The 57236-nt window shown below is 45.6% G+C and carries 62 protein-coding genes, 1 pseudogene and 1 riboswitch (1 of these 64 running past the window's edge); of the genes and pseudogenes, 19 read left to right on the top strand and 44 right to left on the bottom strand.

Annotated features, from left to right (window positions below; translation table 11 throughout):
- From AB1K91_RS17500 to acpS, 9 genes are all read right to left on the bottom strand, one after another.
- Positions 1-201, bottom strand: the beginning of a protein-coding gene (locus tag AB1K91_RS17500) for an anti-sigma regulatory factor (protein WP_038558144.1). Its footprint begins 201 nt before the window's first position; 201 of the gene's 402 nt are visible here — the first part of the coding sequence; it begins with the start codon at positions 199-201; the stop codon falls past the left edge of the window.
- 2 nt (positions 202-203) lie between these two features.
- The gene (locus tag AB1K91_RS17495; protein ID WP_038558142.1) at positions 204-560 is read right to left on the bottom strand and encodes an STAS domain-containing protein; all 357 of its coding nucleotides are present in this window, start codon (positions 558-560) and stop codon (positions 204-206) included.
- A complete protein-coding gene (locus AB1K91_RS17490) occupies positions 557-1429 on the bottom strand; it encodes an STAS domain-containing protein (protein WP_413091706.1) in 873 nt (290 codons plus the stop codon). The genes AB1K91_RS17495 and AB1K91_RS17490 overlap by 4 nt, the downstream gene beginning before the upstream one ends.
- 207 nt (positions 1430-1636) lie before the next feature.
- Positions 1637-1987 (bottom strand): type II toxin-antitoxin system PemK/MazF family toxin, encoded by a 351-nt coding sequence (locus AB1K91_RS17485; protein ID WP_093727599.1) that lies wholly within the window; start codon positions 1985-1987, stop codon positions 1637-1639.
- A gap of 4 nt (positions 1988-1991) precedes the next feature.
- A complete protein-coding gene (locus AB1K91_RS17480) occupies positions 1992-2267 on the bottom strand; it encodes an antitoxin (protein WP_095216919.1) in 276 nt (91 codons plus the stop codon).
- A 156-nt stretch (positions 2268-2423) separates the two neighbouring features.
- Positions 2424-3596 carry an alanine racemase gene (gene alr / locus AB1K91_RS17475; RefSeq protein WP_413091693.1) on the bottom strand — a complete coding sequence of 391 codons (1173 nt, stop codon included), beginning with the start codon at positions 3594-3596 and terminating at the stop codon, positions 2424-2426.
- A gap of 84 nt (positions 3597-3680) precedes the next feature.
- On the bottom strand, positions 3681-4697 hold the full coding sequence (locus AB1K91_RS17470) for a LolA family protein (protein WP_413091691.1): 1017 nt from the start codon (positions 4695-4697) through the stop codon (positions 3681-3683).
- A 50-nt stretch (positions 4698-4747) separates the two neighbouring features.
- Entirely contained in the window at positions 4748-6259 is a 1512-nt protein-coding gene (locus AB1K91_RS17465; RefSeq protein ID WP_413091690.1) for an NAD(P)H-hydrate dehydratase, read from the bottom strand.
- A gap of 61 nt (positions 6260-6320) precedes the next feature.
- The gene (gene acpS, locus AB1K91_RS17460; protein WP_413091688.1) at positions 6321-6686 is read right to left on the bottom strand and encodes a holo-ACP synthase; all 366 of its coding nucleotides are present in this window, start codon (positions 6684-6686) and stop codon (positions 6321-6323) included.
- Between the two features lie 144 nt (positions 6687-6830).
- Here acpS and AB1K91_RS17455 point away from each other — a divergent pair, with 144 nt between their 5' ends.
- The gene (locus tag AB1K91_RS17455; protein ID WP_413091686.1) at positions 6831-7601 is read left to right on the top strand and encodes a rhomboid family intramembrane serine protease; all 771 of its coding nucleotides are present in this window, start codon (positions 6831-6833) and stop codon (positions 7599-7601) included.
- 9 nt (positions 7602-7610) lie between these two features.
- Here the strand turns inward: AB1K91_RS17455 and AB1K91_RS17450 are convergent, their stop codons facing one another.
- From AB1K91_RS17450 to AB1K91_RS17425, 6 genes are all read right to left on the bottom strand, one after another.
- A complete protein-coding gene (locus AB1K91_RS17450) occupies positions 7611-9071 on the bottom strand; it encodes a PH domain-containing protein (RefSeq protein ID WP_413091685.1) in 1461 nt (486 codons plus the stop codon).
- On the bottom strand, positions 9064-9543 hold the full coding sequence (locus AB1K91_RS17445) for a PH domain-containing protein (RefSeq protein WP_413091683.1): 480 nt from the start codon (positions 9541-9543) through the stop codon (positions 9064-9066). Before AB1K91_RS17445 ends, AB1K91_RS17450 begins: the two co-directional genes overlap by 8 nt.
- Before the next feature lie 105 nt (positions 9544-9648).
- On the bottom strand, positions 9649-11142 hold the full coding sequence (cshA, locus tag AB1K91_RS17440; protein WP_413091682.1) for a degradosome RNA helicase CshA: 1494 nt from the start codon (positions 11140-11142) through the stop codon (positions 9649-9651).
- 328 nt (positions 11143-11470) lie between these two features.
- A complete protein-coding gene (locus AB1K91_RS17435) occupies positions 11471-12163 on the bottom strand; it encodes an alpha/beta hydrolase (protein WP_413091680.1) in 693 nt (230 codons plus the stop codon).
- Between the two features lie 27 nt (positions 12164-12190).
- Positions 12191-12709, bottom strand: a complete 519-nt coding sequence (locus AB1K91_RS17430) for a YppG family protein (protein ID WP_413091679.1) — start codon at positions 12707-12709, stop codon at positions 12191-12193.
- Positions 12710-12857: 148 nt separating this feature from the next.
- Complete coding sequence (locus AB1K91_RS17425) at positions 12858-13049, bottom strand: hypothetical protein (protein ID WP_413091677.1); 192 nt, start codon at positions 13047-13049, stop codon at positions 12858-12860.
- Positions 13050-13234: 185 nt separating this feature from the next.
- Here AB1K91_RS17425 and AB1K91_RS17420 point away from each other — a divergent pair, with 185 nt between their 5' ends.
- Positions 13235-14122 (top strand): SDR family oxidoreductase, encoded by an 888-nt coding sequence (locus tag AB1K91_RS17420; RefSeq protein WP_413091675.1) that lies wholly within the window; start codon positions 13235-13237, stop codon positions 14120-14122.
- A 158-nt stretch (positions 14123-14280) separates the two neighbouring features.
- Here AB1K91_RS17420 and abc-f read toward each other — a convergent pair whose 3' ends face one another.
- The 7 genes from abc-f to argS all read right to left on the bottom strand — a co-directional run bounded on the left by abc-f (position 14281) and on the right by argS (position 22098).
- On the bottom strand, positions 14281-15897 hold the full coding sequence (gene abc-f, locus AB1K91_RS17415) for a ribosomal protection-like ABC-F family protein (RefSeq protein ID WP_413091673.1): 1617 nt from the start codon (positions 15895-15897) through the stop codon (positions 14281-14283).
- 168 nt (positions 15898-16065) lie between these two features.
- Complete coding sequence (locus AB1K91_RS17410; protein WP_353615327.1) at positions 16066-16173, bottom strand: RAxF-45 family protein; 108 nt, start codon at positions 16171-16173, stop codon at positions 16066-16068.
- Between the two features lie 64 nt (positions 16174-16237).
- Entirely contained in the window at positions 16238-17131 is an 894-nt protein-coding gene (locus tag AB1K91_RS17405; RefSeq protein WP_413091671.1) for a YegS/Rv2252/BmrU family lipid kinase, read from the bottom strand.
- Positions 17132-17218: 87 nt separating this feature from the next.
- Positions 17219-18559 (bottom strand): Nramp family divalent metal transporter, encoded by a 1341-nt coding sequence (locus AB1K91_RS17400; RefSeq protein ID WP_413091669.1) that lies wholly within the window; start codon positions 18557-18559, stop codon positions 17219-17221.
- Between the two features lie 129 nt (positions 18560-18688).
- Positions 18689-19009 carry a thioredoxin family protein gene (locus AB1K91_RS17395; protein WP_413091667.1) on the bottom strand — a complete coding sequence of 107 codons (321 nt, stop codon included), beginning with the start codon at positions 19007-19009 and terminating at the stop codon, positions 18689-18691.
- Between the two features lie 63 nt (positions 19010-19072).
- A complete protein-coding gene (locus tag AB1K91_RS17390) occupies positions 19073-20212 on the bottom strand; it encodes a CapA family protein (RefSeq protein WP_413091665.1) in 1140 nt (379 codons plus the stop codon).
- A 203-nt stretch (positions 20213-20415) separates the two neighbouring features.
- Positions 20416-22098: an arginine--tRNA ligase gene (gene argS / locus AB1K91_RS17385; RefSeq protein ID WP_413091663.1), complete on the bottom strand. Its 1683-nt coding sequence runs from the start codon at positions 22096-22098 to the stop codon at positions 20416-20418.
- Between the two features lie 367 nt (positions 22099-22465).
- Between argS and AB1K91_RS17380 the strand changes: the two genes are divergently transcribed.
- From AB1K91_RS17380 to AB1K91_RS17355, 6 genes are all read left to right on the top strand, one after another.
- Entirely contained in the window at positions 22466-22603 is a 138-nt protein-coding gene (locus AB1K91_RS17380) for a hypothetical protein (protein WP_413091662.1), read from the top strand.
- A gap of 104 nt (positions 22604-22707) precedes the next feature.
- Complete coding sequence (locus tag AB1K91_RS17375; protein ID WP_413091660.1) at positions 22708-23406, top strand: ABC transporter ATP-binding protein; 699 nt, start codon at positions 22708-22710, stop codon at positions 23404-23406.
- Entirely contained in the window at positions 23403-24710 is a 1308-nt protein-coding gene (locus AB1K91_RS17370; RefSeq protein ID WP_413091658.1) for an ABC transporter permease, read from the top strand. Before AB1K91_RS17375 ends, AB1K91_RS17370 begins: the two co-directional genes overlap by 4 nt.
- A gap of 46 nt (positions 24711-24756) precedes the next feature.
- Complete coding sequence (locus tag AB1K91_RS17365) at positions 24757-25758, top strand: LacI family DNA-binding transcriptional regulator (protein WP_413091657.1); 1002 nt, start codon at positions 24757-24759, stop codon at positions 25756-25758.
- A gap of 119 nt (positions 25759-25877) precedes the next feature.
- Complete coding sequence (locus AB1K91_RS17360) at positions 25878-27347, top strand: glycoside hydrolase family 32 protein (protein ID WP_413091655.1); 1470 nt, start codon at positions 25878-25880, stop codon at positions 27345-27347.
- Positions 27348-27374: 27 nt separating this feature from the next.
- Positions 27375-28766 (top strand): sucrose-specific PTS transporter subunit IIBC, encoded by a 1392-nt coding sequence (locus tag AB1K91_RS17355; RefSeq protein WP_413091653.1) that lies wholly within the window; start codon positions 27375-27377, stop codon positions 28764-28766.
- Between the two features lie 59 nt (positions 28767-28825).
- On the opposite strand, the gene AB1K91_RS17350 is transcribed toward AB1K91_RS17355, so the two are convergent.
- The 4 genes from AB1K91_RS17350 to AB1K91_RS17335 all read right to left on the bottom strand — a co-directional run bounded on the left by AB1K91_RS17350 (position 28826) and on the right by AB1K91_RS17335 (position 33366).
- A complete protein-coding gene (locus tag AB1K91_RS17350; RefSeq protein ID WP_413091651.1) occupies positions 28826-29128 on the bottom strand; it encodes a YkvA family protein in 303 nt (100 codons plus the stop codon).
- Between the two features lie 305 nt (positions 29129-29433).
- On the bottom strand, positions 29434-31260 hold the full coding sequence (gene typA / locus AB1K91_RS17345) for a translational GTPase TypA (RefSeq protein ID WP_413091650.1): 1827 nt from the start codon (positions 31258-31260) through the stop codon (positions 29434-29436).
- A 100-nt stretch (positions 31261-31360) separates the two neighbouring features.
- Complete coding sequence (locus tag AB1K91_RS17340; RefSeq protein WP_413091648.1) at positions 31361-32677, bottom strand: sensor histidine kinase; 1317 nt, start codon at positions 32675-32677, stop codon at positions 31361-31363.
- Positions 32674-33366 (bottom strand): response regulator transcription factor, encoded by a 693-nt coding sequence (locus AB1K91_RS17335; protein WP_413091647.1) that lies wholly within the window; start codon positions 33364-33366, stop codon positions 32674-32676. Before AB1K91_RS17335 ends, AB1K91_RS17340 begins: the two co-directional genes overlap by 4 nt.
- Positions 33367-33545: 179 nt before the next feature.
- Between AB1K91_RS17335 and AB1K91_RS17330 the strand changes: the two genes are divergently transcribed.
- From AB1K91_RS17330 to AB1K91_RS17320, 3 genes are all read left to right on the top strand, one after another.
- Positions 33546-34943 (top strand): S1C family serine protease, encoded by a 1398-nt coding sequence (locus tag AB1K91_RS17330; protein ID WP_413091645.1) that lies wholly within the window; start codon positions 33546-33548, stop codon positions 34941-34943.
- Between the two features lie 178 nt (positions 34944-35121).
- Complete coding sequence (locus AB1K91_RS17325; RefSeq protein ID WP_413091643.1) at positions 35122-35547, top strand: NUDIX hydrolase; 426 nt, start codon at positions 35122-35124, stop codon at positions 35545-35547.
- Between the two features lie 77 nt (positions 35548-35624).
- A complete protein-coding gene (locus AB1K91_RS17320; RefSeq protein ID WP_413091641.1) occupies positions 35625-37175 on the top strand; it encodes a glycosyltransferase family 2 protein in 1551 nt (516 codons plus the stop codon).
- Here the strand turns inward: AB1K91_RS17320 and AB1K91_RS17315 are convergent.
- Both AB1K91_RS17315 and AB1K91_RS17310 read right to left on the bottom strand, forming a co-directional pair.
- Positions 37141-37809: a class I SAM-dependent methyltransferase gene (locus tag AB1K91_RS17315; RefSeq protein ID WP_413091639.1), complete on the bottom strand. Its 669-nt coding sequence runs from the start codon at positions 37807-37809 to the stop codon at positions 37141-37143. The genes AB1K91_RS17320 and AB1K91_RS17315 overlap by 35 nt on opposite strands.
- A 115-nt stretch (positions 37810-37924) precedes the next feature.
- On the bottom strand, positions 37925-38638 hold the full coding sequence (locus AB1K91_RS17310; RefSeq protein ID WP_413091637.1) for a TraR/DksA C4-type zinc finger protein: 714 nt from the start codon (positions 38636-38638) through the stop codon (positions 37925-37927).
- A gap of 106 nt (positions 38639-38744) precedes the next feature.
- Here AB1K91_RS17310 and AB1K91_RS17305 point away from each other — a divergent pair, with 106 nt between their 5' ends.
- Positions 38745-39413: a Type 1 glutamine amidotransferase-like domain-containing protein gene (locus AB1K91_RS17305; protein WP_413091635.1), complete on the top strand. Its 669-nt coding sequence runs from the start codon at positions 38745-38747 to the stop codon at positions 39411-39413.
- A 13-nt stretch (positions 39414-39426) separates the two neighbouring features.
- Here AB1K91_RS17305 and AB1K91_RS17300 read toward each other — a convergent pair whose 3' ends face one another.
- A complete protein-coding gene (locus AB1K91_RS17300; RefSeq protein WP_413091634.1) occupies positions 39427-41643 on the bottom strand; it encodes a ribonucleoside-diphosphate reductase subunit alpha in 2217 nt (738 codons plus the stop codon).
- 481 nt (positions 41644-42124) lie between these two features.
- Here AB1K91_RS17300 and AB1K91_RS17295 point away from each other — a divergent pair, with 481 nt between their 5' ends.
- Positions 42125-43003: an NAD(P)-dependent oxidoreductase gene (locus tag AB1K91_RS17295; protein WP_413091633.1), complete on the top strand. Its 879-nt coding sequence runs from the start codon at positions 42125-42127 to the stop codon at positions 43001-43003.
- A gap of 26 nt (positions 43004-43029) precedes the next feature.
- Here AB1K91_RS17295 and AB1K91_RS17290 read toward each other — a convergent pair whose 3' ends face one another.
- The 4 genes from AB1K91_RS17290 to AB1K91_RS17275 form a co-directional block, all read right to left on the bottom strand.
- On the bottom strand, positions 43030-43932 hold the full coding sequence (locus AB1K91_RS17290) for an AEC family transporter (RefSeq protein WP_413091631.1): 903 nt from the start codon (positions 43930-43932) through the stop codon (positions 43030-43032).
- A 27-nt stretch (positions 43933-43959) separates the two neighbouring features.
- On the bottom strand, positions 43960-44535 hold the full coding sequence (locus AB1K91_RS17285; protein ID WP_413091629.1) for a xanthine phosphoribosyltransferase: 576 nt from the start codon (positions 44533-44535) through the stop codon (positions 43960-43962).
- A complete protein-coding gene (locus AB1K91_RS17280) occupies positions 44536-44841 on the bottom strand; it encodes a hypothetical protein (RefSeq protein WP_413091704.1) in 306 nt (101 codons plus the stop codon). It abuts the gene before it with no gap.
- Positions 44842-44919: 78 nt separating this feature from the next.
- Positions 44920-45117: a cold shock domain-containing protein gene (locus AB1K91_RS17275; protein ID WP_077305238.1), complete on the bottom strand. Its 198-nt coding sequence runs from the start codon at positions 45115-45117 to the stop codon at positions 44920-44922.
- A gap of 449 nt (positions 45118-45566) precedes the next feature.
- Here AB1K91_RS17275 and corA point away from each other — a divergent pair, with 449 nt between their 5' ends.
- On the top strand, positions 45567-46535 hold the full coding sequence (gene corA / locus AB1K91_RS17270) for a magnesium/cobalt transporter CorA (protein ID WP_413091627.1): 969 nt from the start codon (positions 45567-45569) through the stop codon (positions 46533-46535).
- A 112-nt stretch (positions 46536-46647) separates the two neighbouring features.
- Positions 46648-47610, top strand: a complete 963-nt coding sequence (trhO, locus tag AB1K91_RS17265; protein WP_413091703.1) for an oxygen-dependent tRNA uridine(34) hydroxylase TrhO — start codon at positions 46648-46650, stop codon at positions 47608-47610.
- Positions 47611-47633: 23 nt separating this feature from the next.
- Here the strand turns inward: trhO and AB1K91_RS17260 are convergent, their stop codons facing one another.
- Positions 47634-48002 (bottom strand): VOC family protein, encoded by a 369-nt coding sequence (locus tag AB1K91_RS17260; RefSeq protein WP_413091625.1) that lies wholly within the window; start codon positions 48000-48002, stop codon positions 47634-47636.
- Between the two features lie 100 nt (positions 48003-48102).
- Here AB1K91_RS17260 and AB1K91_RS17255 point away from each other — a divergent pair, with 100 nt between their 5' ends.
- A complete protein-coding gene (locus tag AB1K91_RS17255; protein WP_413091623.1) occupies positions 48103-48597 on the top strand; it encodes a glutathione peroxidase in 495 nt (164 codons plus the stop codon).
- Between the two features lie 68 nt (positions 48598-48665).
- Here AB1K91_RS17255 and AB1K91_RS17250 read toward each other — a convergent pair whose 3' ends face one another.
- A complete protein-coding gene (locus AB1K91_RS17250; RefSeq protein ID WP_413091621.1) occupies positions 48666-48869 on the bottom strand; it encodes a hypothetical protein in 204 nt (67 codons plus the stop codon).
- Positions 48870-49034: 165 nt separating this feature from the next.
- Between AB1K91_RS17250 and AB1K91_RS17245 the strand changes: the two genes are divergently transcribed.
- On the top strand, positions 49035-49805 hold the full coding sequence (locus AB1K91_RS17245; protein WP_413091619.1) for an SDR family NAD(P)-dependent oxidoreductase: 771 nt from the start codon (positions 49035-49037) through the stop codon (positions 49803-49805).
- A gap of 29 nt (positions 49806-49834) precedes the next feature.
- Here AB1K91_RS17245 and AB1K91_RS17240 read toward each other — a convergent pair whose 3' ends face one another.
- From AB1K91_RS17240 to ribE, 8 genes and pseudogenes are all read right to left on the bottom strand, one after another.
- Positions 49835-50461, bottom strand: a complete 627-nt coding sequence (locus AB1K91_RS17240) for a hypothetical protein (protein WP_413091617.1) — start codon at positions 50459-50461, stop codon at positions 49835-49837.
- A complete protein-coding gene (locus AB1K91_RS17235) occupies positions 50458-50907 on the bottom strand; it encodes a permease prefix domain 1-containing protein (protein WP_413091616.1) in 450 nt (149 codons plus the stop codon). The genes AB1K91_RS17240 and AB1K91_RS17235 overlap by 4 nt, the downstream gene beginning before the upstream one ends.
- Positions 50907-51230: a PadR family transcriptional regulator gene (locus AB1K91_RS17230; RefSeq protein ID WP_280137071.1), complete on the bottom strand. Its 324-nt coding sequence runs from the start codon at positions 51228-51230 to the stop codon at positions 50907-50909. Before AB1K91_RS17230 ends, AB1K91_RS17235 begins: the two co-directional genes overlap by 1 nt.
- Positions 51231-51432: 202 nt before the next feature.
- Positions 51433-51888, bottom strand: coding sequence for a P-loop NTPase family protein (locus tag AB1K91_RS17225; RefSeq protein WP_413091615.1), 456 nt, complete (start codon positions 51886-51888; stop codon positions 51433-51435).
- Positions 51885-52070, bottom strand: coding sequence for a hypothetical protein (locus AB1K91_RS17220; protein ID WP_413091614.1), 186 nt, complete (start codon positions 52068-52070; stop codon positions 51885-51887). Before AB1K91_RS17220 ends, AB1K91_RS17225 begins: the two co-directional genes overlap by 4 nt.
- 81 nt (positions 52071-52151) lie before the next feature.
- Complete coding sequence (gene ribH, locus AB1K91_RS17215) at positions 52152-52616, bottom strand: 6,7-dimethyl-8-ribityllumazine synthase (protein ID WP_413091613.1); 465 nt, start codon at positions 52614-52616, stop codon at positions 52152-52154.
- A gap of 81 nt (positions 52617-52697) precedes the next feature.
- Positions 52698-53312 (bottom strand): annotated as a pseudogene (ribB, locus tag AB1K91_RS17210) (3,4-dihydroxy-2-butanone-4-phosphate synthase); the annotation flags it as partial.
- 11 nt (positions 53313-53323) lie between these two features.
- Positions 53324-53971 carry a riboflavin synthase gene (ribE, locus tag AB1K91_RS17205; RefSeq protein ID WP_413091612.1) on the bottom strand — a complete coding sequence of 216 codons (648 nt, stop codon included), beginning with the start codon at positions 53969-53971 and terminating at the stop codon, positions 53324-53326.
- A 305-nt stretch (positions 53972-54276) separates the two neighbouring features.
- Positions 54277-54417, bottom strand: a riboswitch (FMN riboswitch).
- A gap of 157 nt (positions 54418-54574) precedes the next feature.
- Between ribE and AB1K91_RS17200 the strand changes: the two genes are divergently transcribed.
- On the top strand, positions 54575-55195 hold the full coding sequence (locus AB1K91_RS17200; protein ID WP_413091610.1) for an ArsR/SmtB family transcription factor: 621 nt from the start codon (positions 54575-54577) through the stop codon (positions 55193-55195).
- Between the two features lie 2 nt (positions 55196-55197).
- Complete coding sequence (locus tag AB1K91_RS17195) at positions 55198-56463, top strand: MFS transporter (protein WP_413091609.1); 1266 nt, start codon at positions 55198-55200, stop codon at positions 56461-56463.
- Here AB1K91_RS17195 and AB1K91_RS17190 read toward each other — a convergent pair whose 3' ends face one another.
- The gene (locus AB1K91_RS17190; protein WP_413091607.1) at positions 56464-57036 is read right to left on the bottom strand and encodes a VanZ family protein; all 573 of its coding nucleotides are present in this window, start codon (positions 57034-57036) and stop codon (positions 56464-56466) included.
- Positions 57037-57236: the final 200 nt, after the last annotated feature.

The raw sequence follows: 57236 nt of genomic DNA, 5'->3' as shown, positions 1-57236 counted from the left end.
GACATTCTCTACCTCATCAAAGCAGATTTTTCCGCTTCCAGCATAAAGGTAGATATTACGCGCAAGCTCCGAAATAGCAGTAGCGATACGAGCTTGATCAACGATCCCAAAGCCCAGCTTTTTCGAAAAGTCGCGGCCGAATTGTCTTGCACCGACAATGTCCCATTCTTTCTGTATATTTACACAGGTTCTGAAGTCCATTTTCACTCCTCCAGTTCCTGGCGCAATTTGATCAATCCTTGTTCTAGATCTAATGCCGTCGTTACCTCATTCAAATGAATGCCCAAGTCAATAAGTGTTACTGCCACTGCTGGCTGGATTCCGGTCAGGACGACTTTTGCGCCCATCAAGTCGGACATCGTCACCACATCACCCAGTACTTTGGCAATGAAGGAGTCGATGATGTCGACGGAAGTCAAGTCGATTACTACACCTGTTGCTCCGCTTTGATGGATTTTATTGAGCAAGTCTTCCTGGAATTGAATCGCTGTCTGATCATCCAAATCGATCTGGATACTGATCAGCAAATAGTTATGCAGCTTCAATATCGGGATTCTCACGATTTTTCACTCCTATCAAGCGAATCGATAAGTTCTTCTATAGTCTGTTCTTCGCTGTTTGTTTGTACGATCATTTGATTCGTCATTTCCAGAGCAGTAGTGAAGCCTTTGCGCAAGGAACTCTTGGTCGGGAATTTACTAAGATCGATTCCTAAATTCACAATTGTCTGCGCAATCTCCGGTCTGATGCCGACAAGAATACATGTGGATCCGACCAGCCTCACTGCTTCTGCAGCCTGGATGATATGATGTGCAACCATTGTATCTACAACCGGCACACCTGTAATATCAATCAGCACTACTTCCGCGTGATGCTTGATCACCCCATCAAGCAGATTCTCCATGATGAATTTGGCCCGCTCGGTATCGATCGTTCCAATCAGCGGCATGACTGTGATGTTATCCATGACCGGGATCAACGGTGCAGATAATTCCTGCAACGCGACACGCTGAAGGGATACTGTATTTTCCCAGTTGCCGGAGTACTCATTCACAAGTTGATTGATAACCGGGTTCACAAGCTCGTCCACATGCCTTAACACTTTCGACACAGGGACGTCCAATTCTTCATGTTCAATAAGAAACTCAACTGCGACGCGTTTAAAAAGCTGAAGTCCCTCTGTAAGATAGCTCAGCGGCCATCCAAGATTGATAACACGTTCAGTAAAGCTATCAAGATCAGAAGTCAAACTCTCTTTCTCGACACTGCCGAAAATGATATTGACGAATTCTCGGTTCGTATTCTCGAAAAGTTCCTGTGAAATAGACGAAGTTCCGACTTCTTTCTGTTTCTCTGCGACTTCCTCAAGCCACATATGAACCAGATTGTTACTATTTTCAACCAGAATCTCCTTCAGATTTTTTGCCATCATGAAACCCCCGTATTGTAACGTTCACCTTGTCAAAGGCTGTATGGTACCAGTCATATGGTCAAGGTCACTTTTATCTACTTATTAATCTAACACCTATACGATCGCCTTGCCAATAAGGCGACTTCCTTTTAGTATATACCATAATCCGACAGGACTGAAATCAAAACAAAAAGCCCTTACGTTTCCGTAAGGGCTGGTCCGTACCTAGAACTCTGTAAGGCCTAGACTTATTTCAAGTGCTCGATTGATGTTTCCCATCATCTGAGGGTCAAGCTGGGTGATCTTATCTGTCAGACGCTGCTTGTCGATTGTTCGGATCTGTTCCAGAAGAATGACGGAATCACGTTCAAAGCCATACTTCTTGGCATCGATCTCTACATGGGTCGGCAGCTTGGCTTTTTGGATCTGTGCCGTGATCGCCGCTATGATGACGGTCGGACTGAACCGGTTACCGATATCATTCTGCAGGACCAACACTGGGCGCACGCCCCCCTGTTCCGATCCCACTACCGGGGACAGGTCGGCGAAATAGACTTCGCCTCTTTTAACGATCAAGGGCCTACACCCCGCTTACAAGGCGCTCTAACGTTACTTCTGCCTCCTCTTCAGCTTGGAAAGCTTCTGAAGCGATATTAAGATTGATACGTGCCATTTCCATGTATCCTTTTTGCATGGTTTCACGGATATTCTTTCTTTCCTGCACATATGACTTCGTTGCTTGATAGAAGAAATGATCGAGACTATTGTTATTATTCTGCATCAAACCATCCACCTCATTCAGGAGTTTCTTAGGCAGCTTTACAACGATTTCTTGTAAGCCTTCGGACACAACCATACACCTCCACCAATTCGCTCGGGTCGTTTCTGTAAAAATCCATTTCCATCATACCATCCGAGCATTACGTTTGCAAAGGACCCTCCGGAACTTTTTGATAAAAAAAGCCTTTTTCAAACAAAAAGCTTGGGAGAAAGGCTGGCTTTCTGCCGAAAATTACAAGCTTTCGCCGGGAGAAAGCGCATTGGCGACTTCGACAATCCTACCGGAGCGTTTGTAAACGCGCGGCATTCGGGCGGCGATGAGGCAAGGAACCTCATAATTTATGGTATCGACCCAGTCTGCAACTTCATCCATGCTGATAAAAGCATCCTGCTGCGTCCCAATGAGAACAACCTCCGTACCATTCGGATAAGCTTTGTCGAGCTTCACCATGCATTGATCCATGCAGACCCTGCCGACAATCGGCATTCTCTTGCCATCCACTAGGACCTCGAAGCCTTGCATCTTGCGAATCCAGCCATCCGCATAGCCAATCGGCAGTGTCCCGATCCACTCTGGTTTATTTGTTTCATAGGTTGCACCATAACTTACCGCTTCATGCGCTTCAAGCTGCTTGACATGTACAAGCTTGCTGTGCAGGGAAAACGCTTGACGGAGAGCTATCGGATGCTCTTCTTTGACAATCTTCGACGGATACAGTCCGTACATGCCAATGCCAAAACGGACAAAATCCGACTCCTCCGCAGCAAAGCGCATACTTGCTGCACTGTTATCACTGTGCACGATGAGTGGATGCGGCCATTCTTCCCGAAGCGATTTGAATAGCTTATCAAACTTACTCCGCTGTCCTTCGAAATATGCCAAATCCGCATCATCAGCTGTTGCAAAATGCGTATAAACACCTTCCAAGCGAAGAGATGGGACGTCAAGCAACGGCAAGACCGCATGGATTTCCTCCTCCGTCCGGAAACCCAATCTTCCCATTCCCGTATCAAGCTTCATATGCAGCTGCAGCGGCTTGCGGAATTGCTGGGTACGTACGGCCTCCAACCAATCCTTGCGATAGAAAGTCAGCGAGATATCGTGATCTGCAGCGATTGCCGCATCTTCCGGTCTTGTCGCCCCAAGCACAAGGATGGCTGCATGGACACCATTCTTACGCAGATGGAGCGCCTCATCCAAAAAAGCGACCGCCAGGGCTTGAGCCCCCGCATCCAACGCCGTCTGTGCGACTTGCACAAAACCATGTCCGTATGCATTCGCTTTGACAACTGCATAAATCCCTTTGTCTTCTCCGATATGCGCTGCCAGTTGCTTTATATTATATTCAACATGATCGAGATTTATTTCCACCCAGGAATCCCGATAAAAATGATCGTTCCGCATATGTATTCATCTCCTAGAATTTTTACCTTTGCTTATTATAACAGGAAAATAAAAAAGCAGACTCGGTTCGTCTGCTTCGAATCGCTATTTCATAGCCTGCCCATTGATGGATGCAGCCACTTCCTGTATCTCTTCCCTGGTCAATTCCTCACTGGCAAGCATATAATCCACACCATTATGTGTCCAGGTCAGACTGGATGATGTTATGGCTCCCACGGTGAACCCGAGACTGAAAGGCTCTCCGCTTGCTGGCGTTGCGGCAGTCGGCGCGATTTCGGATACGTCCGCAAGTTCCTGTATCAAAGTGAAGCTCTTTTCACCCTCATAAGTCAGAATCACTCGTTCCTTCCCGTCCGCACTTACTTCCTTCTCCTCGGCAAGCGTTGCACCGACCGTTTCGGTAGGATACAGTACCGTCAAACCTTGCTGCTCAGTTGGTGTGGCAGACGCAGGTACACCGGATAAGGAACCTGTCATATTGTTTTCCAGTTCAAAATCCTTCTCTGTGAACTTCGGATCCAGCTTGAAGGCAGAGAACGTCACTTCAACCATTGGTTTCTTATCTTTGTCCAATACTTTTACAAGCTCGGGTGTATACGTCTTTTTATCGAAATAGATTTCTTGGTAAGGCAGCGTCGTATTGTTCTGATAAGTCGTTTTGGTCTGGAAGACGTAATGTTCCTCCGTTGTTTCGAAAGTAGCATTACCATCCTTCAAAACATCCTGGACAAGCGATTGGTACAAGTAAGGCTGGCTGCTGTTATAAGGCCATTCGCTTTGGAATTTGAAGCTTTTCCTCAAAGCGGGGGTGAGCACAAATACACCATCCTTATTACGCAGTATCACCTGACTGCCTTGTTCGTCAGCATCGTTTTTCAATAAAACCCGGTATTGGTCATCTTTTTGATACCATATATCGATTCCGTAGGCTTGCTGTTCTTCCCCTGTGTTCAGCTTCATAGTGGCTTCGGCCTTGTAGCCTTGCAGCTCAGCCGATGTCTCTTCCAGCTTTTGGACTACTTCCTCCCGGGAAGCATCGCTGCAGCCGGCTAATAAAAATAAAAAGGCAGCAAAGACAATCAAACCAGCAAATCTTTTCATGGTCACACTCCTTTGTCAGCTATAAAGCGAACAAAGAGAACATGCCACCATCAATCGGAAATGTCACGAAACACCTTGGCCAGCCCTTTCATGAGATCAGTTGCCAGCAGATCCTGCTGCGAATGCATCTCTTTTACCAGCACATCCGCTGCTTTTCCATGGATGTAGACTCCGTTTGCGATTGCCTCCATCAGATTTTCATGCTGCATCTGCATAGCCAGCAGGATACCTGAAAGCACATCACCGCTGCCGCCTTTCCCAAGACCAGGGTTTCCTGTCGTATTGACGATCTGGCTGCCATCAGGGGCGGTGATGATCGTGTACGTTCCTTTCAGCACGAGATGTACCTGGTGTACAATCGCAAATTTACGGGCGAGCTCGAAAGGGTTTTCCAGAAGCTCTGGCACTTTCATATCCAAGAGCATCGCCATTTCGCCAGGATGCGGCGTCAATATCGTCGGAGCTTGTCTATTCCGCAGGATCTCCAAGTCGGATTTGATATGATGAAGACCATCAGCATCCAACAGGACAGGAACCTCGGCCTGCTCCAGCACCCTTTTCGTCAAAGCTGCTGTCGCTTCTCCCCTACCCATCCCCATACCAACGACAATACCATCATATGCACTCACATCCAGGGTTTCCGTATCGACAATCACGCCATTCTCTCCTTCCAAGACAGTGAATGTCGCTTCAGTCAAGTGAGCTGATACAGATGGAATGACCTGACGTAATGTACCGACGGTAAGAAGACCCGCTCCGGCCCTTAAGGCTGCCATGCTGGACATCGTAACTGATCCCGGCATTTCCGCCCCTCCCCCGATGAGGAATCCTTTGCCATGGGTTCCTTTGTGTGAAAAAGGCTGCCGGGTCGGGAATGACCGCTTCACGTCCTGTTCTGTCCAAATCCTGGCACCGGCTTGTCTGCCTAAATAAGCAGCTGGCAGACCGATGGATACGATATGCCACTTTCCGTAATGTGGTGCTGTCTTTTGGATGAATACACTTGGCTTTGGTGCTTCGATGACGAAGGTATGATCGGCGAAAATTGCCTCCGAAAAATCCGAGGCATCATCCGCCGGTACACCCGAAGGCAAATCAATGGCAAAAACAAGTGCATCTGCTTCATTGACAGCCTGTACAGTTTCCGTATAAGGGCTCTTCAGTTTACCTCTGACACCCAAGCCGAGCATCGCGTCAACAATGACATCCGCATCTTCCAATGCCGGCCGGAAAGTATCTGCTTCGACATCCATCACTTCACCGCCAAGACGGTCATAGACTTGCTGATGCATGGCAGCATCAGCTGTCAAATTTCGCCCGACCTGAACGGCAGCCACATCATATCCTTCATTCAGCAGTGTTCTGGCTACCACATATCCATCGCCGCCATTATTGCCAGAGCCACAGAGGACAATTATCCGGTCCGTGGTTCCGATCAGCGGTTTCATCCTTTCAGCGATGGCCCGGCCAGCAGATTCCATCAGGATGCTGCCGATTATTCCAATATCCTCCATCGCGTAACGATCCACTTCGTACATTTCCTTTGCGGTGACAATATACACGCTGTTCCCTCCTACCCGCACTACAATCTATGAGACATGCTCAAGAAATATGCAGACAAGTCTATTTGCCTTGTGTAATGATCACTTGTGCTGCTGCATATGCATCCGAATGTGTAATCGACAAGAAGACAAGCTCCCCCTCTGTCAGGTCGGCAGAAGTCAAAACGGGCGCTCCTGCTTCATTGGGCAATATTTCAATATCATGAAGACCTAATTTGCCTAATCCGGTTCCCCTTGCTTTTGCATAAGCTTCCTTGGCAGCAAAACGGCCAGCTGCAAATTCCATCTTCCGTTTAACGGATGCCAGTGATTCATAGTGCGTTTTTTCCGATTTCGTCAGGATCCTGTCCAGGATCCTCCCATTATGCTCAATCGCTTTCTGGATTCGTGCTAATTCTGTAATATCTAAACCGATACCCTTGATCATGGCTGTACAACCTACTTTCCAGCTGAATTTCCCTACCGAGTATTGTACCCTATATGTATAAAAGCAGGGAGGAAAGTTATAGGATGTAAACAAAGCAAATTTTAATGCTTTCCGTTTTGCTGGTAAACAGAAGGAGGAATTCGATTGTTCCGCAGGACCGAAACCTTTAAAGAATATTTATACGCTTATCCTGTCATCAGTTTAATCGTGGCAGTCAATCTGCTGCTTTGGATCATAACCGGACTGTTCCAGAATCCATTCGGGAACAGCCTGTATCAATTAGGTGCAGGTGTGAATTTATTCATCTCAGGCGGGGAATATTGGCGTCTCGTCACACCGATTTTCCTGCACGCTCCCGGGAGCATCTCTCATGTATTATTCAACTGTTTTTCCCTGGTGATCTTCGGACCTGCCCTTGAGCAGATGCTGGGTAAACTGAAATTCAGCTTCTTTTACTTGCTTACAGGAATCATCGGAAACGCTGTTACGTATATGCTGGATCCTTACAGCTTCGTCAGTCACATTGGTGCCTCCGGTGCCATCTACGGATTGTTCGGATGCTATTTGTACATGGTATATTTCCGCAAGCACTTGATTGATTCCGGAAATGCACAATTAATACTTATCATTTTTGTGATCGGTATCATCATGTCCCTTTTTACCGCAAATATAAACCTCACAGCACATCTGGCAGGAGCTGTGGGAGGATTCGTACTGGCTCCGCTCTTCCTTATAAAAGCCAAGCCGTTCTCGATCTATCGGAACAAACGCCCCCCTCAGCGGGAAGATGACACAGGATTTGATCCAGACCGCTGGAAAAAGCGTCCGTATAAGAGACGCACCAATAAGAAACTGATTCTCTGGATCGTCATCGCAGCCTTGGTACTGATCGGCATCTACGATTATATGAATTGAACCGCACAGCTACTGTGCGGTTCTTTTTTGGCTTCGGAAGGAATACCAATCATACGCCTCATCTGCATCCTTCTCCTCCAAGTGTTTTACTTTGAATCTGCTTCCGGCAGCACCTCCTGATGCGACAGCAATCTTCAATGTCCCGAGCTGCCTTCTCGATTGGAAGTAATGCTGGGATTCATAGAAAGTCTGCACCCTTTTACGATGCGCATGAACGGTTACACGAGTCAGTTCCCGGTAACGCATGGTCAGCATGTCTGCCGTCCATGATACTCCTGCATCCCGATAGTCCAACACACAAAATAACATTGTTATTGCAACAAGTGGCAGAGCAAATAGTCCATAGCCGCCGAAGAAATAAATGAGCACACCTGTGATGAGAACGGAAATTGCTGTTGGGAGGAATAAATATCTCATTAATGCTCGCTTCGGCGGTTTCCGATAAGCAGTCTCGACTACATAATCAGAAAGAAGCTCTTCCAAGAAAGCATGCAGCTCCTTTTTCCTTAACAGTGGGAAAAGGACAGTGGAAATACTCTTTTCGTCTTTACCAGTTTCCCCTCCTGCTATTTCCGCACTGACCGTCAGCAACCCGAATGGCTGACGGAAAATATTTTCCTCCACCTTCACTGCTTGTATCCTATGCAGAGGTATGGTCATTTCCTTTCGTTCCAAGAGGCCTCTTTGGATGAAAAGCTCATTGTCCTGCTTGGATATTTCAAAGAAGCAATATTTCAGGATTGTACCAATCATCGCAACCATCCACGTCACTGCCAAACTGCCGACTGCAAAAAGGATGGACAAAAGCAGACTCTGCTCCGACAGCCAGTGATAGACGAAAGAATAGATATTAATATCCATGACATTGTCAGCTTGCTGTAAGATTGCAAATAAGAAACCAAAAATGATTCCTGTACCGCCCGAAGTCGCAGCGGTTGCTAACAAGCGACGGAAACTGAGCCGGTAGCTCACATTAGGTTCCGATAGCTTTATCGCCTCTGTATTTTCAAGGACAGCATCTTGCTCTTTTCTTTTTACAAATTGCTGGATTGCTGATGCATCCAATTGGGAAAGAGCCGGAATCATCCCCTCCGCTTCTTTCCCACCGCCAGCTGTCTGTACTTCCAGCTTCACCAGTCCAAATAATCTGTGAAAGATATTGGCACTTGTATTCACCGAGTGGATACGATGTCTGGATATATACCTTTTCTTCCGGACGAAGATGCCAGATTCTATTCGAAGCTCATCATCTTCCATGCGATAAGTGAATCGGAACCAATAAAGAAATGCAAATAATCCGATAACCAGCAGGATTCCGCCACCTAGAACGAATGGAAGCCACCAAAACATGGCACTTATATTTTTTATGATAGCAATAATACCAATTGCAAACGGGATGAGGACATCTTTGATAATCTTCAGCATTCGGAGGAAAATGCTGATCGGATGCATCCGTTTCGGTTCAGACATCGTCTTCCTCCACGCGCGCAAGCACTCCGATTCGATCACGCAGCTCTAGCGCTTCCTCCAAAGCAAGAGCTGGTATATGGTGCGTCGTTGCAGCTGTCGAGACAGATACCGTAGCCAAACCGAATTTCTTCAGGACCGGGCCTTGCTCCGTATCGACATGCTGCACCCGTATCATCGGCACAATTGTCTGTGTGACAATGAAAATGCCGCTTTGTATGTATATTTCTTGCTCAAACACCTCATAACGCCATCTCTTCCACCGCACTGCAGGCAGCAGCCAAATAAAAATGAATAAGGAAGCGATGAGGAAAGCCCATCCAATATACAAGATATAGTCAGGAATGGACCATGCCTTTTGAAAATATGTAACAACCCCTGCCGCAATGATTGGCAGCAGCATATACAGGCTTGCATTTATCCTCCATACTTTCTTTGCACTGGCTGCGATTCTATTGCTTGGTTGTGTCTTCATACTATCCCCCCTCTTTCCAGTTATATCATACGATTGAACCAGGAATTTGTTTCATCGAATAATAATCCATAAAAAAACAGACACCTTCTCAGGTGTCTGCCTCCATTAATTATCGTTATTGCGTTTGCCGCGATAGCCGCCGCTGTTATTGCGTTTGCCTTGTCCTTGATAGTTACGGCTGCGAGGCTTACCGTTGCGACCGCCATAACCGCGTCTGTCACCATTACCGCCACGGGAACCGCCGCGATATTTCTTCTTATCCTTGAAGCTGCCTTTCACACTGACAGGAGCAAGGGAAGTAATACGAACCGGTGTATTACGACGCTCTTTTGTCAGCATTTTCAAAGCAGCTGCAACGACTGTTTCAGCTCCGAACTGGTTGATCAGTTCGTTTGCTTTTTCGTTGTATGCTTTTAAATCTTTGTTTTCGATCGTACGCATCATTTTATCGATAGCGATCTGCTGCTGTCCTTGTGCAGCTTCGTCGTTTGTCGGAGCAGATTTACGTGCAATCTTGCTCTTCGTTGTTTTCTCGATCAAGTGCAGGTGAGAAATCTCTCTAGGCGTGATAAAGGAGACAGCTTGTCCAGTTTTACCAGCGCGTCCTGTACGGCCGATACGGTGTACATAGCTTTCCGGATCCTGCGGGATATCGAAGTTATATACATGTGTCACGTTAGAGATATCAAGACCACGTGCAGCAACGTCAGTCGCTACCAGAATTTCCACTCGGCCATTTTTGAATTTGTTCAACACGGACATACGCTTGCCTTGTGTAAGATCGCCATGAATACCTTCTGCGCGGAAACCGCGAGCCTGCAAGCCTTCTGTCACTTCATCAACACGTTTTTTCGTTCTGCCGAAAATGATTGCCAATGTTGGCTCATCGATATCAAGCAAGTTAGAAAGTGTATCGAATTTCTGTCTTTCCTGAACTTCGATGTAAGACTGATTGATATTCGTTACAGTCATTTCTTTTGCTTTTACTTTAACTTCTGTAGGGTCTTTCATCAATTTTGTACCGATATCACGGATTTCCTTCGGCATTGTCGCACTGAATAGCAATGTCTGGCGCTCTTCAGGGATAGATGAAAGGATTTCACGGATATCATCGATGAAGCCCATGTTCAGCATTTCGTCTGCTTCATCCAATACAGCAGTGTGTACATTGCTGATATTGATCGTTTTACGGCGGATATGGTCAAGCAGTCGACCAGGTGTCGCTACGACGATATGCGGACCTTCTTTTAATGAACGAATCTGACGGTCCATATGCTGCCCACCGTATACTGGAAGCGTACGGATTCCTTTGAATTGACCAAGGCGGTGAAGCTCTTCTCCTACCTGGATAGCAAGCTCACGAGTCGGTGCAATGACCAAACCTTGGATCTGGCGTTTAGAGCGATCGATCTTGTTGATCATCGGGATACCGAAGGCAGCAGTTTTACCAGTACCAGTCTGCGCTTGACCTAGTACATCCTTACCCTCTAGGGCGAATGGGATCGTCTCAGCTTGGATCGGTGTAGCTTCTTCAAATCCCATTTTATTTAATGCTTTCAAAATTGGTTCCGAAATACCTAATGAACTAAATGTTGTCAATTTCTTATTACTCCTTTATATAAAAAAAGTCTCACTGATGAAGCACGGCAGTTATACACAATAAAAAAGCCTTCCTCCACGCTTGGGAAGAGGCCTTAAGCAAGCATTCATTGGATTTAATAATAGTAACACACTATTTGTCTGAATTCTACCTATATCTATGATTACACGTTATTCACGTGTACAATGTACCATTAAAGCCCTTCCAAAAGAATTACATTATCTTTGGATTTTCTTATACGCTTTTCAAGCAGCAAACTGCCGATCTTCACAGCTTTCATTATATTTTCTCCCCAGCGAAAAGATATTAAACACATCATGTGAAAAATCAAGCCTCGAGCAGGAATTCCTCCACTTGCGAACAGATCTGGTCAATATCCGGACCGTGGCAGATCAAATGTCTCGATTCATCGAAAAGAACCATCTTCTGATTCTCAGAGCCAAGATGCTTGTGCAAATATTTGACGGTCCGGTGCGGTACCATGCTGTCCTGGATTCCCTGAACGATGAAGACCGGACAAGAAACAGCAGGCAATGATTTCTTCGTGTAATCCACACACTTCTTGAATTCCAAGAATGCCCGGAACGGAACCTTGCCTTTCTTTTCTTTCCGGAGCTTATTATAATCCTCGACAATGTCACCGCTCATATGCCTTTTCATGTATTGCCAGGCTTCCTGTGTGAGCAGCTTCCAGTTCAGGAATTTTCCAGAAGCTGATAGCAATACCAGCTTGTCTGCACCATATTTCGCAGCTAAGTGTGAGGCGATCATGCCACCCATCGAGAACCCGATCACATAGATATGTGAACATTCCCTGGCCAGCCGCTCGTATGCTTCTTCTGCTGCCTTTATCCATTCCTTGTGCCCGACTTCATGTAAAGATAGCTCTTGGGTCGTCCCATGACCAGGTAAAGCAACCAACTCTACTATCCAATCCGCATGATTCATTAAATGCTCGGTCAAGGGCTCCACTTCATATGTGCCGCCAGTGAAGCCGTGAATACATAATATTCCTGTCATTAGATCATCTTCACTTTCTACCTGAGTTTATTTCAATATCTTCAAAAAAGAACCGAGTGATTTGACGATAGGGGAAACTTGCTGAACTGTCGATGCCATTTGACCGACAGTGGACATCATCTTATTGATATCCATTTGGCCATTCTTATCCTGAAAATAGGATGCCAGACCTTTTGTCAGCTGTGCTTGCTGCTTTGGCTGATAGACATTCGGCGGCTGAGCAAAAGCATGCCAATACGGTGCAAGAGGCGGTTTCTTGAAATATTCATAAGGTGTTACTGGCTGTTGGGGCTGCCCTTGCTGCTGCCATCCTCCCCACTGAGTGAAATACTCGGGCGGATAAGGATTGTAAGTATAATGCTCAGTCTGTCTATCAGTATTACCATCATTTCCATTTGCTTGCATCCATGAATGATCGTACATCTCTTTATATTGCTCTTGGGGCTCGGTTTGATAAATCGGTTCGTAGTAATAGCGCTGTCTGCCATCGCTCATCTGTTGTTGCTGTACATGGGAGCGTGGCTCTGCCGTATTGTAATAATACATCTCCACACACCTTTCCTGATTCTCCTTTATCCTATGTCTGGCGAAGTAAGGGCGTTATTACTAAAAATAAAAAGAAAGCAAAAACCACCGCAGGTGCGTGATTTTTGCTCAATAGCTAAATGCGTCTGAGCAGACTGCATTCTGTTGATCAGCCAAGCAACTGTTGAAGCTTGTCTTTCTGACCGTGCACTTTCTCACCATTTATCAGGACAAGCGGTACACTATCTATGGAATGTGTCTGCATCTCTTTCAAGAAAGCAGGTGGATTAAGCTGATCTATTACTTGCTCGCATTGTTTGCAACTATCACTGATGTATACTTCCACCTCGCGATGCCTCATGAACACTCTCCTTTATAAAAGTTAAGGTCCTGCCAAATAATACCCTGACATCTAGTACTTAAAACCCATTTCCAACATATTTCTTTTATTTCTTCATGCAACCCTTTACATTGCGAAAATACCGTTTGAGTTATCTGGTACGTGGTATCAATACCATATACAACGACAAAAGGAGCTGTCCTCATATGCCAAAAGATCCAATAACACAATACTACCACGATACTTTCCCTAAACAATTCCAAGATCCTCCCGGACTGCAAAAGGAAATGGATCCAAAGCCTGATTGTGGGGAAGAAAGCTACCGAGGGGCCGGTAAACTGACTGGCCGAAAAGCACTGGTCACAGGCGGCGACTCCGGTATCGGTCGTGCAGCTGCGATTGCATATGCCAGGGAAGGCGCAGACGTTGCCATCAACTACCTCCCAGAGGAGCAGCCCGATGCCGAGGAAGTAAAAGAATTGGTCGAGGCAGAGGGAAGAAAAGCCGTACTTATCCCTGGAGATCTTAAAAGCGAGCGCTTTAACTATAAGCTGGTGGAGGAAGCAGTCGAACAACTAGGCGGTCTTGATATCCTTGCACTTGTCGCTGGTAAGCAGCAAGCTGTCGAGGACATTGCTGACTTGACTACCGAACAACTGAAATCTACATTCGAGACAAACGTCTATCCATTATACTGGCTGACAAAAGCTGCTCTGCCGCATTTGCCAAGGGGATCTTCCATCATTACAACAACTTCTGTGGAAGGCTTTAACCCTTCACCGATGCTGTTGGATTATGCGGCAACCAAGAGCACGATTATCGGATTCACGAAAGGTTTGGCAAAACAGATCGCTGACAAAGGCATTCGGGTGAACTCCGTTGCACCAGGCCCGATTTGGACTCCATTGCAGATTTCGGGCGGGCAGCCGCAGGATAATATCCCGGAATTCGGCTCCAGCACACCAGAAACCCCTATCGGTCGTGCAGGACAGCCTGTCGAGCTTGCCAGCGTATACGTTTTCCTTGCATCCGAGGAATCCAGTTATGTTACCGCACAGGTATACAGCATCACCGGCGGCGTTCCGACTGCATAAAGAAAAGCTGCGAGTAAAATGAAGGCCACTGAAACTAACAAATTTAAAGAAGTATGGTTAAAAATAATGAAACACAATAAGCAGAAGGTGCCCACATGTCGTAAGGTACCTTCTGCTCTTGATTTCTCAACACCTTTTAATGGTCTGTGCAGATGTCGTCATATGCTTTTCCACCGGGATTTCGTCTGTTCATAATTACCCGGGTGACGATGCAGTGTCCCATCTTCCAGGTAAGCTGTTTGATCAAAGCAAGTATTCAAAAGATGCCGATCATGACTGATACCGATCACTGTTCCATCGAAACGCCCAAGTGCTTCCTCCAACACTTCTCTGGATTCCAGATCCAAATGGTTTGTCGGTTCGTCCAAGATGAGCAGATTGATACCTTGATGCATGAAAATCGCCAGCTTCAGCCGCATTCTTTCTCCGCCGCTCAATCGTCCGATCGGCTGGAATACCGCGTAACCATAAAACAAGAAGGCTGCCAGCATATGCCGTGCTTGGGCTTCGGTTACAGAAATGGCTGCCCGGAAATAATCAATCATCCGCATAGCTGGATCAGCTTCCTCCAAAGGGTGCTGCGGCAAGTAACCCACCCTTACCGAACTCCCCACCTTGATACTCCCATCATCAGCCTCCAAAGTACCAAGAACTATCTTGACTAAGGTCGATTTTCCGCTGCCGTTATCTCCGACAATGGCCAATCTTTCTTTATAGCGCACGTGCAGCATGATATCCCGCAGCACTTCCCTGTCACCAAAACGCTTGCTGATGGATTCCAAGCGGATGACATCCTCCCCGCTGCGCTCATCGGCAGCAAGCTTGAGTTTCATCTTGGCTGGATCAATATTCGGTCTGGATAGCTTCTCCATTCGCTCCAATGCCCTCTCCATATTACGAGCACGCTTATGCAACCCTTCGTTTGGCGGATTAGCCTGATTCGCCCATAATTTCAGCCGCTTGATTGTCTCCTTCATTTTCTTGATTTTCTTCTGCTGCTCTTTGTAAGCTTCGAATTCCTGCAGCAGCTTCGCTTCTTTTTGTTTCAAGTAGGACGTGAAATTGCCAGTATAAACAGTCACTTCCCCATCCTCCAAATCAGCAACTCGCGAGACAGTTGCATCCAGAAAGTATTGATCATGCGATATGATGAATACGGCTCCCGCATAGTTTGCAAGGAAGTTTTCCAGCCATTCAATCGCCGATAAATCGAGATGGTTCGTCGGCTCATCCAACAGCAGCAAATCAGGCTGCTGCAGGAGAACATATGCCAAGCCCACTTTCGTTTTTTCCCCTCCACTAAGACGGGCGAATGGTTCCTCCAGCAAATGGGCAATATGCAGACCATTTGCTGTCCGCGCAATCTGCGCATCCATTTCATAACCACCAGCTTCTGCAAATGCGTTCTGTATCTCTCCATAACCAGCCAATGCTTTATCCAATTTATCCGGATCCAGCATTTCTACTTCCAGCTTCCGCATTCTCTCCTGCAAAACACTCAGCTCTTCAAAAGCTCCCATTAAGTAATCCTTGACTGTACCCTCATGACCAGTGGGGATTTGTTCCAAGTAACCGATTTTAGCTTGCTTCCGGATGAATACTTGCCCGTCGTCACAAGCTTCCGTGCCGGTGATCAATTTGAAAATAGTTGATTTACCGCTGCCATTCCTTCCAACCAAACCGAGCTTTTCCCCTGGTTTAAGCTCCAGGTTGAGCTTTTCAAACAATATATTGCCACCCATGATTTTCTTGACATCCTTCAATGTAATCAACATGATATCCGCTCCTTTTCCTATTAAAAAAGCCAGACAGCAAGACTGTCTGACTCTGAATTCGACTTGAAAAAAGGGTACAAAAAAACCACACGCAGGGTGTGGTTCTCTTGAAACGCTATTCTTTTCAGTCGTGTCGTTGAGAAATAGATCCTGCACATTATCCATTATTTAGTTGGTAAAAAAGGGCATACGTATCCCGTTACCAACAAAACCATGAATAATCGCGCGGCGATGCAATAGATTCTGATCGGCTTCACGCGAAAGTGTGTGCAACATCTGATTCCCCTCCTTTTCATAATAAGTATTTCCATTATAGAGGATATGACGTTTAATTGTCAAACTATTCTCCAATTATCATTTCAAGGTGTCCAGGCAGGATTTTCACTTCTCCGGGGGTGTCCTTATAAACCTCTCCATCCATATCAATAGGTTTGCCTGCAGGAGAAAGAAAGCGGATTTTTTCTGCATCTAGAATACCTACCTCAGTCAAGTCTGATAGATCTGTTTTATCCTGCTTGATTTGGAGAATTTCTTTAAAGCTCGTCAAATTGGAATTCTTCACGAATATAACATGGAGCTTCCCATCATCAGGTCTGATATCAGATCCCGCAAACTCTCTTGTGCCAATGAAACGGCCGTTCATCACAAGAATCATAACTGCTTCTCCATCTTTTTTCTGTCCATCAATTTCCAATTCATATAAAAATGGTTCTGCCTGATTAACCGTTCTTAATGTACTGATGAAATAGGAAATAACCCCTAAGCGGTCTTTCTGATTTTCATCGATATTATTCGATGCATCCGCGATCAGCCCCACTCCCCAGAAATTCAAGAAGTATGAATCCCCATACTGGCCAATGTCAATTGATGCGGTCTTTCCGCCGGTTATTGCAGCTGCTGCTTTCCTTAAGTTTTGCGGAAGACCCAGCATGCGGCTGAAATCGTTGCATGTACCACCGGGAATGATTGCAACTGTCGGTCGCTTCGGTAATGGCGCTATGCTATTGATCACTTGATGGATGGTCCCGTCACCACCATGAATGATCAACAGATCAATATCCTCTGCAACCTCCCGACTGCAGCTCACTAACTCCTCCAGATCCTCCGTTTGAATGACTTGCAGCTGCTTGATCGATGCTGCAAGCTTTGGCAGCGTCTGGCCGAGTTCCCGTTCGATTTCGTCATTATCCATATTCCCATTCACTAAATATACAGCGCGTTTGAAAGTTTGCATCGTTCTCCTCTCCTTCCTTCTTATCGTTCCCTGCATCTTGGATTGTCTAAACGTTGGCAAATAAAAAAAGCCGGCTGGAAACCGGCTTTATAAAGCATGCCCTGTCACGATCATATAGCCAAGCATGAATGCATTCAAACAGACAATCAATCCTGTCGCCATCCATGCCAGCACCTTGATATGCGGCTTATTTACGAATGCTCCCATCTTTTTCTTGCTGCTTGTGAACAGCACAAGCGGAATGACAGCAAAGGAGAGCTGCAGGCTAAGTATCACCTGACTCCAGACGAGCAAATCACCCGTGCTGGAAGGACCGTAAATTCCCACTACGATGAGTGCAGGTATGATCGCGATGATTCTTGTGACAAGTCGTCTGACCCATGGCTTAATCCGAAATTGGATGAATCCTTCCATGACGATCTGACCTGTCAGCGTTCCAGTAATGGTCGAAGACTGACCAGACAGAAGCAGCGCGAATCCGAACAAGAAGCTGGCCGCACCAGCACCGATTGCCGGACTGAGCAGCTTGTACGCATCCTCGATTCCTTCCACATGCTGTCCGATCGTATGGAAGGCCGCTGCACCAAGGATCAGAATCGCCGAGTTGACAAAGAAAGCTACGCCGAGCGAGAAGGTCGAATCGATATATGCGAAACGGACTGCTTCCTTTTTACCCTTCTCTGTATCCTGGTAATTCCTTGTCTGGACGATGGAAGAATGTAAATACAGATTATGCGGCATGACCGTTGCCCCGAGTATACCAAGCGCCAAAAACAAAACAGATGGATCCGTAACGATTTCCGGGGAAGGGACATAGCCTTTCAATGCTTCTGAAAGAGCTGGATGTGAGAATATCATTTCGAATAAGAAACAGCCCGCAATGGTTATCATCAAAACGGTGATGATCGCCTCCATCCAGCGGAATCCTTTTTTCTGTAATAAAAGCAGCAAGAGCACATCCAAAGCCGTAATGATGATACCTGCCATGATCGGGATATGAAAAAGCAAGTTCAGTGCTATGGCAGATCCCAATACCTCAGCCAAATCCGTTGCAATGATTGCCAGCTCCGTCAGCAACCAAAGCACCACGACCACTTTCGGAGAAAAAGCATCCCTTGTTGCTTGTGCTAAATCACGACCGGTAACAATCCCAAGCTTGGCAGCAAGTCCTTGCATGAGCATGGCAATCAAATTGGAAAGCAAGACGACTGCCAGCAGCATATAGCCAAAAGACGATCCTGCCGATATGGAAGTCTCCCAGTTGCCCGGATCAATGAATCCAACAGCCACCAGGACACCTGGCCCCATAAAAGCGAAGAGTTTTTTGAAAAAGCCGCCATTCTCTGGAATGGCCACACTATGGTTCGACTCCTCCAAACTTGCATTCCCTGCCCTTTTGAGCCAGTCTTTATCTCGTTCTTTATTCATAAAGATCGCTTCTTTCTAGTTGTTGTTAGCGCAAGTTTACCAAAGGAAACTTTTTTAGTCAAAGAAAAGATATGAGTGTATATAAAAAGAGCTTCCCTGCTGATTCAGGGAAGCTTCTCAGCTTATTCCTCATCCAAGCTGCTGTTGAAGGAACGCGATAACCTCTTCAGGAGACTTCGCGTTTGCACTGTGCAAGTGCGCCAGCTTTTCACCATTCTGGAAGAGGAGGATACTCGGAATCCCCATCACTTCCTGTTCCGCTGCAACATCAGGTACTTCATCATTATTCAGCTCATACCATTTATAATTGCCATATTCCGCAAGCACCTGATCGATAAACATATTCATACGTGTGCAATCCGGACACCAATCTGCGAAGAATTTGACGATGATCGGCTCTTCACTCATGATGATTTCGTTGAATTTTTCTCTTGTATTGATTTGTTCCATTATCTGTTTCCCCCTTCTGCTTTCTTTCTAAAGATACGGTACCAACGAAAGGGAATCAAGCAGTTAGCTTGATGGGCTTTCTTCTATGAAAGAAAGATCAGGAGCAAGCTTTGCCATATGCGTTTTCTTCTCCTCGTACACGTGCTTCAGTTCCGGCAGCTGATACATAGGCTCAATACGATAATGATGCCAATCCGTGAAAGATAAGTATGTCAGCAGCATTCTTGGGGACGTTGCCGTTACCTTTTTGCCATCCTTCACAATATCAAATTGGAAGGCCCCTCCGATTCGGCGGTCCGTTTCCTCCTGTGCTGCAATGAAATTCCCCAAAGAATAGATGACAAGTGTCTTATTTCCATCTTTACCCGTCAGCCATTCAACCGGCTGCAGCACATGCGGGTGACAGCCTAACACTGCTGTTGCTCCCTGATCAGCAACATATTGGGCCAGCTCTTTTTGTTCATCATTGGGATCATTTTCGTATTCGATACCGAAATGCAAGCTTACGATGATAGCATCTGCTTCCTGTTTTGCTTTTTGGATATCTTCTTTTATTTTCTGCTTGTCAATCAGGTTGACTAGATAATCTTTCCCATCAGGTACAGAAATACCATTCGTCCCATACGTATAACTAAGGAAAGCAACAGAAATCCCCTCTGTTTTTTCTATTGTTAGCTTTTCACTATCATCCTTGTTTCGATACGCTCCAGTATATGCCATCCCGATCTTCTCATACTGTGCTATTGCATGTTCCACACCAGCTTCCCCTTGATCAAGTGTGTGATTATTGGCCAGTGTGACTACATCCACCCCTACGTCCTTCAATGTATTTCCTATTTCATCGGGACTGTTGAAGGTCGGATAGGAGGAGACACCTAATGCTTCCCCGCCCATAATCGACTCCTGATTCGCTACTGTAAGTGTCGATTCTCCAAGATACGGCTTGATATCCCTGAACATCGGCTCGAAATCATAACCAGTCCCCTCTTTTGCCTCTGAATAGATGGAACTATGTAAGAGCACGTCACCAATGGCTGTAATGGAGATCGATGATGAAATGGCTGGCGGTTCTTTCGGTTCCAGCTCAATTATATTCTGCTGTAATGCATGCATCGCTTTTGGCTGCTGTGTGGGAACACCACCACTGCACGCTGCTAAGATGACAAAACTCGACATTATGACAAAGAATGTTTTAATTTTCATGCGTAATCCGCCTGTTCCTGTTATTTATCCGTATTATAAGCGGAGGCTCTCATAAAAAATAGTCTGTTTTTCATAAAAGGAATAAAAGCCTTGAATATACGGGTAAACGATAAAGAAAAAGGAGGCAAGCCATGAAAAAACTCCATTTCCAAATAACCATTTCAAAGCGGGATCCTGTTACCGGAAATCTTATCTGGAGTTGATCACATCTGTTTCGGTGCAGCAATACCAAGGAGGCGAAGTCCTTCTGCCAAAACTATTGCCACAGCTTCGACGATGGCCAGGCGAGCACCAAGGTCATCATTCTCTTCCAAAATGCGGACCTTTCCATAGTAACTGTTGAACGCTTGGGCCAGATCAATCACATATTTTGCGATATGGGAAGGATCATGGTTGGCAGTCGCATAGTCCACTGCTTCCGGGAACTGCATCAGCAGGGAGAGCATCGGCCAAGCATCCGCGGCAATGTCTGCAGCAACTTCTGAACCGTAGCGGATATCTCCTGCTTTCGTAAGCAGCGTACATGCTCGAGCATGTGTATATTGCACATACGGCCCTGTCTCACCTTCTACACGAAGCATATCCTCCAGTGAAAACTCGATATCACGTATGCGTTCGTGCTTCAAGTCATGGAATAACACTGCTCCGACGCCGACCTGCCTTGCAACTTCCTCCTTATCTGCCAATTCGGGATTTTTCTTGGCAATATTAGCGGCTGCCAGCTGAATCGCCTGCTCCAGCACTTTATCGAGCAGCACCAGCTTTCCCTTTCTGGTTGACATCTTCTTGCCATCCTGCAATACCATACCAAATGAAATATGGCTGATTGCATCTGCCCATTCATATCCCATTTTCTTTAGTACCAGCTTCAGCTGTTGGAAATGCAAGCTCTGTTCATGACCGACAACATACAGACTATCGGAAAATCCATATGTTTCCTTGCGATAAATAGCCGCCGCTAGGTCACGTGTTGCATATAGTGTGGCACCGTCTTTCTTCTTGATCAGGCTGGGTGGAAGCTCCTGTTCATCCAAACGGACTACTTGCGCCCCTTCCGACCAGCTTAACAATTCCTTCTGTTCCAATTCCTTTACGACTCGTTCCATTTTGTCATTATAAAAAGCTTCCCCTGCATCGGAGTCAAATCGCACGCCCATCAGCTGATACACACGCTCGAATTCCTCCATCGACACGTCACGGAACCAGCGCCAGAGCTTATTGGCATATGCATCGCCCTGCTCCAATTTTTTGAACCAGTCCCTTCCCTCCTGCTCCAGCTGCTCGTCATTGGCGGCTTCTTCATGGAAGCGTATATACAGCTTCAGCAGCTCCGGAATTGTATTGGAACGGACCTTTGCTTCCTCGCCCCACTTTTCATATGCACAAATAAGCTTGCCGAATTGTGTGCCCCAATCACCGACATGATTGATCCTGACAACTTCATAGCCTTGCTTTTCCAGCAGCAGACTGATGCTGTTCCCGATGACGGTCGAGCGCAGATGACCCATGGAGAAAGGCTTCGCAATATTGGGAGAAGATAGATCGATTGTGACTACCTGCCCCTGGCCGATAGCTGTACTTCCGTAACGCTCACGTTGCTGATGAATGCTGCTCAACACGCAGCTGCCGGCAAATTGTTTATCGAGCGTGAAGTTGACATAGCCACCCATTGCCGTAATGGCAGAAAATACATCATGTGATAGATCGTTAGCTAGTTCAGCTGCGATGATTTGCGGTGCTTGCCTTTTTTCTTTTGCCAAAGCAAAGCATGGAAAAGCATAATCCCCATGCTGCAGCTGCTTCGGTCGCTCCATTTGCTCCTCGATTTCTTCTGCTGATTTGTTTAAAGATTTCGCGAGTAATTCTGCTGCAATCTGTTTGTACATTCTCCCACTTCCTCCTTCAAATAAAAAACCGCCCCTTCCACTTGGAAGAGACGGTATATCCGCGGTGCCACTCTAATTGTCCTGATCGGACCTGCTCAATTGGATAACGGGAATGATAGCTCCCGGCAGCCCCTACTTCACGTACGTTCAGGGCTGCAGCCAAGAAAGTCCGGTTCCTGCTGCCTTCCACATCCCGCTTCCACCGTCCGGGACTCGCTTTTTTGATTCCAGCATCAGTACTCTCTTTCTTATCGGCAAATATATATTGTTTTTTATTATAGCTGTTCTGAGGAAAGATGCAACCCTTGTTTAGAACCCAATAGTCATGGGAACACTTTTGATAACCCGTAAAAAGGAGGATGATCGCATGGCTAAGCATTATGGCAACTATCAGCCTGTACGGATGAATGGTGTCAGTCTATCTGATGCCCGTGAAGTCGCATTCCGCAAAGAATTCAAACAAGCGGATATCGCCGGCGGCTTCCGTAAGAAGACAAACAAATAAGTGTGGAAATCCTGCTGTCAAACAAAACAGCAGGATTTTTTTTGAATACTTTTCCTCCTTGCTTCCGTCATTATTTATAGAAGCAAGACAGGAGGAGAAAAAAAATGATAACGATCAAGCAAGTATCCCATCATTACACGATGGGTAAAAAAGCGAAGGAAACGACTGTACCCGTATTGCACGGGATCGACTTACACGTGGAAAAAGGGGAAATCGTCAGCCTTGTCGGCAAAAGCGGATCCGGTAAATCGACTTTGCTGCATATTATCGGAGGCTTTATCCAGCCAACCAGCGGGCAAGTCGCGATAAATGGAACAACGATCACGGGCTGGGGTGAAGGAAAATTGGCCGACTTCCGTCTGCAGCATATCGGCTATATTTTTCAAAACTTCCAGCTTATCCCTAGTATGACAGCAGCTCAGAATATCGAACTGCCGCTCATCTTGAATGGAACAGCCAAACAAGAGCGCAAACAGAAAGTAGCTGAGATATTGCGCCAAGTGGAGCTGGATGCATACCCTGATCATTACCCTTCCGAATTATCCGGCGGACAGCAACAGCGTGTTGCCATCGCCAGGGCACTCATCCTGGATCCGCCATTGATTTTGGCAGATGAACCTACGGGCAGCTTGGATAGTGATACCGAGGCTGAACTGCTTACGCTGATCAGGAAACTGAACGAACAAAACGGCATTACGTTCTTTTTGATCACGCATGATCAGGAAGTTGCAGCGATTGCGGACAGGCAGCTGGAAATCAAAGATGGACAGATGTTGAAGGTGAAAGGTGTGATGCCGGTATGACATTCGGAGATAAGTGGCGGTTCGTACAGCAAAATATGAAGAAAAATAAAGTCCGCGTATTCATGACGATACTCGCAGCGGCTATGGGAAGCTGTTTCTTGATTGTCCTTGCTTCTGTCGGCTTTGGCTTGCATGATTCCTTGATCAAGGACGAACTGGAAAGCAGAGCAATAACCAAAATTGATATTTACGGTACCGATGACGAAGAACAGCTAGGCTTTACAACCGATAACATTGCCGAATTGAAGCAAATCGAGGATGTCAGGGCGGTACGGCAAATCCAAAGTTTAGGTGAAACTAACTTTCATCTGGACGGATACACGAATGAAATGCCATCTGCTATCGCAGTCGATTTCGAAAGCGAAAAGCAAGCAGGACTGGAGCTTGGCAGCGGGAGATTACCAGAAGCCGAGAATGAGATCGTTGTCAGCAGTGACTTTGCAGCACTCCTAGGCAAAGATGGCTTGGCAGATAAAGACAAGTATGCCGACGATGGAACGATTAAATCCGAGCATCGCTACCAAGAAGATCTTCTGGGCAAGGAAATCGAGCTGGAAGCTTCTACCTTTCCAGAGGATGGAAGCGAGCCACGCACAGCAACGGAAAAAGTCAAGATTGTCGGCATTGAAGCAGCACCGGCGAACGAATATATTTATACGAACTCCGTAAAAACGACTCCTGAACTGAAAAATAAGCTCGATAAAACATTGGGTGTAACAGAAGAACAAGGAGATCTTTTATATGACCAAGTGGAAGTATATGCAGCCAATGCAGAAGCAGTGGAAGGTATCCTTACCACTCTGGAAGAGAAAGGTTATCTAGCTTATTCGAATTTGGAGGAACTCAATAACATCAATATTCTTTTCAATGTCGTCAAAGCTGGGCTTATCATTGTTGGAACAATTGCTGTCTTGATTGCCTCCATCGGGATTTATAACACGATGACGATGGCAGTGACCGAGCGTGCACCAGATATCGGCATTATGAAAGCAATTGGAGCCAATCCAAAAACAATAAAGCAGATCTTCCTTATGGAAAGCACGTTCATCGGCCTAGCTGGGGCTTTGATCGGAACAACGGTTGCTTATCTGATCAGCTTCATCGTCAATGCAGGGGTCCCCGTCATATTGGAGCAGATATTCAACGAAGAGATCCCCAGCACCTTGCAACTGTCGTCCATTCCATTCCTGTTAGTAGCAATAAGCATCACAATCTGCCTGATCGTCACCGTCCTGTCTGGATCAAGACCAGCTAAACAGGCAACGAATGTAGACGTACTTCGCGCATTGCGGCGTGAAATCTAATGTCTATGACAAGTCCGTCATTCTCATAGTATACTGAGGAAAACCATTGCTTTTTGAAAGGGAAGAAGAGATGAAGACTATAGCGGATATTGCAGATCTGGCTGGAGTTTCAAAAAGTACGGTATCTCGCTATTTGAATGGCGGTTCTGTCAGTACAGCCACAAAGAAGAAGCTGGAACGAATCATAAACGAACAAAATTATGTGCCAAATACATTTGCCCAAAGTCTCAAGGCTAAAAAAACGGTCATGATCGGTATCATCGTGCCTCGTCTGGATTCCTTTGCAGCCTCTCAAACTATGATGGGGATAGACGACTCCTTGCGCAGACAGGGCTATCAATTGCTGATTGCAAGTGCCAATCAGGAGGTCAGCCGGGAAATCGAAGCGATTCATAACTTTGCCAGGCAGAAGCTTGCCGGTATCATCCTCATGTCTACCCAAATCACTGCGGAGCATTTGCAGGCGATAAAAGAAGCAAACATACCAACTCTATTAGTAGGCCAGCAGCACCCTTTGCTCCCCAGCTTGATACATGATGATTATGAGGCTGGGAAAATGATGGGTGAATTTGTTGTAGGGCAAGGGCATCGTCACATAATCTACCTGGGCGTTACAGAACGCGATATCGCTGTTGGAATCGAACGGAAACGCGGTTTCCGCGAGGCTTTGGAACATCATGACTGCCATGCTGATTATTTAGAAACAAGTTTCAGGATGCAGGATGCGATGGAATTGGCACAAAGTTTCCTTTCCAAAACGGAAGCTACAGTGATTGTCGGAGCAACCGATAATATCGCCTTGGGTATAATCAAAGCAGCACATCAATTAAACCTTCGAATCCCTGTCGATATATCGATTGCCGGATTTGGGGGCTATGATACAGCAGAGATTGTCACACCGGCTTTGACTACGGTTAAATACGATTACCTCGACGCCGGCAGAAAAGCAGGTGAAAAAATTGTACAGCTTGTCGAGGATGAGTACTGTGAGAGCCTCATCACCTACCCCGTGCAATTAAAAAGTCGTGAAAGCGTTGACAGAATATAAGCCACAGTATATGCTATTACCAAAGAAACCGGTTCCATCACATCGGAATTGAATCTTTGGTTTTTTTTTCGCCTTTTTTGGAACCGGTTCCTAAATTACGTGTGGAAAGTAGTGATAAGGTGACGAATTCAGATAAATATCGTCTATTATCGGATGCTGCGCCTGGTGAATTAGAAAATCTGGCAAGGCGGGTCAATGCCTCCCCTTGGAGACAGCACTATCATATTCAGCCCAATACCGGATTATTGAATGATCCGAATGGGTTTGTCTATTACAATGGCCAGTACCATCTGTTTTATCAATGGCACCCATTCGGGCCCATTCACGGAATGAAGTATTGGTATCATGTAACATCGAACGATTTGGTTCATTGGGAAGATATGGGGATTGGAATAGAACCCGGAGGACAGTTTGATTCACATGGTGCTTACTCGGGCAGTGCCTTGGCTGCCGAAGATGGCAAGCTCTACCTCTTTTACACCGGCAATACCCGGGATAAAGACTGGGTGAGGCATCCTTATCAATGTCTTGCCGTTTTAGACCAACGAGGGCATATTACAAAACAAGAGGCCCCAATCATTGATGCCCCTCCTCCAGGATACACCGCCCACTTCCGCGATCCGAAAGTCTGGAACGCAGCTGGTTGCCATTATGCTGTTTTAGGTGCACAGCGGCTGAATCAGACGGGATGTGTACTGGTTTATCGATCGGATGATCTGCATACTTGGTCATTCATCGGGGAGCTGGAAACTTCCCTTGCCGATTTCGGATATATGTGGGAATGTCCTGATTATTTCGAGCTCGGAGAAAAAGGTGTCCTTCTCTTTTGCCCGCAAGGATTGCCTGCCGAAGAGGATCGTTTTGAAAATATCCATCAAGCCGGCTTTTTGATAGGCGAACCAATCAATCCTGAAAAACCGCACTTTCAGCATGGCAGCTTCATGGAACTGGATAGAGGGTTTGATTTTTATGCTGCGCAAACCACCCTTTCTCCTGATGGAAAGCGTATCCTCATTGGATGGATGGGACTTCCTGATACTACTTATCCGACAGATGTACATGGCTGGGCCCATTGCCTTACACTTCCGAGAGAACTTATCATCCAGGATGACAAATTGCTGCAGCGGCCAGTCAAAGAATTGGAACTGCTTCGAAAAGAGAAGTATACAGCCTCTCATACAGTACAGGATGCCAAAATCCAGCTCGAAGAAATAAATGGATCATCCTATGAATTGATTTGCGAGTTATGTATGGAAGGTGCAAAAAAGGCCGGAATTGCTTTTCGAACTGGGGATACGGAAGAGACACTGCTTTATTATGACGCGGATTCTAAGTATCTTGTCCTGGACAGAACCCAATCTGGGGCGGCAATGAAGAATGATAATGGAAGCATTAGACGTTATGCACTCGATGCAAAAAAAATGGAGCTCAGATTGTTTGTCGATCAATCATCCGTTGAGATTTTCATCAATGATGGGGAAGCCGTCATGACAGCAAGGATATTTCCTGCAAAGGATAGTAATGGCGTCGCCTTCTTTACTGAAGGAGGAAAGGCAACATTCGATGCACTACAGTGGAAGTTCAATTAGATTTTATTCCTGAAAGGGTGATATATAATGACAGAAAACAGGAAAATAGCGGAAGAAGTGATCGATGCCATCGGAGGGAAAGAAAATATCTCCTCTTTGGCCCATTGTGCAACTCGCCTTCGGATTGTCGTACATGAGAAGGAGAAAATCGATAAGGAAAAAGTCGAAAATATCGCTAAGGTCAAAGGTGCTTTCTTTAACTCTGGGCAATATCAAATCATTTTTGGAACCGGTACCGTAAATAAGATCCATGATGAACTGCAATCAATCGGTATAGGTGGTGCTTCCATACAGGAAGTCAAGCAAGCTGCCAAAAAGGAAGGTTCTGCTTTCCAAAGGGCAATCCGGACGTTCGGGGATGTCTTCGTACCGATCATCCCAGTCCTTGTTGCGACCGGTTTATTCATGGGACTTCGCGGCCTGCTGACACAAGATCAAATTCTCAACCTGTTCGGTTTGGCTCCGGCAGATATTCCCGCGAACTTTCTCTTATTTACGGAAGTTCTGACTGATACTGCATTTGCCTTTCTGCCCGCACTAGTTGCTTGGTCATCCTTTAAAGTATTCGGCGGAAGCCCTGTTTTGGGTATTGTACTTGGTCTCATGCTTGTCAATCCTGCTTTACCCAATGCATATGAAGTAGCAAATGGGTCCGCTGAAGCCATTACCCTATTTGGTTTCATACCTGTTGTAGGTTATCAAGGATCTGTACTGCCTGCTTTCTTCATCGGACTGATCGGTGCGAAATTAGAGAGAGCATTACGTCGTCGCATAACGGAAGCACTTGATTTGATCCTTACTCCTTTCCTTACATTGACAATCATGATCACTCTAGGACTGTTTGCTATTGGTCCAATCTTTCATTCCTTGGAGGATCTTGTCCTGACTGGTACATTAGCAGTATTGGATTTACCATTTGGGATAGCTGGATTATTGATTGGTTCTCTCAATCAGCTTGTCGTAGTCACCGGTGTGCATCATATTTTTAACTTCCTGGAGATACAGCTATTGGAAAATCGCGGCATGAACCCTTTCAATGCAATCATTACATGCGGTATGGCTGCACAGGGTGCTGCCTGTCTGGCGGTTGGTCTAAAGACAAAGGATGCTAAATTGAAAGCGCTAGCACTTCCGTCCTCCTTCTCCGCATTTCTTGGTATATCGGAACCGGCCATCTTTGGAGTCAATTTAAGATTCATAAAACCTTTTATCATGGGATTGATCGGCGGAGGTGTCGGAGGTTTCCTTGCTTCTCTATTCGATCTAGCCGGAACAGGAATGAGTGTGACTGTCATACCTGGAACCTTGCTCTACCTGAATAGTCAGCTTCCTTTGTATATCCTTGTCAATTTGGCTGCCATGGCAGTAGCCTTCACGCTAACTTGGATGTTCGGCTATAAAGATTCACGGAAACCGTAAAAGATATCGAAGTTTTCAAACGATGCAAACAAAAAAAAAGCGCCCAGATGGGCGCTTTCTCATATATCTATAACCTTATTATCGTTTCGGTCAATGTCATACTTCGCTTTAATATTTGCAGGAGCCATCTTGATGATGAGCTGCAGGATGAATGTTGCGACTGCCAAGTCATCCACGATACCAATTCCGATAAGGAAATCCGGTATCAAATCAAACGGGAAGACAAAGTACAGGACGATCAATGCAATGGCGGTTACCTTCTTGGCTGCTGCCACTTCTTTAGCTGTGAAGAAGGCCTTCAGAAATGGAATCGATTTGCGGAAATTGAACAGAAAACGGAGCCTGCTCCATAGTCTGATCATATCATCCTTCCTTTCTGCCCCAACTAGGGCTATTCCCATTTTAAGGGATACCGGACTTTTTCACAAGTTCCGTGAGCCCTAGTAGTAAGCAGGGAGTTGTATCTTGAACTTCCTTCTTTTCCTTTAGTGTAAGTCTTAAAAATAAAAGAGCTAAGATAATTTGAGCAATATTCAGTATCCAAAGCTCCCAGTTTAATGGAGGGAGTAGAGACTAAACAACTATCATTTTTTGAGGTAATCATTCCAGGGCTAACTTTTTGAACAGCCAAAAAGAGCCCAGCATCAACATGCTGAGCTCTCTTAACTTATGCTTTTTTCTTTTTCGTTGCTTTTTCACGTTCGTTCTTGTTAAGGATTTTCTTACGAAGGCGGATGGACTCCGGCGTTACTTCGCAATACTCATCATCGTTCAAGTACTCGATTGCCTCTTCAAGGGACAAGTCGCGTGTTTTACGAATAGTGGACGTTTGGTCCTTCGTCGCAGAACGGACGTTAGTCAAGTGTTTTTCCACAGTGATGTTAACTGTAAGATCGTTGTCACGGCTATGCTCCCCAACGATCATACCAGCATAGACATCTGTACCAGGCGGTACGAAGATGACACCGCGGTCTTCCAATTTCATGATACCGTAAGTTGATGCTTTACCTTGTTCAAGGGCAACAAGCACACCTTTGGATCTTCCGCCCACTTGGCCGGCAACAACAGGCTCATAGCCATCGAATGTGTGGTTTAAGATACCGAATCCACGTGTCTGGGACATGAATTCAGTAGAATATCCGATCAATCCACGGGAAGGAACACGGAACTCAAGACGTACCTGACCGTTACCTTGGTTGATCATGTCGACCATTTCCCCTTTACGGGAACCTAGGGACTCCATGACTGCTCCAGTGTACTCTTCCGGTACATCCGCTTGTACGCGTTCTACCGGTTCACACATTTTACCGTCGATTTCCTTCAGGATTACCTGTGGTTTGGACAACTGAAGCTCATAGCCTTCACGGCGCATGTTCTCAATCAGGATGGAAAGGTGAAGCTCTCCACGACCGGATACTGTCCAAGCATCAGGAGAATCAGTTGGTTCTACACGAAGACTTACATCTGTCTCAAGCTGGTTAAGCAGACGCTCTTCGATTTTACGGGAAGTGATATATTTACCTTCCTTACCTGCGAACGGGCTGTTGTTCACTAGGAATGTCATCTGCAATGTCGGTTCATCGATACGCGGAACCGGCAATGCTTCCTGCTGATCTACTGAGCAGACAGTCTCTCCGACGTTGATGTCCTCAAGACCAGCAACGGCCACGATGTCACCAGCTTTTGCTTCTTTGATCTCGATGCGTTTCAAGCCGATGAAGCCGAATAGTTTCGTAATACGGAAGTTCTTCACGGAACCGTCTTTCTTCATCAAGGCAACCTGATCCCCGACTTTGACGGAACCACGGAAGATACGGCCGATACCGATACGGCCAAGGAAGTCATTGTAATCCAAGATGGTAACCTGGAACTGCAAACCTTCATCAGCATTATCGATCGGAGCCGGGATGTTATCCATGATCGTTTTGAAGATGGCATCCATGGATTCCACTTGCACGTCTGGTTCTTCACCGGAAGTACCGTTCAATGCGGATGCATAGACAACAGGGAACTCAAGCTGATCATCATCCGCACCGAGCTCGATGAATAGATCGAGTACTTCATCGATGACGTGCTCAGGACGGGCACTCGGTTTGTCGATTTTGTTCACGACTACAACCGGGGTAAGTTTTTGTTCCAAAGCTTTTTTCAATACGAAACGAGTCTGTGGCATTGCGCCTTCGTATGCATCCACAACAAGCAAAACGCCATCGACCATTTTCAGTACGCGTTCTACCTCTCCACCGAAATCGGCGTGGCCTGGTGTATCCAATATGTTAATGCGTGTATCGTTATAATTAATCGCAGTGTTCTTCGCCAAGATTGTGATTCCACGCTCTTTTTCAATGTCGTTGGAATCCATTGCACGCTCATCCACGTGTTCATTATCACGGAACGTACCAGAATATTTCAGCAACTGATCGACCAAAGTCGTTTTCCCGTGGTCAACGTGGGCAATAATCGCGATATTGCGAATATCTTCTCTTAATTGCATGTATACATGTCTCCTCTTCTTCATGTAATCCTAACCGACTACAACTTGTTAATTATACCACAGTTCATGACCGGTACAATAGGATAGGTAAACATTAACATTATAATATTATTGTAAAGCTTGCTCCGCCCAAATCCGATTTCCCGGCTCGAATGATACCGTTATGCCGCTCCACGATGGCACGCGAAATAGCCAAGCCAAGTCCAGTTTCTCCGCCCTCACCTTTGACAAAGCGCTGGAACATATTCGGCATCAAGTCCTCTGCGATACCCGATCCATCATCGTTGATGGTGATTTCGACTTGCCTGATGCTGCTTGGCTGCACAGATATATGCACCCTGCTGTTGGCATGCCGGATAGCATTGGACGTTATATTCATCATTGCCCGAAGCAGTTTCTCCTTATCCCCATTAATTACAATTGCAGCAGGTTTGTTGTAAGTAAGTTGGATATCTTTGTCGCTTGCTAGCGGCAAGGCGCGGTCAATGGTCAAGTCGACCAGCTCCTTGATTTCAATCTGCTCTTCTTTATAAATACCTTCTTCGCTGTCGAGCTTGGCCAAGAGGATCATTTCGTTGATAAGCTGTTTCAAACGCTTGATTTCGGACACAACGACTTCAAGTCCATGTTCTTGATCTTTGCCTGTGAAGACACCGTCTTTGATTCCTTCTGCGTAGCCTTGAATGGTCATGAGCGGTGTTTTCAGTTCATGACTTGCGTTTTGGAAGAATTGACGCTGGGATGTGATATAACGATTCAATTCCTTGGCCATCTCGATTGCACTTTGTTCTACTTCTTTGATCTCACCACTTGCTTTGACTGATTTTATATTATCGAATTCACGCCGTTCGATTTTTTTCAGCTGATATTTTAATTCCGTGAGTGGTTTGACCAGACGCTGTGTCAGATAAGTGCTGATTAAGATGGCTATCATGACACCGATCAAAAACACAAGAAAAATACGCTGAAAGAAACTTTGCTGCACTTCTTCCAACTCACGTATCGGACGGAGAATGACCATGTTTTGATTTTCGCTGGTTTTGATTGATTTAACTACATAACTATTTCGATTTTCTTGCCAGATAGTGTTCTTATGAGTCGGGGCAGTATCATATTTATCTGCAAATCGTTCTGCATCAGACCGAACAAGGTTGGTATAGGTCACTTGCTCTGTTTCTTCGTTATAAATGAACATTTTGAGATCCAAATTATTAAGCATGGAATCAAGTGTAGCAGCAGGAATCGTATCTACACCGCTGATTGCCGTGATTAAAATCTGTCCGCTTTCCTCCAGCTGCCTCGTTTCATTCGTGACAAGCAGTCCCCTAAGCTGCGAGTACAGCGTAATAGCTGTGAAGCCCATCACAATAATCAATAGGGTTGTAAATGCAATATTAAGCTGTGTCTTCAGTCTCATGCCTCATTCATCCTGAATCGGTAACCAAAGCCCCAGACTGTTTCGATCGGGATGCCGTCCATCTTCTTGCGCAGTCGTTTGACCAAGTCGTCAACGGCACGATCACTGCCGAAATAGTCTTCCCCCCATACTTGTGTCAGCAATTCATCACGTGAGAAAGCTCGGTTCGGATTCTGTACAAGGATCACAAGCATCTCGAATTCTTTCGCCGTTACTTCTATCTCTGCATCATGCCAGTAGATACGGCGTTCTCCTAATTGAAGCTGCAAGTCACCTGCTTGGAGGTCCATTTGTTTCGTTTGCTGCGGTTCTTGATTTGTTTGCATGTTCCATCTCTTAAACAGACGCTTCACTCGTGCAACCAATTCTCTCGGGCTGAATGGTTTGGTCAAATAATCATCCCCGCCAAGCTCCAAACCGAGGATTCGATCGATTTCTTCATCTTTTGCAGAGATGATGATGATCGGCACTTCACTTGTCTGACGGATTTTATTGCAGAGTGCGTATCCATCCATACCTGGCAGCATGATATCCATGATCCACATATCAGGCGTTTCTTTATCGGCAATTTCAAGTGCCAGCTCCGCTGTTTCGGCGACGCTGATCTGATAGCCTTCCTTTTTCAAGTAAGCTTCTACTATATTCCGTATATTTTGATCGTCTTCGACAACGATTATATGATGCGTCATTTTGTCGTACTCCTTTCCTCTCTACGGTTATTTTCCCACAAAATCGCAAAAAGAAAAGACTTTCCTGTCAATTGTCCATTCCACATATTTTACATAATTGCTCCGAAAAGATGCCAAAACCAGACAGTAGAATGTGTAGTATAGAACGACGCATACACAACACGAAAGAGGTGTCTTACATGAATAGAGAAAATGATAATCGATTCAATGAGCAGCCAGAAGGACGGCAGGATGACTCATCATTACAGCAAGAGCAGGCTTATATGGACAATGAACATCAAGGCTCTGATCATACAGAAGAATCGCCAAAATACAAACAAGCAATTCAAGTGGATGAACCAATCAAAGAACCGCAGCAGCCGAAACAAAAAGGAAAAGTATGGACGAGCTTCATCAGCGGAATTGCAGGCGGCATCCTGGTACTTGCAATTGTTGCCATCCTTGTTTTCACAAATGTAATATCATTCAGCTCCAATGCTGCCAGTCCTTCAACGATGGGGACAGATAATACATCGACAACACAATCAAGCAATAAGACATTAGCAACGCAAACAAGTACTGAAAACCTGACCACTGCGATTCAGGATGCATCGGCAGCAGTAGTAGGTGTTGAAAACCTGCAGCAGACCGATCTATTCTCCGAATCCGAAGAAGCTGGTTCCGGTTCAGGTGTCATCTATAAGAAAGAAAACGGCAAAGCATATGTGGTGACAAACAATCACGTTGTCGATGGAGCGACCAGCCTGGAAGTCACACTCGCCAATGGCGGAAAAGAAAAAGCTACATTACTTGGAACAGATCAGATAAGCGACTTAGCCGTACTCGAAATCGATGGAACCAATGTGGATACAGTAGCTACATTCGGAACTTCAGATGACCTTACAGTCGGACAGCAAGCAATCGCCATCGGCAATCCACTAGGAGCTGAATTTGCAGGTTCCGTGACACAAGGTATCATCAGCGGATTGGATCGTTCTGTCGCAGTCGATTCCAATAACGATGGTACAGAGGATTGGGTAACAGAAGTTTTACAGACAGATGCAGCCATCAACCCCGGCAACAGCGGTGGTGCGCTCATCAATGCAAACGGAGAAGTAATCGGGATCAACTCCATGAAGATTGCACAGGAAGAAGTGGAAGGAATCGGATTTGCCATCCCGATCGATGCAGCCAAACCAATCATCAATCAACTGGAAACATCCGGTAAAGTAGAACGTCCATACATCGGCATCGGTGCCGTCAGCCTTGACCAAGTACCGCAAGTAAACGCACAGCAAACATTGAATTTGCCGGAAGACGTGACACTAGGTGTCGTGCTTGCTCAAGTGGTAGAGAACTCTCCAGCAGCTGATGCAGGCTTGCAGCAATACGATGTGGTTACGAAGATTGATGATCAGGATATCACCAGCATGGTTGATTTACGCTCTTACCTATACTCCGACAAGAAGATCGGCGATGAGGTAACCGTAACGTATTACCGCGAAGGTAAGAAAGAAACAACAAAACTGACACTAGCCAAGGAACAAACAACACAGTCCGAATCCAGTCAATCTACTCAGCAGCAACAACAACAATAAGCCCAGCTTATTGATTAAATAGATGAAGGCCGCCCCCTTAACAAAACTAAACATGATATCCCCAAATGTCATTTTTAGCGGCCGAATACGCTCCCCCCAGAGCTTTCCAATAAAAAGCGATCACCGAATCCAGTCAGGTGATCGCTTTTTATATAATTACATATGGAGGTGGGATATTTTGGTTGAAAAGGTATTGGCTTATATCATACGAAATCACAAAGACACGTATCAACTGCTCGTTCACACTCATCGGGATATACCAGAAGCAGGAATCCAAATCCCCGGTGGCACAGTCGATCCCGGAGAGGTTTTACTGGATGCCTTGTATCGAGAGATCTTCGAAGAATCCGGATTGGATAATCTGCCTGCAGCCGAATTGATCGGCAGTCCATCATTTTTTCATCCTGAAAAACAAGAGCACCAGCTTCGACATTTCTTCCTGATCCATACAAAAGAGCAGCTTCCAGAAACATGGGAGCATCAGGTTTTTGGCAATGGCATCGATAACGGAATGGTTTTCCGCTATATGTGGTATGAGATCCAATCGATTCCGCCGCTGGCAGCTTCACAAGATCAACTCCTGCATTTGATAAGAAAAAAATAGTTAACATCAGCTGAACAGGCACATGACATGCTTGCAGATAATACAGTATAAACAGATTACATAAAGGAGCATGATTCATGGATAGCGTATTGATCGGCACCACCGTCAAACAGGACCCTGACATATTAACCGTCTACTTAGATTCCCTCAAAAGCTTGCAAACAAAGGACATCTCTATTTCCTACTGTTTCGTCGACGATAATGACGACCCAGAATCCAGTTCTTTACTTCACGATTTTGCCGTGGAAAACGGCGCAGTCATTCTGCCATCCGAAACAGCCGATACTTACCATAAAGATGAGCACACACATTACTGGACGGAAGCTCTGATATGGAAAGTTGCTGCACTGAAGAATAAGCTCATTTCATATGCAATCGAGCAGAAAATGGACTATATCTTTTTCGTCGATTCCGATATCATCCTGCACCCTGCCACCTTGGAACAATTGCGTGCAACCCAAAAAGATATCGTCTCCTGCATTTTTTGGACAGCATGGCAGCCAGGCACACAAGCCCTGCCCCAAGTCTGGCTGAAAGATGAATATGATCAATTTCGAAAGCACCGGGGCGAATCGTTATCCGAAGAAGAAAAGATAGATCGGCATCAAAAATTCCTTGAACGAATGCAGCAGCCTGGACTATACGAAGTCGGCGGTCTTGGCGCCTGCACACTGATCAGCAGGGAAGCATTGGAGAAGGGCGCCCACTTCGGGGAAATTCCGAACCTCTCTTTTTGGGGAGAAGATCGCCACTTCTGCATCCGTGCAGCCGCACTCGGCATTCCCTTGTTTGTGGATACACATTATCCAGCTTTCCACCTTTACCGTAAGACCGATTTAGCGAAACTCTCTTCCTTCCGATGGGCAAATAAATGGCCAGGTTATAACGTTCGGGTTACCAAAACAAGCAGCAACACGCTCACTTTATCCATGATCGTCAAAAATGAATCCGATCGCTTTTTGGAGCGTTCCCTCCGTTCTTCGCTGCCCGCAGTCAATCAAGCCGTCATCATCGATGATCACAGCACAGATGATACGAAAACCATTTGCAAACAGCTTTGCGAGGAATTTGATGTTCCATTGAAACTGATTGAAAATCCTGCATCCACTTTCAGCAATGAAGTGGCACTTCGGAAACAGCAGTGGAAGGAAACGATAGCTGCCAAGCCTGATTGGATTCTTAATCTCGATGCGGATGAAGTATTGGATAGCACCTTTCTCACAGAAAAAGACCAGCTGCTGAACCAAGCTGGCCTCGATCTCTATTCGTTCCGTCTATATGATTTCTGGGATGAAGAGCATTATCGGGAAGATCAGTATTGGCAGGCACATTTATTCTATCGTCCTTTTCTGTTGCGCTATCAGCCTGCATTTCCTTACAAGTGGCTGGATAACCCAGTGCACTGCGGCCGCTTCCCGGAGAATATCTTCCAGCTTCCGAACGGCCTAAGCGCTACCCGCATCAAGCATTTTGGCTGGGCCAGAACGGAAGATCGCATTCGGAAATATGAACGCTATCGCCAGCAGGATCCCCAAGCTCTCTACGGTCAGAAAGAGCAATATGAAAGCATTCTTGACCCTCGCCCAAACTTGGTCAAGTGGACGGAGGTTTCTTTTTCCGAAAAATAGCGCGATAGCAGTACAGTCGCCCCCATTGGTCATCGAATAAAGCACCTGCAGGCATTTCCGGATCGACTGGACCGGCGTATTCAAACCCAGCGAGTTCTGCCAAAGTTTCGAGGATGCCGATATCGACGGTTGGATAATCGAATGTCATAATAACGTGCCCCTCCGGCTTCAAGGTACGGACGAATTGTTCCCAAGCGCGCTTTTGTACACTGACATCCAGATGTTCCATCACCGAGATACAGAAAATCTTATCAAAAAAAGCATCTTCATACGGCAATGACGTCAAGTCTGCTTCGGCACGATGAATTTTTTGAAGAATACCTTCAGGCAAACGCGCCGCTTCCTGCAGCCCAAATTCCCTGGTCACATCAGCCAAAATCGCTTGATCATCGGTTATCCTGCTATCTATATCACATGCATAGACTGTTTTAGCTGAGGCTGCCAAATGAAACTTGAACGGATGACTGATTCCGGAAGCCGCATCCAATACGATATCATCTGCTTCCACAAAAGAAGCTGCCCATTCATATTCATAGCTGCGGCTCCACCAAGCATCCGGTAATTTCAGCACAAAGTCCCGCGCTGCCCGATCCTCGTGCTTGAAAAATCTCGAAGTCCATGCCTCTGTCAACATGCTTCAACCCCTTTTTTAGAATACATGACGTGTAGTACCAACGTATTCCGCAGGATAAGCATGTATGCTTGCTTTCTCTTTACATGAAAGAACCGGGCATGTCAGCCCGGCTCATTCATTCATCATAAAGAATCGATTTGACGTCCGCATCCTCCAGATAGTCCTCATATTTTTCATGGTCTTCATTCACACCATCAAAATGTCCATCCATATCAGCCAGCAGGAAATTCTCGATATCCTGCGCTCCGCCTGTTTCTTCATCCGAATTCACAGCCATGTAATCATAATCCTTTTCTGTGTTCACAAAATCGGAAGGTGTTTCTGACGAGCCGTACGCTTGCAATTCCTGCAAGGTATCCTCTCCATCATAAAAGTTGTGCTCTGTATCTTCCTCATCGTCTTTTCCTTCAAGATCTTCGAGCCGAGGATGGATGACAGCTTCCTCTGCCGGTCTATCATGCAGCGTCATCTGCTGTGGCTTATATTCCACAAGTGTTTCTGCTGTCGGCATCGCCAGCAGCCGTTCTTCGGGGATCGGCTTTCCTGAAAGCTTACAAATTCCAAAGGTTCCATCCTCTATCCGGGCGAGTGCAGCCTTGATATCCTGCATCTCCTGCTCCAAATGATCATTCAATGCAATATCTTTCTCCCGCTCATATAATTCTGTTGCTGTATCACCAGGATGGTTATCATAGTTACTTAATTCGCCCATTGCATCCTTCGTATAGGACATCTCGACGCCAAAATGGTCTTTCAGCGCCTGCTTCAGCTCCTGCATACGATTTTCAAGCATTTCCTTACAGGCGTTCAATGTCTGTTGTGTGACCATGCACTTTCCTCCTGTTCATTTCCTGCTGCAACTTAGTATGCGACAGAAAACCTATCTCTATTAAGACGGCCCTTATTGTATAATCAGGAAAATGGAGGCGAAGTCTATGCAAACACGAAAATTATATCTGCTCGGCGGAAACACATCGCAGGAAGAAGCCAATATCCACTTTGCCAACGCAGCAGGCGGACGAAATGCACATATTGCCCTGCTGATCGTCTATCGGGAAGGCTGGCAAGCTTTCCTGGCGCGTTATACCAGCAACTGGATCGCCCAAGGAGTCCCCGAGGAGAATATTTCCGTCATCGTACCCGATGAGGCGGGGAATTTAGATACGGAAAAAGCGGCAAATTCAATTAAAAATGCCACTGGTATATTCATCGGAGGGGGGCATTCGGAAACATACTATGCGCTTTATACCCAGCTGCCATTCAAGCAGCTGCTGAAAGAGAAATATCGCGCCGGTACCCCGTTGGCAGGGAATAGCGCCGGGGCCTTGATCCTGCCCGAAACCGTCCTGCTGTCTCCCCATGACACCGACAATCAGCAAGCCTGGAGCGGACCAGGTCTAGGTCTCCTCCAGAACCAGCTGATCAGTGTCCACTTCTCCCAATGGCAGGATGAGCCGAACCTTATTGCGGGTTTGATTCAGCACGACATCCCCTTCGGATACGGCATAGATGAGAACGCCTGTTTATATCTTGAAAACGAGCAGCCCACTGCTTCTTTCGGAAATGAACAAGTGAAACGCATAGAAAAAGGGACCCATTCATAGGGTCCCTTCTGTATTAGTTGGATGTAGAACGCAAATAGTAAGATGTCTTGATTCCGGAGTCCCAAACGGCCATATGCAAATCAAGTAATTCTTTTGCTTTAATGGAATTCGGTACATACATATTGAATGAAATCGCTTGGTCGATGTGCTTTTGGCGTGCTGCGTTCTGCTTCACGCTCCACTGCTGATCTATCTCATAAGCGGATTTATAGAAACGATCTGTGTCCTCATTCAAATCAGGTGCAGTGACAGGAATTTTGTAGTCCTTCTTCTCTTCCGAATAGAATTTGCTGAAGATTGGATCTGTAGTAGCTGTGCTTCCTGCGATCAATGCAGTGGAAGAGTTCGGTGCTACCGCCATTAAGTAAGCGTTGCGCATACCGTTTTCCTTCACTTGCTCCTGCAGACCTTTCCAGTCAAGCGCTGAATCGCCAGTGGCATAGCCTTTATTGTCGAAGTAACTGCCATCTGCCCATTCAGAACCTTCGAAAATAGGATATGCACCTTTTTCTTTTGCGATTTCCATGCTGGATCGGATAGTCAGATAAGCGATTTTCTCGTACAGCTCATCTGCATATGCAACAGCTTCATCGCTTTCCCAATCGATTTGTTTCAAAGCAAGCAGGTGGTGCCAGCCAAATGTGCCGAGCCCGATGGCACGGTATTTCTGGTTCGTGATCTGTGCTTGCAGGACAGGGATCGTATTCAAATCGATAACATTATCCAGCATACGGACCTGGATCGGGATCAAGCGTTCCAAGACATCTTCTGTGACTGCTTTCGCCAACGAGATGGAGGAAAGGTTACATACGACGAAATCTCCCGGCTCTTTCGTAATGATGATTTTGCCGTCTTTTGTAGTCTGTTCCGTCATGAATGTCGGGCTTTGGTTTTGCATGATTTCCGTACAAAGGTTGCTGGAGTAGATCATTCCTGCATGTTTGTTGGCATTTTGACGGTTGACTTCATCGCGATAAAACATGAATGGACCGCCTGTTTCCAGCTGGCTGCGCAGGATACGCTTCATCACATTGATTGCCGGAACCTCTTCTTTATGCAAGTCAGGATTCTCCACACATGCCCAGTACTTCTCGCGGAAGGACCCTTCGCCTCTTGTTTCATCATAGAAATCTTCCAGGGAGAAGCCCATCACGCGGCGGACTTCATGCGGGTCGAACAGATACCAATTGCCTCGTGCTTGCACTTGTTCCATGAAGATATCAGGCAGGCAGACACCTGTGAATAAATCGTGTGTACGCTGACGTTCGTCACCATTATTCAGTTTTGCATCAAGGAACGGGAAAATATCCTTGTGCCAAATATCAAGATATGTGGCAATCGCGCCTTTACGCTGTCCAAGCTGATCGACACTGACCGCAGTGTTATTCAGCTGTTTCATCCACGGAAGCACACCAGAAGAAGCACCTTCAAAGCCTTTGATGGCACTGCCTCGGCTGCGGATTTTACCTAGATAAACCCCGATACCACCGCCGTTTTTGGATAAGTTGGCAATATCCGTGTTGCTGTCGAAGATACCTTGCAGGCTGTCATCGACTGTGTCGATGAAGCAGCTGGAAAGCTGTCCATAGCTTTTACCTGAATTGGACAATGTAGGCGTAGCAACTGTCATGTAAAGATTGCTCAATGCCCAGTAAGCTTCTGTAACAAGCTCTTTACGAGATGCTTCAGGTTCCTTGCTCATGATCGTCATGGCAATGATCATGAACCTTTCCTGCGGCAGCTCGTATGTACCGCCTTTATGATCCGTAGCTAAATAACGATCCGCCAACGTACGCAAACCGATATATGTGAACAAGCCATCTTTTTTATAATCAATCAAGCTGTTGTAATAATTGATTTCCTCTTCACTGTATGTGTCCAGGAGGAATTTGTTGTAGATACCGATTTCAGTCAATTGCTGAATCAAGCTGTAGAAGGATCCGTACTTGTCCTCGAAATTATAACCTCTGTTCTGTGAAGCTTGGAAATAAAGCAGCTCCAGATATAAGCTGGCTGCGATATATGTCCACTGCGGCTCTTCTTCATCCAGCTGCGCCAAGCCCTCCAAAATGAGCTGGTTCAGCCATTCCTTATCCGATGACCACGCCTTTTGTTCCATCAGGCGTTCGCCATATTGCACCAAATGCTTGGCATCTGCTGCTGCAAAGCGCGATTCGAGCACGGATGCTATATGCTCTTTCCAATTGACTGTCTGCGTCGTATCTAACATGTTGAAACTTCCTCCTCCAAAATACAGGTGTGATTGTAAGTACTTTTCTTTCCCCTAAACGCACAAAGTGAGCAACTACCAGGAAGGTGTCTCTTCTGTCCGTCCTACTAGATACAGTAGTAACATAGATCAGAATCGACAAATAAAAAGTGTCACAGAACACTGTCTATCAGGCTGATGAAGCGATTTCTTCATCTACCTGTCGATACCCGGCTTGCTCGCCTTCGAAACTATATATAGTATTGATTCATGTCTGAACTAACAAGATGTTGTATAAAAACTTTACCATACATCCCCGGCTCTTTCAATCTCTACTTTCCCCCCAATCTTCATTTCACAATCTATCTTAGAACGAAAACTGCCATCTTTCGAGGTTTTTTCCCAGCGAAAAAATGTTTGTGATTTTGAGTCAAAAAACTCCCCCACTCGACATTCCTGCATCATAGCGGTACGATGAAAACAGATTCAAAGGAGGGATAATATGGGAACCATTAAAAAGGTCGGTTTCATCGGCACAGGGGTCATGGGCAAAAGCATGAGCCGCAACTTGATGCAAGCTGGTTTTGAATTGGCTGTCTACACGAGAACGAAAGCGAAAGCAGAAGAATTGATTGATGCTGGAGCAGTTTGGCACCATACACCTGCAAGCCTTGCAGCTAGTGTGGATGCTGTCATTACGATGGTCGGCTATCCTAGTGATGTTCAAGAAGTTTACTTTGGCGAAAGCGGTATACTCCAGCACGCGAAGTCTGGTACATACGTGATCGATATGACAACTTCCAGACCGGCCCTTGCAGAAGAAATTCATGCTGCAGCAAAAGATAAGGGAATCTTCGCCTTGGACGCCCCTGTTTCAGGCGGGGATGTCGGCGCCAAGAACGGCAAACTCGCCATCATGGTCGGCGGTGAACAAGATGCATTCCAAGCCGTACTACCGATTTTCGAAGCAATGGGGGAGAATATCATCCTCCAAGGTCCTGCTGGTTTCGGACAGCATACGAAGCTGATCAACCAAGTGACGATTGCGAGCAATATGGTCGGCGTTTGTGAAGCGATTTCCTATGCAGAATATGCCGGCATGGATCCCTCAAAGGTACTTCAGTCTATTACGACAGGCGCTGCCGGCAGTTTCAGCTTGAGCAATCTTGCCCCTCGAATGATCAAAGGAGATTATGATCCTGGCTTTTATGTAAAGCACTTTATCAAGGACATGAAACTTGCCCTGGAAGCCGCCAAAGAAATGGGCTTGATGACACCAGGATTGGAATTGAGCCTTTCGTTATATGAACGCCTGGCCGAAAACGGCGACGAAGACCTCGGCACACAGGCCCTGATCAAACTGTTTACGAAGAAAGCATGAGCAAAGAGGCCAGGAAACTGGCCTCTTTATATAAGTATATATAACAAGAGCGGCAAGGTGATGAGACTGAGAAGCGTACTGATCATTGTTGCACTTGACACATAAGCTGGTTTGGCACCAAATTCTAGTGCATAAAGCGTCGTGTTTGCAGCCGTCGGCATGGCAGCAACCAAGATCATGATCTGTTTCACCATATCATCGACCGGGAGGAATAAGGTGAAAAGGTAAGCGATTGCCGGTGAAATAAGCAGCTTCAGCACGAGCGCATAAGTAAGTCGCTCATATTCAAAGGATTTCAATGATATATTAGCCAGCTGCATACCCAGCACGATCATGACAGTAGGAATCGCTGCATCAGCTACGAGATGAATGGCTTCGGTAACCGGTCCGCTAAGCGGTATGGATAAAGCCTGGAACAAAATCCCGAGCAAAGCTCCATAAATGATCGGAATCTTCAAGACGGACAAGAACGTACCACGGACCGATAACGCAGCCCCTCCACCTTTAGCTGCGATGAAGACGCCGATTGTAACCATGACAAGCTGCTGCAAGACAAGCAAGATGACCGCATAATCAAAACCAGCTGCACCGAAGACGAATAATACGAGCGGCGTCCCGTAATTTCCATTGTTCATGAAGGAAGCACCAAGCATCAAACTGTATGTATCCTGACGATCATACCCTCGCAGCAAACTGATGATATAACAAATCAAAACGAGTGCCAGACATATCCCCACTACGAAAATGGCAAGATAAATATAATCCACACTCAGACGATTCTCAAAGAATGTTTGGAAAGCCAATACCGGCGACAGCAGATAAACCGACATCTTCGAGATGCTTCTGATGTCGAATTTCAGCAGTTTCTGTCCGATGAAACCAAGAAGGAAAATGCCGAATATTGGCAATAACGTCAATATGTAAGCCAAAGACTATCATCCTATCACATTATGATTTTATGATTTCAAAAACTCTATCCGTCCTTCACCGATTCGAGCAATCCGCGCAAGAGACACGACATCAATCCCCAATTCCTCCAGACGTTTACGTCCATTTTGGAAGCTCTTCTCGATTACAATTCCAATACCCGCAACTTCCGCACCAGCTTGTTTCAAGATACTGATCAATCCAGCTGCCGCTTCCCCATTGGCAAGGAAATCATCGACGATCAGCACATGATCCTCTGATGATAATCTATCTTTTGAAATCGTCACATCCGAGTAGACTTGTTTGGTGAACGAATATACAGATTCACAGTATACGTCACCCTTCATTGTCAGTGATTTCTGCTTTTTCGCATAAACAACCGGAACGTCGAAGGCCAACCCTGCCATTAGAGCAGGAGCAATACCACCTGCTTCGATCGTTATAATCTTCGTCACTCGCTTATGCCTGAATTTCCGCTGGAATTCCTTCCCTATTTCATAAAGGAGGGCGGTATCCAACTCATGATTCAAAAAGCTATCCACTTTAACGATTGTGTCTCCAATGATGGTGCCTCTTTCTTGAATTGCTTTTTCGAGCAGTTCCATCTATCGGCTCCCCTTCCTTTTTTCCGCAGCAGAAGCGACTACGAAAGCCAAATCATCATTACCGAAGAATTGCAGTACTTCCAATACCATGTCATCCGAAATATCGGACGCTTCTTCCTTAGGAAGGACATCTTCCAAAGCTTCCGACAAAGCCTCGTTTTTCCCCTGGTTCGGATAGGCTTGTTCGTACAAGGAAACAGCATCCAAGTCATGGTTCGTACACCACTGAACGAATATCCGGATCATCATCCGTTCGTCTTCCTGATACTTTTCGATGATTTTTCTAGACAGCTCTTCTTGACTCATCAACGCTCACCTCTCCTGAAAATGATAAAAGACGCATCCTGGAAAATCCAGAATGCGCCTCTGTCGTCGTATGATATTTTACAGACGAGTTACGTTAGCAGCTTGTGGGCCGCGGTTGCCTTCAACGATTTCGAATTCAACTTCTTGACCTTCGTCAAGAGTTTTGAAGCCGTCAGCTTGGATAGCAGAGAAGTGTACGAATACATCGTCGCCGTCTTCTCTTTCGATGAAACCAAAACCTTTGTCTGCGTTAAACCATTTTACTTTTCCAGTCATTTAAATGACCTCCTTACAATAGAAGTACAAAAGTACAGGTATTGAATCGTTATACCTTTACACCACTTATTGTGAAAGAGATCGTAAAGATTATTCAACCGTTTCCTTTTGCTCTTTAAGAGTACCTTTTTTTCAATAAGAATGCAAGTCAATTCTAACTTTTTCTCCAAATTAAGTTAAGAATGAGACCTACGCCCTATAAAAACGCTTACATTATTGGCGTTATTGGCAGAATACGCTTACAAGTAGACGTAATAAGACCTGTGACTATTGTCATTTATTTCAAGTAATATTCCGACAAACATGTCATTTAGATTCCAGTTTCCCCTTTGCTTTTCTTTTCTATACCCGCTTTGAAGAAGAAATATTCCTGTTGACAGTCCTTACCCCTTTTTTTATAGTGACTATAGCTTTTGTGAAAGAATAAACGTAACGAAAGGGGTGGCAGCATGATTAAGACGTATCTCTATGATCATCATACAGACACGATGCATACGAATATTTCTTTGCAAGACAGCAATCGGCATTTGGAGGATCCGGATAATCTGCTATGGATCGATGCCTATGACGTGCAATCCCATGAATTGCATGAACTAGCCGAGATATTCGATTTCCACCCGCTGGCGATCGAGGATTGCCTGCATGACAGCCCGCGCGCAAAGGTCGATGATTATGATGCATACAAATTCTTCGTCTTCCACGCCCTGCGTTACAACGAAGAAAGTGATAATGAAATTACGACGCTTGAGCTGAATGTTTTTTTAGGTCCTAATTATGTGGTTACCATTCACAAGCATAAGCTTCGCTGGCTCGGCCAGATGGATGCCATATGCTCCCGTTCTTCCCGCTTCATGAGCCAAGGAGCAGACTTTTTGCTATATGCACTGGCAGATGGCATCACGGATGAGTACTTCCCGGTTCTGGATCGAATCGGCATCCGGATCGAGGAACTTGAAGATGAGATGTACAGCGAAGGGGTCAAAGAGGTAACCGAAGAATTCCTGGCCTTGAAACGGACGATCATCCTGATCAGGCGAGTAATCCTGCCACAGCGGCGCATTTTCCTGAATGTGAATGGCAAATGGAAATTCGATATCCAGGAAGAAAACGTACCTTTTTACACCGACTTGATCGATCACCTGGAACGTATCGTCGACTCTACTGAAACATTCCGTGATTTGGTGAACAGTGCATTGGATACGTATTATTCCATCATCAGTGCCAAGTCTACGGAAAAACTGAACGTCCTGACGATCATTTCAACAATCATGCTCCCGCTCACATTCGTGACCGGATTTTTCGGGATGAACCTGCCGATACCGTTCCAAGACAGCCCATGGACAACATTAGGTGTCAGTGTCCTTCTCGTATTGGTCACTTTTGGCATGTGGTATTACTTCAAAAATAAGTTGTTTTAATTTCCATTTGTACTGAACTTCCAATCATGTTAAAATAATTGATTGCAAGAGTATGAATAACGACATAACGCCTAATTTTGTATCTTGCAAATATAAATGACAGGTGGAAAAAATAATGAGTGATTATCGAGTATTACTATATTACAACTATGTTGATATTGAAGATCCCGAAGCTTTCGCCAAAGAACATCTGAAACAATGTAAGGAATTAGGTCTTAAAGGTCGTATCCTTGTAGCGAAGGAAGGTATCAATGGTACTTGCTCCGGCACAATTGAACAAACACAAGCTTATATGGATATGATGCATGCGAAACCAGGTTTTGAAGAGATGGTCTTCAAAATCGACGAAGCAGATGGACATGCTTTCAAAAAAATGCATGTGCGCCACCGTCCTGAATTGGTGACGCTGCGTCTTGAAGATGATATAGATCCCCGCGAAATGACAGGTAACTACCTCTCTCCGCAGGAATTTTATGAAGCAATGCAAGATGAGAACACGATTGTTCTCGATGCACGGAATGATTATGAATATGATCTTGGTCACTTCCGCGGTGCTATCCGCCCTGACATCGAAACATTCCGCGACCTGCCGAATTGGGTCCGTGAAAACAAAGATATTTTGGAAGGCAAGCGCGTATTGACTTACTGCACAGGCGGTATCCGCTGTGAGAAATTCTCCGGCTGGCTCGTGCGCGAAGGTTTTGAAGATGTTGGCCAATTGCATGGCGGTATCGCCACTTACGGAAAAGATCCGGAAGTACAAGGCAGACTTTGGGACGGTAGGATGTATGTATTCGATTCCCGCATTTCCGTACCGATCAACCAAACAGAGCACGTTATCGTTGCGAAAGATTACTTCGATGGCAAGCCTTGCGAACGTTATGTAAATTGTGCAGATCCTTCCTGCAACCGCCAGATCATCTGCTCTGAAGAAAATGAGCATAAATATCTTCGCGGCTGCTCCGACAGCTGCCGCCGTTCCCCGCGCAACATGTACGTGGCAGAACACGGCTTGACTGAAGAAGAAGTGGAAGAGCGCCTTGCAAAACTAGAAAACGAAACAGTAGCAAACTAATAAGAACCCTGCGGGGTTCTTTTTTATTGCCATTCCAAGAATTCCAATCTGTTGCCAAAAGGGTCAGATACATAAATCCGGTTTGCTCCAGGCAGGTCTGTATCATCTACGAAAGAAATATTGCGTTCACTCAAATGTCGCCTAAGCGACACGAGTCCTTCCACCTCAAAAGCTGGATGGGCTTTTCGTGCCGGGGAAAAAGGTTCTTCCACACCCAGGTGAACAGTAATAGCGTTGCAGCTGAACCACACACCCCCTCTTGCTCGCAAATTGGCTGGTTTTTCGATCTCCTCAAAACCAAGAACATCCCCAAAGAACTCCCTTGCTTGCCCTTCACTGCCACGCGGACAAGCAAGCTGCACATGATCAAGCTGTTTCAGGAAAAACTCCATCGGACAACCCCCTTTTTCTATATTCTACCATTAAAAATTCGGATTGTTATCGCTACTTTACGGTTTATGCTACATTGAAATTGCAGAGGAGGAAAACGATATGACAATATACGACTATTCAGCCGTTACTTTAGAGGGTAAAGAAGTCAGTCTCAAGGATTACGCAGGCAAAGTGCTCGTCATTGTGAATACAGCCAGTAAATGTGGTTTTGCTCCACAATTGGAACAGCTTCAAGAGTTATATAAGGAATACCAAGAGAAAGGCCTGGTCATCCTTGGTTTTCCGAGCAATCAATTCATGAATCAAGAGCCAGGAAGCAGTGAAGAAATAGCAGCTGTTTGTCAGCGCAATTACGGTGTCAGCTTCCCGATGTTCGAGAAAGTGAAAGTAAATGGACCTGACGCCCACCCGCTTTATAAACATCTAACCAGTCAAGCCGGCGGACTATTCACCAAAAGCATCAAATGGAATTTTACAAAGTTTCTCGTCGATGCCAAGGGCAATGTTGTCGAGCGCTTCGCTCCCAAAACTAGCCCGTTGGACATGAAGCCGGCAATTGAAAAACAGCTCAACGTAGCTCAAACAAGCAGGTGATGTCCAAATGATACATCTGCTTTTCCTTATTTGCAAAAAAAGCCCCGCATCCAGTTTGATGCAGGGGTTCATTCTTCCGTATCCGAATTGGATGCCTGCTTTGTCCGATGCTTATGCCGATCATCCTGCAAATCCCGCTCCACTTCATCCACAGGTATATCATCCACCACCATATCCTGTTTATTCTCCAGTTGTTTTTCCCGATTTTCACTTTCGGCCTTGGAAAACCCGTGCTTATCCTTGTCGCCTTTGGCACCGTTTTTTTGCACCATCTCTTTCCCCTCCTTTGTAAGCCCTTTCCCTTTCTTTCATAAAGAAAAACATTCCTGTTGCTTTGTAACAGGACCAAGCAAAGGGTATACTAATAGAAGATAGCGTTTCTACCGCCCGGCAACAGGGTACATGCTTATAAAGATTGTCTAATGAGGTGAAGCACAATGAAACCAACCGCGCTAATTACAGGAGCCTCCAGCGGAATAGGCTACCATATAGCCAAATGGTTTGCCAAAGCAGGCTATGATCTCATCATCGTAGCACGTTCCAAGGACAAACTCCTATCGCTGCAAACAGAACTGCAAGATTCGAATGTGACTGTCATTCCTCATGATTTGTCCGTACCTAACAGCGCATATGAACTATATCAAAAGATTCGTGATGAAGGAAAAACCGTCGAGGTGCTTGTGAACAATGCCGGCTTCGGACTTAGCGGTAAGTTCGAGGATACAAGCTTTGAGACACAGCAAAAGCTGCTGCATCTGAACATGGTTTCATTGGCAAACCTGACTCGTCTGTTCATCGATGATATCATGCACTCCCCATACCGGAATGTACCGAATGGGATTTTGAATATTTCCAGCATGGCCGCCTTCCTGCCCGGTCCATATATGGCGGCATATCACGCATCCAAAGCATTCGTCCAGCGCTATTCAGAAGCCCTTGCAGAGGAATTGGCCGGGGACGGCGTAACGGTGACGGCACTTTGCCCCGGCCCTACGCAGACCGAATTCTTCAAGCGTGCCGGGAATGACAAAATCATGTCTTCGTTCCGTGATGCACCAGAAGATGTGGCCCGTCAAGGTTTCCTAGGATTCATAAAAGGAAAACGAGTTGTATTCCCGTCAGCGAACATCCATGCAGCCGTACTGCTCATGAAGCTACTGCCGAGCAGCCTGCTGAGTAAAATTGCCAAAAATATGTATATGAGATAAGCGAAAAGACACCCGGGCAGGGTGTCTTTTTATCTGCTGAGATGACGGCGATAGCTATAAAAGTAAGCTGCCAATGGCCACCATGCTGCTGCAAAAATAGGATAGATCGCCCAGATGACCGAAGGCGAATAGGCAATATTCACAAACAGGAAGAACACACTGAGTGATCCGAATCCCAATACGGAAAAGAATAAACTGGATATGCGATTACCTATGATGGATAATGGCCACCAGCTCATTGCAAAAATAATGAAGCCGTACCAAGGATTTTCATGACCGAAATACGAATGCAGACTGAAATAGTATAGGCAGACGGCAAAGCTGACGATGAATGCTAAGCCTAGATTCGCTAAATGCTTCCGAAACGTGACTGCGACCGCCCATAAAACCAAACCACCGATAGTGTACAAATACCAAGGAATCGACGGTGAATCCAGGAAATTTTCTCTTACAATTACCGCACCGACAATGATAGCCGACACCCATGTCACAAATGTTAATTGTTTTGGCAGAAGAATCTGTAAGGCGATGATGATTGCAGCACCTAAACTATACGTATACCAAATCTCCTGCGGTGTCGTCATCATGTTGATATAAACAGTAAAGGCCCCCATGCTAACCAACATGAATGCTACGAACAATCTCCATGGCTTCATCGCTGCATCACCTTTCTTTTTTTAGCTTTCAACCAAACGAAAGTCATACTCACCGGCCACCAAAGGATTGCGAAAGTCGGATAGACAAACCAGATTTCGCTCGGTGTATAATACACATTCACAAAGACGAGCAATGCTATGATCAAGGCACTGCCGCATATGGAAAAACCGAGATTCAATGTGCTCATATCTTCTTTTTGCTTCTTCTTTTTATTCGATGTTTCCGGCGAGGCATGCTGGAGCAGGAATTCCTTCTTAATTTCGGCTAAATTACCGAAATCAACGATTGCCTTGTTGACTGCATCCTCTTCCATTTTTCCGTCGCGCATGAAATCCGCTGCCTTCTCTTCCATCGAGTCTTTTATCTCATCCTTTAACGTCATTACCTTTTCGGTCTCTGGCAAATCGGCAAATTGTTCTTCAACATACGTTCTGATCTTTTGCATCAAACACCCTCCATAAATACATCGATTAATTGTTTTGCTTCTTTCCATTCTTTCGCTGCCTCATGCAAATATGCCTTCCCAAGTATCGTGATTGTATAATATTTACGCTTGCCTCCATGCGATTTTTCACCTTGGTAGGACTCTATCAGTTCCCGGCGCTCCAGCCGCTGGAAAACAGCATAAAGCGTCGCTTCTTTGATTTGGAATACATCGTGCGTCCATGCTGCTATATCTTTCGAAATCTGGTAGCCATACTTATCCCCGTCCATCAGCAGACGAAGGATGATGGAATCCAGATGCCCTCGAATCGTATCACTCCGAATATGGCACCCCTTCTTTCTAAATTACTCTATCTGATAAAGTAATCATAATCGATATTACTCTGCGTGTCAAAGTAATTTTTGCATCTTTTTCCCAAAAACAAAAAAACAGGCTATTAACCTGTTTCAGAATGGCTTTTAGCAAAATGCAAATACTCGATCACATCTGCTTTATTTTCAGCAACAATCACTTTATGACCATAGTTTAGATACCTGTCAAAGATATAAGGCCTAGTCGTATGTTCAAAATAACGGTTCCATTTGAACATATTGAGAAAGATACGGAAAGACGGCTTATATTGGCTGATTCCAAACCTGATATCTGTCGCAGATATCGTTTGATGATCCGCAGGTTCCTTACCTTATAACCAGGATCCAGCAAAATGATTACATCCGCTTGTTGCAGGCTGCCTTCCATCCAAGCATCTGTATGGACTCCCTCGATGATCCAAGCAGCAGATCCGATGATTTCGTTCAGGATATCCTTCTTTTCCTTGTCTGTACGGCGTCTGTCTCCAATCGAAGAGCGCTCCCAAACAATGTTATCCAACTCGTAGTGGACTGCGCTTGTCAATGCTGACAACTCCTTGGCAAGCGTTGTTTTGCCGCTGCCGACAGAACCGATGATATGTATTTTCTGCGGCCGAAATTTCTCACTCATTCCACAACTTTCCCACGAATGCACTGTTTTACATCAGCGATAAATCTGCCTGGCTTATCAAGCATGGTGAGATGGTCCGTATTTTCATATAGCGCTACTTGAACTTCCTTCCAACCCAGACCGTGGATCATTATTAATGTTGGTTTCGTTACAACTCCCGATGATTCACATTGTATTCTCACACAAGCACCTCCCACTAAAAATATACATTATTTTCTGAATATGAAAAAGAAGCAGAGGATATCCCCTGCTTCTCGCTTAGGTTAGATTTGTCTTAGCAAATTAGCCATCTCAATCGCAGAAACAGCTGCTTCTGCGCCTTTATTGCCTGCTTTCGTACCTGCACGCTCGATTGCTTGCTCAATCGTATTGGTTGTCAACACACCGAAGATAATCGGAATTCCAGCTTTATCAGCCGCACTCGCGACACCTTTAGCGACTTCATTGCTGACATAATCGAAATGCGGTGTGGAGCCTTTGATCACAGTTCCCAATGTGATGACAGCATCATATTTTCCACTCTGGGCAAGTTTATTGGCTGCAAGAGGGATTTCAAATGCACCAGGCACCCATGCCACATCGACTTTGGTTTCATCGACGCCATGACGCTTCAGCGTATCAATGGCACCGCTCAATAGCTTGCTCGTGATGAACTCATTGAATCTTCCTACAACGATACCTATTTTCAAATCTGTTCCTACTACATTTCCTTCCAGTACGTTAACCATATGAATACTCCTTTATATACAGGCATTATAAGCCATTTTGTAGATTTATTTTTCAATCGTTGAAGTTGACTCGATTCAACTCTTTACCTTGCTTTCATGCAGCTGTCGATAAGCGATTAAATCGGCTATCGTGATAATCGGCAGCTGGTGTGATTCAGCTAATTGCTCAAGTTCCGGCATGCGGGCCATCGTGCCATCATCATTCATGATTTCACATATATAGCCAGCTTCTGCCGTCCCTGCCAATGCAGCCAAGTCAACTGCAGCTTCGGTATGCCCTGGCCGTTCCAGCACACCATTCGGTTTGGCGATTAGTGGAAAGATATGCCCAGGGCGCTGGAAATCAGTCGGTACACTAGCCTTATCAGCCAATTTCCCAATTGTATGGGCACGCTCGAATGCACTGATGCCAGTAGTAGAATCGATGTGATCGATACTGACAGTAAATGCCGTTCCGTGTGGGTCAGTATTCGTATCCACCATCGGGGGCAAATCCAATCTTTCGGCAATTTCCCGGGAAATAGGCGCACATATCAGACCTTTTCCGACAGAAGCCATGAAATTGACTGTTTCAGGACTTGCAAATGCTGCCAAGGCAAGTAAATCCCCTTCATTCTCCCTTTCCTCATCGTCGGTGACAATGATGGCTTTGCCGCTTTTCAAGTACTCTATTGCATGGGCTATCGTCGTTTTCATTCATTTCCCTCCTAATCCATGAATCCATGCTGTGCTAATGTTTCTGTCGTGATACCAGCAGGCTGCGGGCTTTTTTTGTATTCCATAAGCCGTTCCATGTATTTGGCTAACTGGTCAAATTCAAGATTCACTATATCGCCAGCCTTCTTATCCCCTAAGATCGTCGCTTTCTTGGTCTCTGGAATAAGCGAAATGGTAAACAGATCATCTTGGACTTCAAACACAGTCAATGACACACCATCAACAGAGATCGACCCTTTTTTCATCAAATACTGCAGACCTGCTGAGACGCCAATATCAATATAACGAGCATTCGACTCATCCCGGATGGATAAAATAGTGCCAGTCGTATCCACGTGACCACTTACGAAATGACCGCCCAGTCTGCCACTTGGCTGAAGTGCTGGTTCCAAATTCACTTCATCGGCGCTTCGCAAATTCGATAAAGAACTATCACGAAACGTCTCAGGCATCACATCAACCTGGAAGGCATGCGATGTGAAGCTTGTAACTGTGAGACAAACGCCATTAACAGCAATACTGTCTCCTATATGCATATCTTTTGTCAGTTTCTCACTGGCAATGGTAAGCTGCATCGCGTTTTCCTGGTGATCCACAGCAATCATGCTTCCTACTTCCTGGATGATTCCAGTAAACACATTACCTCCTCCTATCCTTTTGATCTTCTTCAGACTAGAATTACTACGAATGGGAATTTTACCGTCTCGGGGCAATGTAACGGCTGATCGGGGGTATGGAGATGGCACTTAATATGGAACATCTCATACTATTTTTTTTGGATGACGAAAAAAGAGATGCAAGTTTGATCTTGTCCCTTTAAACACTATCCTTTACATAAAAAACCCCAGAATAAAAAATTCTGGGGCTCAGGAATTCAAAAGTATAGCGAAACAAGCTATTGTCAATAGACAAAAAGCTTTTGTTGGCGTGTGGATCGTACGCCGTTTTCTCTTTCCCATCCAGACTATACTGTCGGCTTTGGAATCTCACCAAATCCACCGTTGTAAAAACGGGTCACGGACTGAAGACAGCTGCGCTGCCTATCACCGCCGGTCGGGAATTTCACCCTGCCCCAAGAGAAAACCTATTCGATTGCTTTTACTTTAACATATTTTTTATGTCTTTGTACAGCAGGCAAAAAGTCTGAAAATTAAGTTGACAATATGTGGAACCATAGCTAAACTAAAGCAGTAAAATAAAGTTGACCGTTCAAAATAAATTTACTGAGAGGAGAATTCAAAATGAAACAGGCAATGGCATTGACGACCCTTGAGCAGCTCAAAGCAATTAGTGATCCGCTTCGCGCCGAGATGATGATGAAGCTGGTTGAAGTATCTTATACCGGCCAGCAGCTTGCTGTACTATTGGAAACAAGCAGACCAAAGATCCATTATCATTTGAAAGAGTTGGAGAAAAACGGATTGATCGAGGTGGTTCGCACCGAAGAAAAGAATGGTATTGTACAGAAATTCTATCGGGCTGCGGCAAGAGGTTTCTTTCCATCGGAAAATTTACTTCCCTATGCAGAAGAACTCAGCGAATCGACCAGACAGCTTTATGTGCAAATGGCAAATAAGACGAGGTCATCCATACTCACCGCACCAGAATCATCCTTTGCCAAAGCAGCTGGCTCCACTGATCCACAAGATTGGGACGCAATCGGCAGTATATGGGAAATCAGTGCAACAGAAGCCGATTTTAAGGAGTTCATCCAAGGTCTATTCGGCTTGATGCAGACGCTGCGTGAAAAAAGTGAAGCGGCTGAGGATGACCCGAATGGCAAGCTTTATCATTTTTCTGCCTTCGGTTTTGAAATCGATACACCATCGTTTGATCAAATTGAACTGGAAGGGGAGGATTGAGGATGTTTGCTATTTTAAAACAGCGAAATTATGGCTTGCTTTTCTCGGGGCGCATTGTCACCAATATTGGAGACAGCATTTATTTCATCGCCGCTATGTGGCTCATTTATGATCTGAGCGGCAGCGCATTTTATTCGGGGCTAGCCGGAGCTCTGACACAAATCCCGAATATTTTGCAGTTCCTGATCGGTCCGCTTGTTGACCGCTGGCCGATACGCGCCACGCTGTTATGGACCCAGGCACTCCAAGCCGTGCTTATCCTGCTCATTCCGCTTGCGGCTTGGCTGGACTTTCTGTCTGTCACGCTGGTACTCATCATCATGCCGATTTTGACTTCTATCAATGCATTCGCCTATCCGACAGAAACCAAGGCATTGCCGCTCGTTCTGAAAAAAGAAGAACTGCCTGTTGGCAATGCATTATTCTCCTTTGCTTACCAAGGCGTCGATCTGATCTTTAACGCCATTGCAGGCGTGATGATTGCTGTCTTTGGAGCGACATTATTATTCATCATCGACTCTTTCACCTTCTGTATTGCTTTCCTTTTATTCAGCTTCCTTAGAATTCCGCAACAAAAAGTACAGTCCGAAACATCTGGTACTGCTCGTACAGCTCTAAATTCTTACTTCATTGAATTGAAAGAGGGACTCAAGATTCTATTCACAACCATTTTGGCTGCTGCACTGTTTGGGGCAGTATTATGTAACCTCGCAATCGGTGGAGCTATGGCTGTGATGCCAGCTTTCGCAGACGAGCGTCAAGGAGCTGCTGTATACGGTTTGTATTTGGCAGCAATGTCTTGCGGAGCCTTGATAGGAGCACTATTAGCAGCTTCCTTTAGCAAGCTCCCCATCGGTAAAGCGACAATTTTCACCATGTTGTTAGCCTCTGCAATATGGGGAGCGGCTGCCTTCGTGCCATGGACTTGGCTGAGTGTAATCCTTTTCGGACTAGCTTGGGTCCCTGTCGGCTGTTTCAATGTTACGTTCGCAACGATGTTACAGACCTTACTACCTGTTTCCTTGATCGGCAGGGTAACAAGCGCAACCGCGAGCTTCAGCACAATTGCAACGCCAATCGGATCATTGACCGGCGGTTACGCAGCCACACTTGTCCCTGTAAATTGGGTCTTTTGCGCTGCTGGTGTCGGCCTAGCCTTGCTTTCCGTAACGTGGCTTTTTTATCCGAAGCTGCGCAAACTAGGACCGCTTGCTTCCCTTTCACCCGAATTGCTCGGTTTCAAGGATTCCCGACAGGAAACAAGCTGATCACAGTTTGTCCTTTTTCAATAATGGACGCAGCGCCATCCAATAGAATGCATAGCCGAGCATAGCCCCCAATACATTGAGGATGATATCATCTATATCGACAGATCGATAATTATAGCCGACAAAATAATTAAGCAGACCTTGTGTCGACTCGATTGCTGTACTGAATATGAATCCGCACAAAACGACAGCAAAGAACGATCGAATCCGGCGCACGAGCAAAGGCAGATAAAAGCCGAGCGGTACGAATAAGAGAATGTTGCCTCCTAGATTTTTAAGTGCAAGCCCGTAGCCGAAGCCATCGATTTGCGTCGTATGCCAGATTTGCATGATCGAAGCAAGCGGGGATGTGTTCCAGCGGTAGCTTGTTTCCAGCTGCTGATTTTCTTCGATCAAGTTCTGATCCACAGGCAATGGGAAAAAGGTAAGACAGACGACGGCAATCACATAAATTGCGAACGATGCCATCAATAAATGCTGTTTCTTGGTAATACCGAACGTCTGGTGAAACGGAATGATGGACAATAAATAGACAAACGCCAGGAAAATAGCCGGCGCTACGTAAGTTAACATAGTAATTACTCTCTCCTGTATGCTAGAAGTCCCTTACGTGGAGTAAGTGGACATATACCCTCTAGTCTACATGATTTTTCCTATATTGTGAACGCATAGATACAGAAAGAAACCGCCTTTTTATGAACTGCACCCCAAAAGTTAGAGTAACACTAACTTTTGGGGTGCTTTATTATGGTTAAATATAGTCAAGAATTTAA

This window comes from Terribacillus jepli, assembly GCF_047228925.1.
Lineage (GTDB): Bacteria > Bacillota > Bacilli > Bacillales > Amphibacillaceae > Terribacillus.
Note: the sequence above shows the minus strand (reverse complement) of the source record. Positions and strands in the feature narration are given on the sequence as shown.

What these genes read in the sequence shown, in the direction of transcription:
- AB1K91_RS17490 (WP_413091706.1), bottom strand. Translation starts at nt 1,429, where the DNA reads ATGGCAAAAAATCTGAAGGAGATTCTGGTTGAAAATAGTAACAATCTG.
- AB1K91_RS17480 (WP_095216919.1), bottom strand. Translation starts at nt 2,267, where the DNA reads ATGGTTGTGTCCGAAGGCTTACAAGAAATCGTTGTAAAGCTGCCTAAG.
- alr (WP_413091693.1), bottom strand. Translation starts at nt 3,596, where the DNA reads ATGCGGAACGATCATTTTTATCGGGATTCCTGGGTGGAAATAAATCTC.
- AB1K91_RS17470 (WP_413091691.1), bottom strand. Translation starts at nt 4,697, where the DNA reads ATGAAAAGATTTGCTGGTTTGATTGTCTTTGCTGCCTTTTTATTTTTA.
- acpS (WP_413091688.1), bottom strand. Translation starts at nt 6,686, where the DNA reads ATGATCAAGGGTATCGGTTTAGATATTACAGAATTAGCACGAATCCAG.
- AB1K91_RS17450 (WP_413091685.1), bottom strand. Translation starts at nt 9,071, where the DNA reads ATGTCTGAACCGAAACGGATGCATCCGATCAGCATTTTCCTCCGAATG.
- AB1K91_RS17445 (WP_413091683.1), bottom strand. Translation starts at nt 9,543, where the DNA reads ATGAAGACACAACCAAGCAATAGAATCGCAGCCAGTGCAAAGAAAGTA.
- AB1K91_RS17435 (WP_413091680.1), bottom strand. Translation starts at nt 12,163, where the DNA reads ATGACAGGAATATTATGTATTCACGGCTTCACTGGCGGCACATATGAA.
- AB1K91_RS17430 (WP_413091679.1), bottom strand. Translation starts at nt 12,709, where the DNA reads ATGTATTATTACAATACGGCAGAGCCACGCTCCCATGTACAGCAACAA.
- AB1K91_RS17425 (WP_413091677.1), bottom strand. Translation starts at nt 13,049, where the DNA reads ATGAGGCATCGCGAGGTGGAAGTATACATCAGTGATAGTTGCAAACAA.
- AB1K91_RS17420 (WP_413091675.1), top strand. Translation starts at nt 13,235, where the DNA reads ATGCCAAAAGATCCAATAACACAATACTACCACGATACTTTCCCTAAA.
- abc-f (WP_413091673.1), bottom strand. Translation starts at nt 15,897, where the DNA reads ATGTTGATTACATTGAAGGATGTCAAGAAAATCATGGGTGGCAATATA.
- AB1K91_RS17410 (WP_353615327.1), bottom strand. Translation starts at nt 16,173, where the DNA reads ATGTTGCACACACTTTCGCGTGAAGCCGATCAGAATCTATTGCATCGC.
- AB1K91_RS17405 (WP_413091671.1), bottom strand. Translation starts at nt 17,131, where the DNA reads ATGCAAACTTTCAAACGCGCTGTATATTTAGTGAATGGGAATATGGAT.
- AB1K91_RS17400 (WP_413091669.1), bottom strand. Translation starts at nt 18,559, where the DNA reads ATGAATAAAGAACGAGATAAAGACTGGCTCAAAAGGGCAGGGAATGCA.
- AB1K91_RS17395 (WP_413091667.1), bottom strand. Translation starts at nt 19,009, where the DNA reads ATGGAACAAATCAATACAAGAGAAAAATTCAACGAAATCATCATGAGT.
- AB1K91_RS17390 (WP_413091665.1), bottom strand. Translation starts at nt 20,212, where the DNA reads ATGAAAATTAAAACATTCTTTGTCATAATGTCGAGTTTTGTCATCTTA.
- argS (WP_413091663.1), bottom strand. Translation starts at nt 22,098, where the DNA reads ATGTACAAACAGATTGCAGCAGAATTACTCGCGAAATCTTTAAACAAA.
- AB1K91_RS17380 (WP_413091662.1), top strand. Translation starts at nt 22,466, where the DNA reads ATGGCTAAGCATTATGGCAACTATCAGCCTGTACGGATGAATGGTGTC.
- AB1K91_RS17375 (WP_413091660.1), top strand. Translation starts at nt 22,708, where the DNA reads ATGATAACGATCAAGCAAGTATCCCATCATTACACGATGGGTAAAAAA.
- AB1K91_RS17370 (WP_413091658.1), top strand. Translation starts at nt 23,403, where the DNA reads ATGACATTCGGAGATAAGTGGCGGTTCGTACAGCAAAATATGAAGAAA.
- AB1K91_RS17355 (WP_413091653.1), top strand. Translation starts at nt 27,375, where the DNA reads ATGACAGAAAACAGGAAAATAGCGGAAGAAGTGATCGATGCCATCGGA.
- AB1K91_RS17350 (WP_413091651.1), bottom strand. Translation starts at nt 29,128, where the DNA reads ATGATCAGACTATGGAGCAGGCTCCGTTTTCTGTTCAATTTCCGCAAA.
- typA (WP_413091650.1), bottom strand. Translation starts at nt 31,260, where the DNA reads ATGCAATTAAGAGAAGATATTCGCAATATCGCGATTATTGCCCACGTT.
- AB1K91_RS17340 (WP_413091648.1), bottom strand. Translation starts at nt 32,677, where the DNA reads ATGAGACTGAAGACACAGCTTAATATTGCATTTACAACCCTATTGATT.
- AB1K91_RS17335 (WP_413091647.1), bottom strand. Translation starts at nt 33,366, where the DNA reads ATGACGCATCATATAATCGTTGTCGAAGACGATCAAAATATACGGAAT.
- AB1K91_RS17330 (WP_413091645.1), top strand. Translation starts at nt 33,546, where the DNA reads ATGAATAGAGAAAATGATAATCGATTCAATGAGCAGCCAGAAGGACGG.
- AB1K91_RS17320 (WP_413091641.1), top strand. Translation starts at nt 35,625, where the DNA reads ATGGATAGCGTATTGATCGGCACCACCGTCAAACAGGACCCTGACATA.
- AB1K91_RS17315 (WP_413091639.1), bottom strand. Translation starts at nt 37,809, where the DNA reads ATGTTGACAGAGGCATGGACTTCGAGATTTTTCAAGCACGAGGATCGG.
- AB1K91_RS17310 (WP_413091637.1), bottom strand. Translation starts at nt 38,638, where the DNA reads ATGGTCACACAACAGACATTGAACGCCTGTAAGGAAATGCTTGAAAAT.
- AB1K91_RS17305 (WP_413091635.1), top strand. Translation starts at nt 38,745, where the DNA reads ATGCAAACACGAAAATTATATCTGCTCGGCGGAAACACATCGCAGGAA.
- AB1K91_RS17300 (WP_413091634.1), bottom strand. Translation starts at nt 41,643, where the DNA reads ATGTTAGATACGACGCAGACAGTCAATTGGAAAGAGCATATAGCATCC.
- AB1K91_RS17295 (WP_413091633.1), top strand. Translation starts at nt 42,125, where the DNA reads ATGGGAACCATTAAAAAGGTCGGTTTCATCGGCACAGGGGTCATGGGC.
- AB1K91_RS17285 (WP_413091629.1), bottom strand. Translation starts at nt 44,535, where the DNA reads ATGGAACTGCTCGAAAAAGCAATTCAAGAAAGAGGCACCATCATTGGA.
- AB1K91_RS17280 (WP_413091704.1), bottom strand. Translation starts at nt 44,841, where the DNA reads ATGAGTCAAGAAGAGCTGTCTAGAAAAATCATCGAAAAGTATCAGGAA.
- AB1K91_RS17275 (WP_077305238.1), bottom strand. Translation starts at nt 45,117, where the DNA reads ATGACTGGAAAAGTAAAATGGTTTAACGCAGACAAAGGTTTTGGTTTC.
- corA (WP_413091627.1), top strand. Translation starts at nt 45,567, where the DNA reads ATGATTAAGACGTATCTCTATGATCATCATACAGACACGATGCATACG.
- AB1K91_RS17260 (WP_413091625.1), bottom strand. Translation starts at nt 48,002, where the DNA reads ATGGAGTTTTTCCTGAAACAGCTTGATCATGTGCAGCTTGCTTGTCCG.
- AB1K91_RS17255 (WP_413091623.1), top strand. Translation starts at nt 48,103, where the DNA reads ATGACAATATACGACTATTCAGCCGTTACTTTAGAGGGTAAAGAAGTC.
- AB1K91_RS17250 (WP_413091621.1), bottom strand. Translation starts at nt 48,869, where the DNA reads ATGGTGCAAAAAAACGGTGCCAAAGGCGACAAGGATAAGCACGGGTTT.
- AB1K91_RS17245 (WP_413091619.1), top strand. Translation starts at nt 49,035, where the DNA reads ATGAAACCAACCGCGCTAATTACAGGAGCCTCCAGCGGAATAGGCTAC.
- AB1K91_RS17240 (WP_413091617.1), bottom strand. Translation starts at nt 50,461, where the DNA reads ATGAAGCCATGGAGATTGTTCGTAGCATTCATGTTGGTTAGCATGGGG.
- AB1K91_RS17235 (WP_413091616.1), bottom strand. Translation starts at nt 50,907, where the DNA reads ATGCAAAAGATCAGAACGTATGTTGAAGAACAATTTGCCGATTTGCCA.
- AB1K91_RS17225 (WP_413091615.1), bottom strand. Translation starts at nt 51,888, where the DNA reads ATGAGTGAGAAATTTCGGCCGCAGAAAATACATATCATCGGTTCTGTC.
- ribH (WP_413091613.1), bottom strand. Translation starts at nt 52,616, where the DNA reads ATGGTTAACGTACTGGAAGGAAATGTAGTAGGAACAGATTTGAAAATA.
- AB1K91_RS17200 (WP_413091610.1), top strand. Translation starts at nt 54,575, where the DNA reads ATGAAACAGGCAATGGCATTGACGACCCTTGAGCAGCTCAAAGCAATT.
- AB1K91_RS17195 (WP_413091609.1), top strand. Translation starts at nt 55,198, where the DNA reads ATGTTTGCTATTTTAAAACAGCGAAATTATGGCTTGCTTTTCTCGGGG.
- AB1K91_RS17190 (WP_413091607.1), bottom strand. Translation starts at nt 57,036, where the DNA reads ATGTTAACTTACGTAGCGCCGGCTATTTTCCTGGCGTTTGTCTATTTA.